General features: G+C 74.8%; 47 protein-coding genes. 30 read left to right on the forward strand and 17 right to left on the reverse strand.

Annotation, left to right across the window (positions count from 1 at the left end):
* Positions 1 to 84 precede the first annotated feature (84 nt).
* Positions 85 to 1305: an ABC transporter substrate-binding protein gene (locus ACI79F_RS21220; RefSeq protein ID WP_456547405.1), complete on the reverse strand. Its 1221-nt coding sequence runs from the start codon at positions 1303 to 1305 to the stop codon at positions 85 to 87.
* 412 nt (positions 1306 to 1717) lie between these two features.
* On the opposite strand from ACI79F_RS21220, the gene ACI79F_RS21225 reads away from it, so the two are divergent.
* From ACI79F_RS21225 to ACI79F_RS21245, 5 genes are all read left to right on the forward strand, one after another.
* Positions 1718 to 3754, forward strand: coding sequence for an ABC transporter permease (locus ACI79F_RS21225; protein ID WP_456547406.1), 2037 nt, complete (start codon positions 1718 to 1720; stop codon positions 3752 to 3754).
* On the forward strand, positions 3751 to 4620 hold the full coding sequence (locus tag ACI79F_RS21230; protein ID WP_456547407.1) for an ABC transporter ATP-binding protein: 870 nt from the start codon (positions 3751 to 3753) through the stop codon (positions 4618 to 4620). Before ACI79F_RS21225 ends, ACI79F_RS21230 begins: the two co-directional genes overlap by 4 nt.
* A complete protein-coding gene (locus ACI79F_RS21235; RefSeq protein ID WP_456547408.1) occupies positions 4617 to 5345 on the forward strand; it encodes an ABC transporter ATP-binding protein in 729 nt (242 codons plus the stop codon). The genes ACI79F_RS21230 and ACI79F_RS21235 overlap by 4 nt, the downstream gene beginning before the upstream one ends.
* Before the next feature lie 163 nt (positions 5346 to 5508).
* Complete coding sequence (folE, locus tag ACI79F_RS21240) at positions 5509 to 6114, forward strand: GTP cyclohydrolase I FolE (protein ID WP_456547409.1); 606 nt, start codon at positions 5509 to 5511, stop codon at positions 6112 to 6114.
* Complete coding sequence (locus ACI79F_RS21245) at positions 6111 to 6632, forward strand: pyridoxamine 5'-phosphate oxidase family protein (protein WP_456547410.1); 522 nt, start codon at positions 6111 to 6113, stop codon at positions 6630 to 6632. The genes folE and ACI79F_RS21245 overlap by 4 nt, the downstream gene beginning before the upstream one ends.
* On the opposite strand, the gene ACI79F_RS21250 is transcribed toward ACI79F_RS21245, so the two are convergent.
* Together ACI79F_RS21250 and ACI79F_RS21255 are read right to left on the reverse strand one after the other, a co-directional pair.
* Complete coding sequence (locus tag ACI79F_RS21250) at positions 6629 to 7342, reverse strand: VWA domain-containing protein (protein WP_456547411.1); 714 nt, start codon at positions 7340 to 7342, stop codon at positions 6629 to 6631. The genes ACI79F_RS21245 and ACI79F_RS21250 overlap by 4 nt on opposite strands.
* Positions 7343 to 7627: 285 nt before the next feature.
* A complete protein-coding gene (locus ACI79F_RS21255) occupies positions 7628 to 8659 on the reverse strand; it encodes an AAA family ATPase (protein WP_456547412.1) in 1032 nt (343 codons plus the stop codon).
* 131 nt (positions 8660 to 8790) lie between these two features.
* Here ACI79F_RS21255 and ACI79F_RS21260 point away from each other — a divergent pair, with 131 nt between their 5' ends.
* On the forward strand, positions 8791 to 10074 hold the full coding sequence (locus ACI79F_RS21260) for an MFS transporter (protein WP_456547413.1): 1284 nt from the start codon (positions 8791 to 8793) through the stop codon (positions 10072 to 10074).
* Here the strand turns inward: ACI79F_RS21260 and ACI79F_RS21265 are convergent.
* From ACI79F_RS21265 to ACI79F_RS21280, 4 genes are all read right to left on the reverse strand, one after another.
* Complete coding sequence (locus ACI79F_RS21265) at positions 10071 to 10454, reverse strand: ester cyclase (RefSeq protein ID WP_456547414.1); 384 nt, start codon at positions 10452 to 10454, stop codon at positions 10071 to 10073. The two genes, ACI79F_RS21260 and ACI79F_RS21265, sit on opposite strands and share 4 nt — an antisense overlap.
* Positions 10455 to 10552: 98 nt before the next feature.
* Complete coding sequence (locus ACI79F_RS21270; protein ID WP_456547415.1) at positions 10553 to 11488, reverse strand: VOC family protein; 936 nt, start codon at positions 11486 to 11488, stop codon at positions 10553 to 10555.
* Between the two features lie 74 nt (positions 11489 to 11562).
* Positions 11563 to 11910: a hypothetical protein gene (locus tag ACI79F_RS21275; RefSeq protein ID WP_456547416.1), complete on the reverse strand. Its 348-nt coding sequence runs from the start codon at positions 11908 to 11910 to the stop codon at positions 11563 to 11565.
* A gap of 46 nt (positions 11911 to 11956) precedes the next feature.
* Entirely contained in the window at positions 11957 to 12811 is an 855-nt protein-coding gene (locus tag ACI79F_RS21280; protein ID WP_456547417.1) for a 3-hydroxyacyl-CoA dehydrogenase family protein, read from the reverse strand.
* Positions 12812 to 13213: 402 nt separating this feature from the next.
* On the opposite strand from ACI79F_RS21280, the gene ACI79F_RS21285 reads away from it, so the two are divergent.
* Together ACI79F_RS21285 and ACI79F_RS21290 are read left to right on the forward strand one after the other, a co-directional pair.
* Positions 13214 to 14254: a LacI family DNA-binding transcriptional regulator gene (locus tag ACI79F_RS21285; protein WP_456547418.1), complete on the forward strand. Its 1041-nt coding sequence runs from the start codon at positions 13214 to 13216 to the stop codon at positions 14252 to 14254.
* A 187-nt stretch (positions 14255 to 14441) separates the two neighbouring features.
* Complete coding sequence (locus ACI79F_RS21290; protein WP_456547419.1) at positions 14442 to 15347, forward strand: hypothetical protein; 906 nt, start codon at positions 14442 to 14444, stop codon at positions 15345 to 15347.
* Between the two features lie 16 nt (positions 15348 to 15363).
* Here the strand turns inward: ACI79F_RS21290 and ACI79F_RS21295 are convergent, their stop codons facing one another.
* Positions 15364 to 16161 carry an enoyl-CoA hydratase/isomerase family protein gene (locus ACI79F_RS21295; RefSeq protein WP_456547420.1) on the reverse strand — a complete coding sequence of 266 codons (798 nt, stop codon included), beginning with the start codon at positions 16159 to 16161 and terminating at the stop codon, positions 15364 to 15366.
* Between the two features lie 92 nt (positions 16162 to 16253).
* Positions 16254 to 16649: an ArsR/SmtB family transcription factor gene (locus ACI79F_RS21300; protein WP_456547421.1), complete on the reverse strand. Its 396-nt coding sequence runs from the start codon at positions 16647 to 16649 to the stop codon at positions 16254 to 16256.
* A 677-nt stretch (positions 16650 to 17326) separates the two neighbouring features.
* Here ACI79F_RS21300 and ACI79F_RS21305 point away from each other — a divergent pair.
* From ACI79F_RS21305 to ACI79F_RS21390, 18 genes are all read left to right on the forward strand, one after another.
* The gene (locus ACI79F_RS21305) at positions 17327 to 18457 is read left to right on the forward strand and encodes an acyl-CoA dehydrogenase family protein (protein ID WP_456547422.1); all 1131 of its coding nucleotides are present in this window, start codon (positions 17327 to 17329) and stop codon (positions 18455 to 18457) included.
* Positions 18458 to 18480: 23 nt separating this feature from the next.
* On the forward strand, positions 18481 to 19728 hold the full coding sequence (locus ACI79F_RS21310; protein ID WP_456547423.1) for an acyl-CoA dehydrogenase family protein: 1248 nt from the start codon (positions 18481 to 18483) through the stop codon (positions 19726 to 19728).
* 55 nt (positions 19729 to 19783) lie between these two features.
* Entirely contained in the window at positions 19784 to 21283 is a 1500-nt protein-coding gene (locus ACI79F_RS21315; RefSeq protein WP_456547424.1) for a class I adenylate-forming enzyme family protein, read from the forward strand.
* 336 nt (positions 21284 to 21619) lie between these two features.
* Positions 21620 to 22846: a CaiB/BaiF CoA transferase family protein gene (locus ACI79F_RS21320; protein WP_456578941.1), complete on the forward strand. Its 1227-nt coding sequence runs from the start codon at positions 21620 to 21622 to the stop codon at positions 22844 to 22846.
* On the forward strand, positions 22843 to 23706 hold the full coding sequence (locus tag ACI79F_RS21325) for an NAD(P)-dependent oxidoreductase (RefSeq protein WP_456547426.1): 864 nt from the start codon (positions 22843 to 22845) through the stop codon (positions 23704 to 23706). Before ACI79F_RS21320 ends, ACI79F_RS21325 begins: the two co-directional genes overlap by 4 nt.
* Before the next feature lie 78 nt (positions 23707 to 23784).
* Complete coding sequence (locus ACI79F_RS21330) at positions 23785 to 24912, forward strand: amidohydrolase family protein (RefSeq protein WP_456547427.1); 1128 nt, start codon at positions 23785 to 23787, stop codon at positions 24910 to 24912.
* A gap of 32 nt (positions 24913 to 24944) precedes the next feature.
* Positions 24945 to 25787: an NAD(P)-dependent oxidoreductase gene (locus ACI79F_RS21335; protein ID WP_456547428.1), complete on the forward strand. Its 843-nt coding sequence runs from the start codon at positions 24945 to 24947 to the stop codon at positions 25785 to 25787.
* 61 nt (positions 25788 to 25848) lie between these two features.
* Positions 25849 to 27312, forward strand: a complete 1464-nt coding sequence (locus tag ACI79F_RS21340; protein ID WP_456547429.1) for an aldehyde dehydrogenase family protein — start codon at positions 25849 to 25851, stop codon at positions 27310 to 27312.
* Between the two features lie 33 nt (positions 27313 to 27345).
* Positions 27346 to 28206: a mycofactocin-coupled SDR family oxidoreductase gene (locus ACI79F_RS21345; protein WP_456547430.1), complete on the forward strand. Its 861-nt coding sequence runs from the start codon at positions 27346 to 27348 to the stop codon at positions 28204 to 28206.
* A 34-nt stretch (positions 28207 to 28240) separates the two neighbouring features.
* Positions 28241 to 28435 (forward strand): ferredoxin, encoded by a 195-nt coding sequence (locus ACI79F_RS21350; RefSeq protein WP_456547431.1) that lies wholly within the window; start codon positions 28241 to 28243, stop codon positions 28433 to 28435.
* Between the two features lie 25 nt (positions 28436 to 28460).
* Complete coding sequence (locus tag ACI79F_RS21355) at positions 28461 to 29849, forward strand: cytochrome P450 (protein ID WP_456547432.1); 1389 nt, start codon at positions 28461 to 28463, stop codon at positions 29847 to 29849.
* 219 nt (positions 29850 to 30068) lie between these two features.
* Positions 30069 to 30398, forward strand: a complete 330-nt coding sequence (gene fdxA / locus ACI79F_RS21360; protein ID WP_456547433.1) for a ferredoxin — start codon at positions 30069 to 30071, stop codon at positions 30396 to 30398.
* A 108-nt stretch (positions 30399 to 30506) separates the two neighbouring features.
* Positions 30507 to 32162, forward strand: coding sequence for a thiolase C-terminal domain-containing protein (locus ACI79F_RS21365; protein WP_456547434.1), 1656 nt, complete (start codon positions 30507 to 30509; stop codon positions 32160 to 32162).
* Positions 32163 to 32302: 140 nt separating this feature from the next.
* Entirely contained in the window at positions 32303 to 33754 is a 1452-nt protein-coding gene (locus ACI79F_RS21370) for an NAD-dependent succinate-semialdehyde dehydrogenase (protein ID WP_456547435.1), read from the forward strand.
* A gap of 126 nt (positions 33755 to 33880) precedes the next feature.
* Complete coding sequence (locus ACI79F_RS21375; protein WP_456547436.1) at positions 33881 to 34189, forward strand: hypothetical protein; 309 nt, start codon at positions 33881 to 33883, stop codon at positions 34187 to 34189.
* Between the two features lie 261 nt (positions 34190 to 34450).
* Entirely contained in the window at positions 34451 to 34978 is a 528-nt protein-coding gene (locus ACI79F_RS21380) for a DoxX family protein (protein WP_456547631.1), read from the forward strand.
* Positions 34979 to 35003: 25 nt separating this feature from the next.
* Positions 35004 to 36209: an NAD(P)/FAD-dependent oxidoreductase gene (locus ACI79F_RS21385; RefSeq protein WP_456547630.1), complete on the forward strand. Its 1206-nt coding sequence runs from the start codon at positions 35004 to 35006 to the stop codon at positions 36207 to 36209.
* 46 nt (positions 36210 to 36255) lie between these two features.
* Positions 36256 to 37068, forward strand: coding sequence for a mycofactocin-coupled SDR family oxidoreductase (locus ACI79F_RS21390; RefSeq protein ID WP_456547629.1), 813 nt, complete (start codon positions 36256 to 36258; stop codon positions 37066 to 37068).
* A gap of 60 nt (positions 37069 to 37128) precedes the next feature.
* Here ACI79F_RS21390 and ACI79F_RS21395 read toward each other — a convergent pair whose 3' ends face one another.
* From ACI79F_RS21395 to ACI79F_RS21410, 4 genes are all read right to left on the reverse strand, one after another.
* Complete coding sequence (locus tag ACI79F_RS21395; protein ID WP_456547628.1) at positions 37129 to 37572, reverse strand: MaoC/PaaZ C-terminal domain-containing protein; 444 nt, start codon at positions 37570 to 37572, stop codon at positions 37129 to 37131.
* 16 nt (positions 37573 to 37588) lie between these two features.
* Positions 37589 to 38116, reverse strand: a complete 528-nt coding sequence (locus ACI79F_RS21400) for an FAS1-like dehydratase domain-containing protein (protein WP_456547627.1) — start codon at positions 38114 to 38116, stop codon at positions 37589 to 37591.
* 82 nt (positions 38117 to 38198) lie between these two features.
* Complete coding sequence (locus ACI79F_RS21405; protein ID WP_456547626.1) at positions 38199 to 39605, reverse strand: amidohydrolase family protein; 1407 nt, start codon at positions 39603 to 39605, stop codon at positions 38199 to 38201.
* Positions 39602 to 40831, reverse strand: coding sequence for a CoA transferase (locus tag ACI79F_RS21410; protein ID WP_456547625.1), 1230 nt, complete (start codon positions 40829 to 40831; stop codon positions 39602 to 39604). Before ACI79F_RS21410 ends, ACI79F_RS21405 begins: the two co-directional genes overlap by 4 nt.
* Before the next feature lie 188 nt (positions 40832 to 41019).
* Here ACI79F_RS21410 and mftD point away from each other — a divergent pair, with 188 nt between their 5' ends.
* Positions 41020 to 42288 (forward strand): pre-mycofactocin synthase MftD, encoded by a 1269-nt coding sequence (mftD, locus tag ACI79F_RS21415; protein WP_456547624.1) that lies wholly within the window; start codon positions 41020 to 41022, stop codon positions 42286 to 42288.
* A gap of 57 nt (positions 42289 to 42345) precedes the next feature.
* Here the strand turns inward: mftD and ACI79F_RS21420 are convergent, their stop codons facing one another.
* On the reverse strand, positions 42346 to 43482 hold the full coding sequence (locus tag ACI79F_RS21420) for an enoyl-CoA hydratase-related protein (RefSeq protein WP_456547623.1): 1137 nt from the start codon (positions 43480 to 43482) through the stop codon (positions 42346 to 42348).
* 179 nt (positions 43483 to 43661) lie between these two features.
* Here ACI79F_RS21420 and ACI79F_RS21425 point away from each other — a divergent pair, with 179 nt between their 5' ends.
* A complete protein-coding gene (locus ACI79F_RS21425) occupies positions 43662 to 44834 on the forward strand; it encodes a thiolase family protein (protein WP_456547622.1) in 1173 nt (390 codons plus the stop codon).
* 78 nt (positions 44835 to 44912) lie between these two features.
* On the opposite strand, the gene ACI79F_RS21430 is transcribed toward ACI79F_RS21425, so the two are convergent.
* Both ACI79F_RS21430 and ACI79F_RS21435 read right to left on the reverse strand, forming a co-directional pair.
* Positions 44913 to 45737: an acyl-CoA thioesterase gene (locus ACI79F_RS21430; protein WP_456547621.1), complete on the reverse strand. Its 825-nt coding sequence runs from the start codon at positions 45735 to 45737 to the stop codon at positions 44913 to 44915.
* 72 nt (positions 45738 to 45809) lie between these two features.
* Positions 45810 to 46553, reverse strand: a complete 744-nt coding sequence (locus ACI79F_RS21435) for a TetR/AcrR family transcriptional regulator (RefSeq protein ID WP_456547620.1) — start codon at positions 46551 to 46553, stop codon at positions 45810 to 45812.
* Positions 46554 to 46777: 224 nt separating this feature from the next.
* Here ACI79F_RS21435 and ACI79F_RS21440 point away from each other — a divergent pair, with 224 nt between their 5' ends.
* Complete coding sequence (locus tag ACI79F_RS21440) at positions 46778 to 47953, forward strand: helix-turn-helix domain-containing protein (RefSeq protein ID WP_456547619.1); 1176 nt, start codon at positions 46778 to 46780, stop codon at positions 47951 to 47953.
* 13 nt (positions 47954 to 47966) lie between these two features.
* Here ACI79F_RS21440 and ACI79F_RS21445 read toward each other — a convergent pair whose 3' ends face one another.
* Positions 47967 to 48977: a DUF2889 domain-containing protein gene (locus tag ACI79F_RS21445; RefSeq protein WP_456547618.1), complete on the reverse strand. Its 1011-nt coding sequence runs from the start codon at positions 48975 to 48977 to the stop codon at positions 47967 to 47969.
* 82 nt (positions 48978 to 49059) lie between these two features.
* Here ACI79F_RS21445 and ACI79F_RS21450 point away from each other — a divergent pair, with 82 nt between their 5' ends.
* Positions 49060 to 50205 carry a thiolase family protein gene (locus tag ACI79F_RS21450; protein ID WP_456547617.1) on the forward strand — a complete coding sequence of 382 codons (1146 nt, stop codon included), beginning with the start codon at positions 49060 to 49062 and terminating at the stop codon, positions 50203 to 50205.
* The last annotated feature ends 94 nt before the right edge of the window (positions 50206 to 50299 follow it).

The raw sequence follows: 50299 nt of genomic DNA on the forward strand, positions 1-50299 counted from the left end.
GGCGGGCAGGGGCGGGGGGGGCGGCGGGGGTGGGGGGGGGGGGGGGCGCCGCCGGGGCCCCCCCCCCCCCGCCGGGGTCGGGGATCAGTCGACGATGCCGCCGCAGACCGCCTCGCCGTCGTTCAGCGGCACGAAGCCGTCGCCCTCCAGCGTGACGAAGAACTGGCACTGCTCGTCGTACTCGATCGTCGACTGCGGCACCGGCTGGGGGTACAGGCCGCCGGCGTCCCAGTCGTCGGTCTGCTGCAGGGTGGAGATCAGGTCCGACTGGCCGGCGTCGCAGCCGGCCTTCTCGAGGCCGTGGAGCAGCAGGTCGGCGCCGAACCAGCCCTGGCTCTCGTAGAAGCCGGGGATGCCGGACTCGTTGCCGGCCGCCTGGAGCGCGGCCTGCAGCTGCTGGGTCGCCTCGCTGCCCGTCTCCACCGGGGTGAACTGGTTGGAGAAGATGACGCCCTGGCCGGCCTGGACGGCGGGCTCGGACTGCAGCAGGTCGGCGCCGTAGCCGGTCGGGGAGATGAACGTCCCGTCCCAGCCGGCCTGCTTGAGGCCGCCGACCAGGGCCAGCGAGGTGTCGAAGTTGATCGTCGTGTAGACGGCGTCGGCGCCGGACTCGAGGATGCCCAGGACCAGCGGGCCGACGTCGGTGCTGCCGAACTGGACGCTGTTGTTGATGTAGCCGCGCTCCAGCCCGGCCGCGTCGATCGACGCCATGCCCGACTCGAGACCGGCCTGCGAGCTCGGGCTCACGTAGCCGATGCCGGCCACCGTGGTCGCGCCCTGGTCCTTGAGGAACTCACCGGCGGTGCTGTAGGTGACGTCGTAGTTGGGCACGAAGCTCGAGTTGAACAGGTTGTTGTCGGGGGCCGACCACTCCTGGGCGCCGTCCCAGGCCCCACCGATGACCGGCGTGTCACTGGCCTGGGTGGTGAGGAACGGCGAGGCGCCGTAGAAGAACGCGCTCACGTTGATGAGGGCGTAGACGCCGTCCTGCTGGACCAGCTTCTGCGCGCCGGCGAGCGCGCCCTGGGCCGAGGAGGTGTCGTCGGCCTCGACGATGGTGAAGTCCAGGTCGGCGGCGCAGCCCTCGCCGGCCTCCTCGTAGGCGGCGAAGCGGGCCTCGGCCCCGCGGATGGAGCCCTGGGCGGCCGCCGCGCCCGGGCCGCTCAGCGCGGTGAGGATGCCGACGTCGATGGTGCCGCCACCGCCGCCGCCCCCACCGCCGGCGCTGCCGCCCGACTCCTCGTCGTCGCTGCCGCACGCCGACAGCACCAGCGCGGCCGCACAGACCACACCCATCGCTGCCATGCCTCTTCTGCGCATACCCCAGTGCCTCCGTCGATACGAGAGTTGTCGAACGATCGCAGGATCGCCCCCGGCACCTTGCACCACGCTGTGGTGGGTGTCACCGCCGGGAGGGGGTCCCAAGCGGCAGTTCGTGCCAGATCGTTATCGCGTCGTGATCTGACCGGCTCGCGGTCCCCGACCGTGCCGCCCCGGTCCGGGAGACCCCCGCCGGAGGTGGATCCCCGCCCCGACCAGCGCTGCAGCCGGGACGCACCGGCAACGGGAAGTCTCGGATTGTGACCCAGGGCACCCGACACGCGTAGAGGTGTTGACGTGTCTCGAAGTGTCGACCACGCTCCTCGGCATCCTGTGTGATGTCGGCGGGGCGCAGGTCGTGCCGGCACACCGTTGCTCCCGGTTCTATGGAGTCGATGTGCTCTCGTACGTCCTCGCCGGCTTGGGCCTCGGGTCCATCTACGCGATAGCGGCCGGCTCCCTGGTCATCACCTACGTCGCCTCCGGCATCTTCAACCTCGCGTTCGCGGCGATGGCGTACTCGGTCGCGCGCTTCTACTACTTCCTCCACGTGGAGGAGGACTGGGCGATCGTCCCGGCGGCGGCGGTGTCGCTGTTCGTCTTCGCCCCGGCGCTCGGGATGTTCCTGTACGCGGTGCTCTTCCGGCACCTGCGGCTGCGCTCGACGCTGATCAAGCTGATGGCCACGGTCGGCCTCTCGGTGGCGCTCCCGCCGCTGATCCAGCTGTGGCTCGAGCAGCCCACGGACCCGACCGCGCCGGGCCTGGCCCCGCGGCCGCTGGCCACCTACGACGTCTTCGGGTCGACGATCAACGCCGACCAGCTGACCACCTACATCGGCCTCGTCGTCGTCCTCGTCATCGGCGTGGGCCTGCTGCGGTTCACCAACGTCGGGCTCAAGGTCCGGGCGCTGGTCGACTCCGAGGCGCTGACCAGCCTGAGCGGCACCAGCCCCGGCAAGGTCTCCCTCGGCGTCTGGGCTGCGAGCGCCATGCTCGCCGGACTCGCCGGCATCCTCATCGCGCCGACCGCGGGCCTCAGCGTCGCCTCGATGACCTTCCTCATGTCCGCGGCCTTCGCCGCCGTCATCGCCGCCAAGCTGCGCAGCCTGCCGCTGGCGGTGATCGTCGCGCTGATCATGGGCGTGGCCACCAACGTGGTGCAGAAGTACATCGACCCCTCGAGCGACTTCGGCGCCGCGGTGGTGCCCAGCATCCCGTTCATCTTCATGCTGGTCTTCCTGCTCTTCTACGCACTGCGCGGCCAGGCCGGGGACATGGTCGCCGGCGGCGCGCTCGACCGGGCGATCGCCACCCAGGGCGGCGACCCCATGGTCATCAACGCGGTGAGCGGCGGGTCGAACCGGCGGATCCTCAACCCGGGCGTCCTCGCCGGGGTGATCTTCATCGGGATCGCCGCGATCCTGCCCGGCTACCTCGACCGGTTCTGGTCCGGGCTGCTCGCCACCGGCATCGCGATCGCCATCGCCCTGCTGTCCTACACGCTGGTCACCGGCGAGGGCGGCATGGTGTGGCTGAGCCAGATCACCTTCGCCGGCGGCGGCGCGGTCCTCGCGGCCGAGCTCGTCCGCAACTGGGACTGGAACCCGCTGGTCGCCGTCCTCGTCGGCGCGGCGTTCATCGTCCCGGTCGGCGTCATCCTGGGCCTGCTGACCATCCGGCTGGGCAACCTGTACGTCGCCCTGGTGACGCTGACCTTCGGGTCGCTGATCCAGACGCTCGTGTTCGGCCGCGACCCCTTCTACAACTTCGGGTCCGGCCAGCCGATGCCGCGTCCGGAGTTCGCCCAGACCAACGACGACTTCACCTACCTGGTGCTGGCCGTCTTCGTCGTCCTGGCGATCCTCATCGTCAACGTGCGGCGGTCGACCGCCGGCCTGGCGATGAGCGCGGTCCGGTTCAGCGAGACCGGCTCGAAGACCCTGGGCATCAGCGTCGTGCAGACCAAGGTGCTCATCTCGGGCCTGGCGACCTACGCCGCCGCGGTCGGCGGTGGGTTCATCGCCATGGCCAACGGCTCCACGCTGCCGGACTCGTTCAACCCCACCGGCGGCCTGGTCTGGCTCGCCGTCCTGGTGACGATGGGCGCCCGGTCCAACATCGCGGCCCTGATCGCCGGCGTCAGCTTCGTGATCATGCCGCAGGTCTTCCAGATCTACGTCTCCACGGACCTGGGCGACATCCCGGTCATCCTGTTCGGCCTCGGTGCCCTCGGCCTGGCGCTGCACCCGGAGGGCGTGGTCGCGCAGACCGGGAACAACATCATGAAGCTGTTCGGCCGGCGCAGGCCGGACACGGCCACGTCCATCCCGCCGGGCACACCCGGCGCGTCCGGGCCGGAGTCGGCCGACGACCTGGTCACCTCCGCCCCGCGCGGTGAGGCCGCCCCCATCACCGCTGGAGGACAGGCATGAGCACCGCACTGCACGCGCCGGAGACGGTGTCGCCCGACACCGCACCGCCCCGGCTGGAGGCCCGCGGTGTGACCGTCCGCTTCGGCGGTCTGGTGGCGAACAAGGACGTCGACCTGGCGGTCGGCAGCCAGCAGATCGTCGGGCTGGTCGGCCCGAACGGCGCCGGCAAGAGCACCCTGTTCGCGGTGCTGTCCGGGCTGCTGCGCCCGACTGCCGGCCGGGTCTTCATGGACGGCGAGGACGTCACCGGCACCTCGCCGCAGAAGCGCGCGGCCCGCGGGCTGTCCCGCACCTTCCAGCACCCGGAGCTGTTCTCCTCGCTGACGGTCCGCGAGCACCTCGTGCTGGCCTACCGGATGAAGAACGCCAAGAGCCGGATCTGGACCGATCTCGTCAACTTCGGCGGCTTCTTCAACGCGCCCAAGGCCGAGGAGGCCCGGGTCGACGAGCTCGTCGAGTCCCTGCAGCTGGGCGGGATCCAGCACCTGCCGGCGGCGGGTCTCCCGCTGGGGTCGGCGCGGCTGCTGGAGATCGCCCGGGCGCTGGCCCGGGAGCCGCGGGTGCTGCTGCTCGACGAGCCCTCGTCGGGGCTGGACGTGCGGGAGACCGAGGAGGTGGCCGAGGTGCTCAAGTCGGTCGTCCGCGACCACGGGGTCTCGCTGCTGATGGTCGAGCACGACGTGGAGCTGGTGCTGGGCATGTCCGACGCCGTCCACGTGTTGGACTTCGGCGTCAAGATCGCCGGCGGCACGCCGGCGGAGGTCCGCCGGGACCCGGCGGTGCGCGCCGCGTACCTGGGCGAGGAGATCGAGAAGCCCGCCGTGCAGCGGGCCGAGGCCGAGATCGAGCAGGGGGAGCTGGCGTGACCACGAGCGAGTCGAACCCGCTGCTGCGGGTCGAGCACCTGTCCGTCCGCTACGGCGCGGCGCAGTCGCTGTTCGACGTCTCCATCGAGATCCCCGCGAACGGCTCGCTGGCCGTGCTGGGATCCAACGGGGCGGGGAAGAGCACGCTGGCCCGGGCCGTGTCGGGGCTGGTGCCGCCCAGCGGCGGCAGGATGTGGTTCGACGGCAAGGACATCACCAAGTGGTCGCCCACGAAGATCCGGCGGGCCGGGCTCATCCACATGCCCGAGGGTCGTGGCGTGTTCCCCGGCCTCACCGTCCTGGAGAACCTGCGGATGGCGCTGAACACCCAGCGCACCGGCAAGGACGAGTGCATGGACCACGCCTTCGAGCTGTTCCCGGTGCTCGGCCAGCGGCGCAAGCAGCTGGCGGGCACGCTGTCCGGCGGTGAGCAGCAGATGCTGTCGCTGGCCCGCGCGCTGATGGTGATGCCCAAGCTCGTGATCGCCGACGAGATGTCGCTGGGCCTGGCGCCCAAGCTCGTCGACCTGGTGTTCGAGAGCCTGGACAAGATGCGCCAGGCCGGCGTGGCCGTGCTGATGATCGAGCAGTTCGCCAGCCGGGCGCTCGACTTCGCCGACCAGGCGATCATCCTCCAGCGCGGCGCCGTGACGTGGTCCGGCCGCGCCGACGAGGCCGGGGAGGAGCTGCTGCACGCCTACCTGGGCGGGGCCACCGCGGCCTGATCCGCAGCGCACGACGACGGCCCGCCGGGGGACTCCCGGCGGGCCGTCGTCGTTCCCGCCCGGGGGGCGGCCCGGGCGACCCGTCCCCGCCCTCTGGTAGGCCTTACCGGACACCACGCCGGAGGAGGACCCGACCGGCGCCGCCACCTGCGAGGAGGGGCACGTGACCTCGACCGAGACGCCCGGCACCGGGCGGACGCCCCCGTTCGACGCCGCCCGCGCCGAGGCGGCCGTGCGGGAGCTGCTGCTCGCGGTGGGGGAGGACCCGGACCGGCCGGGCCTGCGCGACACCCCCGGCCGCGTCGCCCGCGCGTACGCCGAGACGTTCGGCGGCCTCGGCCAGGACCCGGCCGAGGTCCTGGCGACCACCTTCGCCGAGGACCACGACGAGCTCGTGCTGGTCAAGGACATCCCGATGTACTCGACCTGCGAGCACCACCTGGTCCCCTTCCACGGCGTGGCGCACATCGCGTACATCCCCTCCGAGGACGGCCGGGTCACCGGCCTGTCCAAGCTCGCCCGGCTGGTCGACGTGTACGCCCGCCGGCCCCAGGTGCAGGAGCGGATGACCCGGCAGATCGCCGACGCCCTGCACGACGTGCTCAAGCCGCGGGGCGCCCTGGTGGTCATCCAGGCCGAGCACCTGTGCATGGGCATGCGCGGCATCCGCAAGCCGGGGGCGGTGACGACGACGTCCGCGGTGCGCGGCAGCTTCCGGGACAGCGCCGCCACCCGCGCCGAGGCCATGTCCCTGGTGCTGGGCCGGTGACCGCCGCCCGGCCGCCCGCGAGCGGCCAGCGCCGCGGGCGGGCGATCGCGATGACCGCCGACGAGGTGGCCGCCTTCCTGGCCGGCGAGCGCACCTGCCGGGTGGCGACCGTCGGCGCCGACGGCCGGCCGCACGTCGCCCCACTGTGGTTCGTCTGGGACGGCGCCGCCCTCTGGCTGAACTCGATCGTGCGCAGCCAGCGCTGGACCGACCTGGCCCGCGACCCGCGGGTGGCCGTCGTCGTCGACGCCGGCGAGGAGTTCTCCGAACTGCGGGGCGTGGAGATCACCGGCCGCGCCGAGGCGGTCGGCGGCGTCCCGCGCGGTGACGAGGAGCAGCCCGAGCTCCCCCCGGTGGAGCGGGAGTTCGCGCGCAAGTACACCGGCAGCGACACGTTCGCGCCGGACGGGCGGCACGCCTGGCTGCGGATCACCCCGGAGAAGCTGGTCAGCTGGGACCACCGCAAGATCGTGGGGCTGCCGCCCCGCGGCTCCGGCGCCGCCCCCGGCGCGCGCTAGGGCGCGAAGACCGACGTCAGCGCGCCCGCCACCTCGCGGTGCCCGGCGACCAGCCGGCAGCGGCCCCGGCCGGCGCGGGCGAGGTCCCGGCCGAGCTCGACGTCGTCCTCGCCGGTCGTGTCGAGCAGGACGTCCAGCCGCGGCAGGCGGGCGGCCACCAGCCGCGGGTCGGGCCCGGCGTTGTGCACGCAGTCCGACAGCAGCAGCACCCGGCCGTCGCGCGGGGGCACCCCGGCGAGCTGGGCCGCCGCCGTCTGCAGCGCGAAGGACACGTTGGTCAGCCCCTGCGCCGGCATCCGGACCAGCAGGTCGAGCACCGCGGCGGGGTCGGCCGGCTCGCCCATCCGCACCAGCACGGCCGCGTCGGACCAGAACGCGACCACCGACAAGCGGTCGCGGGCCAGCTCGCCCGCCAGCGCGCCGACGGTCGCCGCGGCGGTCCGGATCCGCTCCCCGCGCATCGAGCCGGAGACGTCCACCACGAGGACGACGGCCCGCCGCCGCCGCACGCGCTCGCGCACGATGACGTCGTCGTCGTCCGGCAGGGGCTTGCCGACCAGGGCGTCCATCGTCCGCTCGAGGTCGAGCTCGTCGGAGCCGCCGCTCCACGGGAGGCTGGTCAGCTCGCCGACGCCGCGGCGGGGGCGGCGCTCGCGCGGCGGCCGCGCCACCGCGAGGCGCCGGGCGATCTCCCGCGCCCGCTGCCGCACCCGGGCTTCGCCGGCGTCGACGGCGGCCAGGTCGGCCAGCGCGATGACGGTGCCCTCCTCCTCGGTGGCGCCGCGCGCCGTCCCGCCCGGGGGAGCGGACCCCGGGCGCAGCCGCCGCCGGTCACCGCCGGTGAGCGTCAGCCCGCCGCCGCCGGGGCTCGGCGTGAACAGCGACGGCTCCTCCGTCAGCTGCTTGGGCCGCCGCTTGAGCGGCCGGGTGCCGCGTGGGCCCTCCCGCCGGCTCCCGCTGCGCCGCTCGATCGGGGAGTCGGCGGCGATCGTCCTTCAACCAGGGTCGGCCACCGACGGCTGCAGCAGGAAGTGGTCCTCCCAGATCTCCCGCAGCACGGACTCCGGCGTGGACTCCAGCGCCTCGTCCAGGAAGATCCGCCCGGACAGCGCCAGCAGCAGCGCGTCGAGGACGACGGCGGTGTACTCCTCGGGCAGGCCGCGCGGCGGCGCCACGGAGGGCTCGTCGGGCAGCGGCACCGCCCGCATGGTGGCCAGCTGCGCGGCGACGAGCGCGAGGTCGATCGCGCCGCGCACGCTGCTGCCCTGCCGGACGTCGTCGCGCTCGCGGGTGGCGCGGGTCAGGGCCACCGCGTCGGCGATCAGCCGGGGCGACTCGACGCCGGTCCGCCGCCCCACGATGCCGCGCTCGGCCTCGGCGTCCTGGTAGTCGACGGCCAGCCGGCACAGCCGGTCGTACACCGAGGTCGACAGGCGGGTCGTGCCGATGTTGTCGTAGGGGTTCATCGAGGCCACGACGCGGAACGAGGGCAGCGCCTCCACCGTGCCGACCCGCGGGACGGCGATCCGCCGCTCGGCCATCGCGGTCAGCAGCGTGTTGAGCGTGTCCTCCGGCGCGCGGTTGAACTCCTCGACGTAGAGGAAGCCGCCGGCCTGCATGGCCTCCACCAGCGGACCGGGGACGAAGTTGTCCGCGGTGTAGTCCTCGCGCAGCACCCGGGCGGGGCTGTGGTGCCCCACCAGCCGGGTCGGGGTGAGGTCGGCGTTGCCCTCGACGAAGAGCAGCGGGATGCCCCACTCGGTGGTGATCGAGCGCAGCAGGGTGGACTTCGACGTGCCGGGCGGGCCCTCGAGGAGCACGTCGCGGCCCGCCGACACGGCGGCGAGCAACAGATCGACCTCGCGGTCGCGGCCGACGAGGTGCCGGGCCACCCGCCGGCGGATCTCCCGCACCGTGCCGCCGTCGGCCGCGCCCACGCGGGACCCGGTGATCGCGGTGTCCGGGCCGGGCAGGTCGGCCAGGTCGGGGTCCAGCCCGTCGTCGGGTCGCTCGGCGGCTGTTCCCACGGGTCCTCCTCGCTCCGGCGCGCCCGGAGCCCGGCCGCCGTCCTTCGACCATGTTATGACTGCTGTATCGAGCGTCTGCGGCGGAGGTGGCCGTCGCGGGCCGGCCGTCGACCACCGGCCTGCGAGGGACCATGACCGGCGAGACCAGCAGGGCGGGGGTCGCCGCGGAGGCGCCCCCGGAGCCGCTGCGGCCCGCGGCGCTGCTGGGGATCCGTCCCTTCGCGGTCCTCTACCTCAACGCCACCGTCGTCTTCCTCGGCGTGATGGCCCAGACGATCGCCCGCGGCTGGCTGGCGTTCGAGCTCACCGGCTCCAACGCCGCGCTCGGCGGCGTCCTGCTGGCCTTCGGCGTGGCGATGCTGGTGGCCACCCCGTGGGGCGGCGTCGCGGCCGACCGGCTGCCCAAGCGGCTGGTGCTGCAGGTCTCCACCGCGATGCTCGCCGCCTCGAGCGCCTGGATCGGGCTGGCGGTGGCCTTCGACGTCATCGCCTACTGGATGCTGCTGGTCTCCTCGATGATCCAGGCCGCCGCGTTCGCGCTGTTCGGTCCCGCGCGGATGGCCTACCTCGCCGAGGTGCTGCCGGGCGGCTCGCTGTCCACGGCCGTGTCGATGCTGCTGGTCAACGCGGAGGTGAGCCGGGTCGTCGGCCCGGCGGTGGCCGGGGTGCTGGTCGGCTCGGTGAGCTTCGGCATCGAGGCGGTGTTCCTGGCCAGCGCCGGGCTGGCGGCGGTGGGGCTGGTGCTCACCGCCGGGATGCCCCGGGCGTCGGCCGACCGGGAGGTGCCGGTGCTCTCGCCGCTGGCCGAGCTGGCCGACGGCGTCCGGTACGTGGCCGGCCGGCCGGAGCTGAGCGCGCTGCTGTGGTGCGGCTTCGGCGTGACGATGGCGGGGCTGCCGTACCTGGCCTTCCTGCCGACCGTCGCCAGCGACCTGTTCGGCTTCGGATCCGCCGGCTACGGCATCCTCTCCGCCACCTCCGCGGTGGGAGCGGTCCTGACCGGTCTGCTGCTCGGCCGGCGGTCCCACCGGCGGTCGCAGACGCGGGCGTTCCTGCTGGCCGGGATCGTCTTCGGCGCGGGGGTCGGGGCGCTGGCCCTCGCGCCGACGTTCTGGGTGGCCGTCGTCGTCCTGTTCGTCATCGGCGCGGGCAACCTGGCCTTCCAGACGGCGAACCAGTCGCTGCTGCTGGGCCTGTCCGACATGGCCTACCACGGCCGCATCCAGAGCCTGGCGATGCTCAGCTTCGGCGCCTTCGGCATCGCGGCGCTGCCCCTGGGGGCGCTGGCCGACGCGGTGGGGCTGCGCTGGGTGCTGGGCGCGATGGGGCTGCTGACGCTCGCCGTGATGGCGGTGTTCGCGGTGGTCTCGCGCGGCCGGCTGGCGCGCGCGGACCAGCTCCGCGACCTCGGCTAGCGGGGCGGCTGGCGCCAGTCCACGCCGGGCAGCGTCGCCGTCCAGGACTCGACGATCCGCCCGCCCTCGAGGCGGTGGACGGTCAGCCAGGTCAGGACCGACATCTCGCCGGTGTCCAGGTTGACGCCCCGGGTGGTGGCGCGGGTCCACACCCGGTCACCGGCGGCGGCCTGGTCGTCGATGGTGGTCGTGGCGTCGTGCAGCAGCCGCCAGGCGCCGGCGATCTCGCGCTTGAACTCCTGCCGGCTGACCGCCCGGGTGCCGCCGGCCGAGTGCCGGACGTAGGGCTCGCCGACGATCTCGTCGACGATGCCGAGGTCCCGCCGGTGCCACAGCCCGTCCCAGTAGCGGGCGACGACGTCCCGCGGATCCGACTCCACGGCGAGCATGCTAGGTGCGGCGGTCGCCGCCCCCACCTGCGACGAGGGCCCGCCGGCCGCGCGTCGCGGTCGGCGGGCCCTCGGTGGGGTGCTCCTGGTCAGCCGGCGAACGGGTCGCCGTGGATCTCCTCGGTGCTCAGGAAGATCGGCGCGTTGAAGGAGTCCTCGGGGTCGGTCATCAGCAGGGTCTCGCGCACCCGGGTCGAGCGCACGCCCTGCTTGGTCAGCCACGCCTCCGCCGAGTCCAGGTCGGTGACCTTGAACCGGAGGCTGTAGATCATGTTGCCCCACTGCGCCACGTGCCGGCCGAGGTCGGAGTCGGGGCTGTGCGGCTGCGCGATCTGCAGCAGGCAGTCGCCGAGCTGCATGGTGACGTAGGAGGCCTGCAGGTCCGGGTCCTCGCCGCGCTCGATCGGGATCGCCTGGAACTCGTCGACGTAGGTCTCGACCGCCTTGTCCAGGTCCTTCACGCCCAGCGTCACGAACGTGAAGCGCTCGATGGTGAGCGGGTGGGTGAGCCACGTCCGCTGCAGCGACGACCAGGTCTCGAGGTCGCGCGGGTCGTTCGGCATGTCGTGCTCGCACAGCTCGACCATCAGGCCGAACGTGTCGCGCGGGCTCGGGTAGCAGTAGCCGAGGTCCGGCGTCGCCTTCTCGACCTTGCCGCCGCCGGGGCGGCCGATGTAGATGCCCTTGGCGACCAGGCGGTCCACCAGCCCTGCCAGGTCGTCGACCTTGTAGCCCACCGAGTGCAGGTGGGTGCCGAACTTGTCGTAGAACTTGCCGACCGGCAGCGACGTGTCGACCGGCATCGCCGGGGCCATGGTCTCGATGCACAGGTCGGAGACCATCAGCAGGGTGGCGTAGCGGTCCTCGACCGGGAGGTAGTTCGGCTCGTCGACGCCCATGTAGACGAAGCCGCCGAAGACCCGCTCGTAGAACTCGCGCAGCTTCTGCGCGTCGTCGGCCATGTGGACGACGTGCACCATCTGGCCGAGGCCGTGGTCGCCCGTGACCTGCACCTGCTTCTTCACCGGACGTTCTCCCTCTCTGTGGGCGGCTGGGTGGTCATCGCCGCGACGGGGCGGCGGCGGATCGGCTCGGGAGCTCAGGCGCCGAGGTCGCCGGTGGCGCCGGTGGCGACGAACCACTGCACGTCCGGCGGGTTGCCGGTCATGTCGATGGTGTCGGTCATCCGGAGCCGGCCGGAGGCGCCGGCCTCGCCGAGCTGGGTCGCCGCCTTCGCCACGTCGGCGTCCCCGAGCTCGTAGACCGCGACGTACCGGGGGCCGCCCCCGGCGCCGGTCAGGTCGACCTGCCTGTACCGGTGCACCGCCGTGATCGACGGGATCGCGGCGCGGACGTCGGGGACGTGCACCTCCTCGTACCACTTCTCGTACTCGGCGTCCTTGCCGGGCACGGCGCTGCTGTAGGCGATGAACAGTCCCTCGGCCACGCTCGTCTCCTCGCTGCTGGGTCTCGTCGGTCGCAGGTGGTGCCGGTCAGTCGTCGTAGCGGTAGAAGCCCCGGCCGGTCTTGCGGCCGAGCCAGCCCAGGCGCACGTACTGCTTGAGCAGCGTCGGGGGCTGGTAGCGCGGGTCCTTGTACTCCTCGTACATGGACGCGGCCATGTCGTGCACGATGTCCAGCCCGATGAGGTCGCTGGTGCGGAACGGCCCCATCTTGTGGTTGAAGCCGAGCTGGACGACCGCGTCGATGGAGTCCATCGGGGCCACGCCCCGCTCGAAGGCCCGGATGGCGTCGAGCAGGTAGGGGACGATCAGCAGGTTGCCGACGAAGCCGGGGACGTCGTTGACGACGACGGGGTTCTTGCCCCACCCGGACACCAGGGCGACCACCGCGTCGATCGGGCCCTGCTCGGTGATCGGGGTCCGGATGACCTCGACCAGCCGCATGGCCGGCACCGGGTTGAAGAAGTGCAGGCCGATCACCTGCTCCGGGCGCTTGGTGCCCGAGGCGAGCACGACCAGGGGGATGGTCGAGGTGTTGGACGCGATCAGGGTGTCGGGGCCGACCAGCTCGTCGATCCGCCCGAGCAGGTCCAGCTTGAGCGCGACGTCCTCGAACACCGCCTCCACGACCAGGTCGGCCTCGGCGATCTCGGCGAGGTCGGTGGTGAGCCGGTACAGCCCACGGGCCCGCTCGGCCTGCTCCTCGGTGATCTTGCCACGGTCCAGGGTCGCCTGCAGGCCGGCGCGGATGCGCTCGTCGGCCCGGGCCAGCCCCTCCTCCTGCGGCTCGATCCCGACGACCTCGAAGCCGTTCTGGGCGGCGAGCTGGATGATCCCCCCGCCCATGGTCCCGCAGCCGACGACGGCGATCTTCTCGATGGGCATGGGGCGGTGGTCTCCTCGGCTGCGCGGGAGGGCCCGGGTCGCGGGCCGCGGGGCTGGTGGGGAGCGGCGGTCTCAGGTGGCGGCGGGCTCAGGTGGCGTCGGCCGGCGGGCCGGGGCGGGCCGGCTCGCGGGACGGCGGGTGCCGGGGACCGCCCGCGGCCGCGCCGTGGGTGGGGCCGGTACCGCGCGGACGCCTGCTCCCGGCACGGGCCACCTCGCTGTCCCTCGGGCACGGGCCTGCTCCGGAGGCGCGCGCTGCTCCGAAGGTAGACGAGTGGTGAATGGTCGTAAATACTTCGAATCGACGACGTGGGTCACACTGCGTCGCGACGCGGCCGGCCCGTCCGGTGCCGGCCGCCGCCGGGTCGCGCGCCGCGCGGCCCCCGTCTGCCGGGAGTGGTCGTGGGCGTCGAGTCGGAGGGCGTGGCGGTGCTGCCGCCGGAGCCGCGGCGCCCCGGCGCGACCAGCGTGGACGTCGCCCGGCTGGCCGGGGTCTCCCGGTCGACCGTCAGCCACATCCTCAACGGGCAGGTCGCCCGCTTCTCCGAGGAGACCGTGACGCGGGTCCGCGACGCGGCGGAGGCGCTCGGGTACGTCCCGTCGGCGGCCGGCCGGTCGCTGGTCCTGGGGCGCAGCGACCTCGTCGTCCTCGTCGTCCCGCACACCACGCTGACCAACGTCCAGGACATCATCGAGGCGATCGCCGCCGACCTCGACGACTTCGGCTGCAGCACGGTCGTGCACTTCGACCGGGGCGGCGGCGCGGTCGCGGAGCTGGCCCGCCTCCAGCACGTCGTCGAGACGCTCCGCCCGGCCGGCCTGGTCGACCTGGGCAGCCTGACGGCGGAGGGGCACGCCGCGCTGGCGCGCCAGGGGTGCCGGGTGCTCTCCGGGCGGCCCGAGAACGCCGGCGGGGTGGACGACGGCAACATGGCGATCGCCCGGGCGCAGGCCGAGCACCTCATCGAGCGGGGCTACACCGCGCTGGCCTACGCCTTCCTCGTCGACCACCGCGACGACCCGTTCGGCCGCCTGCGGTGCTCCGTCCTCGCCGACGTCTGCGCCGAGGCCGGGCTGGCCCCGCCGACCACCATCTCCGTGCCGCTGCAGTCCGCCGGGGCGCAGACCGCGGTGTGCGAGCTGCTGCGGACCCGGGGGCGGCCGGTCGGCGTCGCCTGCTCCAACGACGAGGTGGCCCTCGCGGTGTCGTTCGCCGCGGTGGCGCTGCGGGCCGCCGTGCCGGGGGACGTCGGCGTGGTGGGCGTGGGCGGGGGCAGCGTGGGGCAGCTCGTGCAGCCGCGGTTGAGCACCGTCGGGTTCGACGTCCGCACCACCGTCAGCGCGATCCGCCAGGCCATCGCGCACGCGTTCGGCCGGGGCAAGGCGCCGACCTCGAGCATGCCGCCGGGCACCTTCTCGATCATCCAGGGCGAGACGACCTGAGGCTCCGCGCGCGGCCTGCCAGGCCGTTCGCGGTACCCCTACCGAGCCCCATCCGGTATCAGTGGCAGAAAGTGCCACCGGAGCGTTGACACGTGTCACCGACCTCCGTACGGTCATCGCGGCCGGGTGATCCGGCCCACATCCCCGGGGCTCCCGGAGGTGTGCGTGCTGGCGAGGAGGCTGGCCGATGGCGGGTGCTGAGGACTACGACGTGGTGGTCGTCGGATTCGGCGTGGCGGGTGCCGCCGCGGCCCTGGAGGCCGCCCGATCCGGGGCCCGCGTCCTCGTGCTGGACCGCCGCGGCGTCGTCGTCCGGCCGTCCGCGCTGACCGCGGGTCCGCGCCGCGCCCGCGCCCGAGCCGGCGCCCCCGTCCGGGTCCGCCGCCGGTTCCGGTCCCGCCCGCGCACCGCCGTCCCGCCGCTGTCCACCCTGCGCGCCGAGGCGCTCGCGGCCGGGGTGGAGGTCCGCCGCCAGGCGGCGGTGCACGAGCTGCTCGTCGAGGGCGGGCGCGTCAGCGGCGTCGGCTTCGCGGCGATGGACCCGCTCACCCCCTCCGGCGCCCGGTACTGGTGGCTGGACCGGCTGAGCGGGTGGACGCCGCGGCTGTCCGGCGGCCTCACCCGCACCCTGCGGCGCGCGGCCGAGGCGCTGTGGCACGACGCGTCGGAGGTCGGCACCGTGTCGGCGTCGTCGGTCGTGCTGGGCACCGACCGGGCGCACTGGGACTTCGTCGGGCCCGCCGTCTGGGCGACCGCCGAGGCCCGCAGGGCGGCGCCACGCCGGCGCCGGCTCGCCCTGGTCGCGGACGAGGCACCGGTCCCGACCCCCGAGCTCGAGGTGCGCGCCTGGTGCGCCCGCGAGGCCGGGGCGTGCGCCGACGCGCTCGCCGAGCTGCGCGTGGACCGGGCGACCGGTCAGATGAGCGCCGGGGACGGCGCGGTGCCGGGCCTGTACGCGGCGGTGCCCGATCAGCAGGCCCTGGGCGACGCCGCCGCCGACGACACCGGCGTCCTGGTCGCGGCCGGCCGCCGGGCCGGGCGGGCGGCCGCGGTCGTGCGCCCGCGGCGCGGGCACCTGCGCTCGGTCGGCTGACCGCCTCCCGATGGGTTCAGCGACCGAGGAAGCGCGGCGCCCGGTTCTGCCGGAACGCCGCGATGCCCTCGTGCAGGTCCTCCGTGGTCATGGTGACCGGCTGCGCCATCGCCTCCCACTGCAGGGAGGCCTCCAGCCCGGCGGCCGACTGCTCGAGCCCGGTCTTGGTCAGCCGCGCGGCGATCGGGGCCGCCTCGGCGAGCCGGCCGGCGACGGCGAGCGTGTGCGCGAGGACGTCGTCGGCGACCTCGGTGACCAGCCCCCACTCGAGGGCCTCCGCGGCCGGGACCTCGCGGCCGGTGAACAGCATCTCGCGGGCCCGGGAGACCCCGATGGCCTCGGGCAGCAGCCAGGTGGCGCCCATGCCGCCGTGCGTGCCGCGGAAGATGAACGGCGTGCTGAACCGGGCGCCGGTCGCGGAGAAGCGGAGGTCGCAGGCCAAGGCCAGGCAGACGCCGGCGCCCACGGTGGCCCCGTTGACGGCGGCCAGCACCGGGAACGGCAGCTGCCGGGGGCGCAGCCAGCTGCGGTAGAACGGCAGCATCCGGTCGCGCAGCCGGTCGATCGTGATGTCCTCCTCGGACCCCTGGTCCAGCCAGGAGAGGTCCGCGCCGGAGCAGAAGGAGCTGCCCGCGCCGGTGACGACGACGACGCGGGTGCCGCGGTCGGCGGCGACCTCGTCGAGGGCGCGGTCCCAGGCCACCGTCATCTCGGCGGTCATGGCGTTGCGCACGCCGGGGCGGTTGAGCGTCAGCAGGCGCACGCCCGTCGCCGGTTCGCTCACCAGCACTGCGTCGCCGGAGTCGGCCGCCATCCGTCGTTCCCCTTCCTCAGCCGGAGCGGGGGAACCCTACGTCAGCCGGTGTGCCGGCTCCCCCGGGCGGCCACCCGTCCGGGGGAGGCGGACTACCAGGTCAGCAGCGCCGCGGAGCGGGGGGTGTCGTCGCCGACCGCGGCCTTGAGCGCCGGGCGCTCGGACCGAGGGGAGGCGGTCTCCTCGCCGGTGCTGCTCACCAGGCGCGGGCTGGGGGCGAGCGTCCACATCTCGTCCATCAGCGCGCGGAGGACCTCGCGCCGCAGCGAGTAGAAGTAGTTGCGACCCCGCTTGCGCACCTCGATCAGACCCGCCTGGGTGAGGATCTTGGTGTGGTAGGAGATGGTCGGCTTGGAGACGGGCAGCGTGTCCTCGAGGACGCTGCAGGCCAGTTCCTCCTGCTGCGCCATCTGCTGCACGATGTTCCACCGGATGGGGTCTCCGAGTGCCTTGAAGACCTCCGTCGCGGCGACGGGCTCACGGGTCATGACGGCGTCCCCTCCGGATTCCGTTCACGTTCAAGCGTTAGACGAACGTCAATCTAACCGTTCCGGGCCCCTCGTGCCCACCTGCGTGCGCGGTGAACCGTCCCACATCTCGCGATCGCCCCGACGGGTGAGGTGTAGCAGGTCCCGCCCCGCCTCGCCGGCCGCGACGTCGGCGCAGGTCGGGCGCCGGACGGCGCGGCCCGGGCCCGGATGGGCGAACCGTGGACGGGCGGGGCCGACCCCCCTGCCGGGCGTCGACGGCGCCGCGCGGTCGGAGGGTGCGGTCCCGACCCGTCGACGGGGCCTCTCCGGCCGGCCGGGGGACCGGTCCGCCGGGGGGCCGGGCGCGGCTCCGCGACGCGGGACCCGGGCCACGGTCCGGGGCGGCGTCCGCGGCGCGGTCTCCCGCCACCCGGGGACCTCCCCCCGTCGGGACCTCCCCCCGTCGCCGGCCGCACCGGGCTCGTGGCCGGGCCGCCCGGGGGCTCGGACGGGCAGCGGGAGCAGCCAAGTTCGATGGATTGACAAGTCTCAGGAACCCGTGGTGTGCTCGCCGGGTCCGCGCCCGGGCGCGCGGCACGGTGCCCCCGCGCCCGTCGCCGCACCGGCCGGCCGGCCCCCCGCGGAAGCGGTTGCGCCCACAAGCCCCACGACGACGTGGAACACGAGGAGACGCGGTGGAGCTCGAGCTCACAGCCGACCAGAAGCTCTTCCAGACCTCGGCCAGGTCGCTGCTCGAGAAGGACCACTCCCTGGACCGGCTGCGCCGGCTGGAGGTCGGCGAGCCGGCCTGGGACCGCGACTCCTGGCAGCGCGGCACGGAGCTGGGCTGGGCGGCGACGATCGTCCCGGAGGAGCTCGGCGGCGGCAGCGTGTCCGGCGAGGGCGTCCGGGACCTGGTGCTGCTGGCCGAGGAGCTGGGCAGCGTGGTCGCGCCCGGCCCGTTCCTCCCGGTGAACGTCGTGCTCGCCGGCCTGGTCGCCGCGCACGGCGCCGGCCCCGACCACGGCGGGACGATCGAGGCCCTGGTGTCCGGCGAGCAGGTCGCGTCGTGGGCGGTCTACGAGCCCGGCGGCCAGTGGGCGCCCGAGTCCGCCCGCGTCGCGGCGACGCCCACGGGCGAGGGCTGGCGCCTCGACGGGACCAAGGACCGGGTCGAGGGGGGCCGGGAGGCCGACCTGCTGCTGGTCACCGCGACCACGCCCGAGGGCCTGGCCCAGTTCCTGGTGCCCACCTCGGCCGAGGGCGTGACCGTGTCGCCGCAGTGGGCGCTGGACCTCTCCCGCCCGCTGGCCGAGGTCCGGCTCGACGGCGTCGTGGTCGGCGCGGACGCCGTGGTCGGCACGCCGGCGACCACCGCCGAGGTGCTCGAGCGCCAGCTGCAGATCGCCCTGCTCATCCAGTGCGCCGAGCTGTGCGGCGGGCTGGACCGGATGTTCGCCGTGACGATGCAGTGGGGCTTCGACCGCTACTCCTTCGGCCGCCCGCTGGCCTCCTACCAGACGCTCAAGCACCGCTACGCCGACATGCGCACGTGGCTGGAGGCCTGCCACGCCACCACCCAGGCCGCGGCGGAGGCGGTGCAGGCGGGGTCGCCGCAGTCGGCGGAGCTGGTGAGCGTCGCCAAGTCCTTCGTCGCCGAGCGGGCCCAGTGGATCCTGCAGGACTGCGTGCAGCTGCACGGCGGGCTGGGCGTCACCTGGGAGCACGACCTGCACCTGTACCTGCGCCGCGCGACCTCGGACCGGGCCCTCTACGGCACCCCCGAGGACCACCGCCGCCGGCTCGCCGACCTCTCCTCCCTCTGACCGCGCGCGAAGGGCTGACCCCGATGACGACCGCCGAGACGGAGAGCGTGGAGTCCTTCCGCGCCCGTGCCCGCGCCTGGCTCGCCGACAGCATGCCGCGGCTGGACCCCGACGCGCCCCTGCCGGCCCTGGGCGACGACGACGAGGAGTGGCTGCGCGCCCGGGAGCTGCAGAAGATGCTCTACGTCGGCGGGTTCGCCGGGATCTGCTTCCCGCGGGAGTACGGCGGCCTGGGCCTGAGCCCGGCCCACCAGAGGGCCTTCACCGAGGAGACCGCCGGCTACGAGATGCCGGTGCAGCTGAACATCCCGACGTTCAGCATCGTCTGCGCCACGCTGCTGGACATGGGCACCGAGGAGCAGAAGACCGAGCGGATCAGCGCGGCCATCCGCGGCGACGAGGTCTTCTGCCAGTTCCTCTCCGAGCCCAGCGGCGGGTCCGACCTCGCGGGCCTGCTCACCCGGGGGGAGCTGGACGGGGACACCTGGATCCTCAACGGCCAGAAGACCTGGAGCACCTCGGCGTACGCGGCCGACTGGGGCCTGGGCCTGGCGCGCACCAACTGGGACGTGCCCAAGCACCGCGGGCTGACCATGTTCCTCATCCCGACCAAGGCGCCGGGCCTGCAGATGAACCGGGTCAAGATGGTCAACGGCTCCCGGGAGTTCTGCGAGGAGTTCCTCACCGACGTCGCGCTGCCGGCGGCCAACGTCGTCGGCGAGGTCAACAACGGCTGGGCCGTCGCCTCCCGCCAGCTGTTCCACGAGCGCAACGCGGTCGGCGGCGGGTCGCCCTATGTCAGCGGCCTGGCCGGCCGGCCGCGGGCGCTCGGCGGGCAGTCGCCCTTCACAGTCGCCCGGGCGACCGGCCGGACGGCGGAACCCGGGGTGCGGGAGAAGGTCGGCGAGTGGCTGGCCAACGAGACGGTGCAGAACCAGATGGTGGGCCGGGTCAGCCGCGCCATCGGCACGGGCGCCCTGCCGGCCCCCGGGGCCGCGCTGCTGCGCCTGTTCCACGCCGAGACCTCCCAGCGCTCCACGGACCTGGCGATGGAGATCGCCGGCGCGCAGATCGCCGCGGGCGTCGGCACCGAGGAGGGCGTCACCGGGCGGGTGGGCGTCGCCTACCTCAGCCGGCAGGGGGCGAGCCTCGGCGGCGGCAGCACCGAGATGGGCCGCAACCAGGTGAGCGAGCGGCTGCTCGGCATGCCCCGCGAGTACGCCGCCGACCGCGACGTCCCGTTCAACCAGGTCAAGCGCGGGCGGTCGTGAGCCGTCCCGCGCCCCGGCCCACCCCGCACACCACGACCAGCACCCGGAGTCCCCGATGAACCTCGCGATGATCCTCGACATGGTCGCCGACGGCATGCCCGACCGTGTGCTGATCGGCAACCGGGAGGACGGCCTGACCGGGACGACGCTGCGCACCAAGGCCGCCGCGGGCGCGGCGCACGTGGCCTCCCTCGGCGCCGACCGGCTGGTCTACCTCGGCCCGAACGGCGCCGGCTTCCCGGTCGCGCTGTTCGCCGCCACCCTCGCGGGGGTGCCGTTCCTGCCGCTGAACTACCGGCTCGGCGAGGAGCAGCTCACCGAGATCATGGGCCGGCAGGAGAACCCGCTCGTCGTGACCGACACCCCCGAGCGGGTGCCGGGCGCGCGGACGATCGGCATCGAGGAGTTCGCCGCGCTGCCGGCCGTCGACGCCACCCCGCTGCAGGCCTACGAGATCGACTCCGAGTCCGTCGCCGTCCTGCTGATGACCAGCGGCACCACCGCGGCCCCCAAGAGCGCGGTGCTGCGGCACAGCAACCTGACCGCCTACCTGTTCGGCTCGGTGGAGTTCGCCTCGGTCGACGAGACCGACGCGACGCTGGTCAGCGTGCCGCCGTACCACATCGCCGCGGTCGCGAACTGCCTGTCGAACCTCTACGCCGGCCGGCGGGTGGTCTACCTCGACGTGTTCACCCCGCGCGACTGGCTCGACGTCGTCGAGCAGCAGGGCATCACCCACGCCATGGTCGTGCCCACCATGCTGGCCCGGATCGTGGCCGAGCTGGAGAGCCGCGGCGAGCAGGGGCCGAAGTCGCTGCGGTCGGTCTCCTACGGCGGGGCCAAGATCGCCGCCGAGGTCATCGAGAAGGCGCTCGGGCTGTTCCCCGAGACCGGCTTCGTCAACGCCTACGGGCTGACCGAGACCGCGTCCTCGATCGCCGTCCTCGGTCCCGACGACCACCGCGAGGCCGTCGCGTCCGACGACCCCGCCGTCCGCGCCCGGCTGGGCTCGGTGGGCCGGGCGCTGCCGTCGGTGGAGATCGAGGTCCACGACGACGAGGGCACCGTGTGCGCGCCCGGCGTGGTCGGCGACATCGTCGTCCGCGGGCCGCAGGTGGCGGGGGAGTACCTCGAGCAGGGCAGCAAGGTCCGGTCCGACGGCTGGTTCCCCACCCGCGACCGCGGCTACGTCGACGACGGCGGCTTCATCTTCGTCCGCGGCCGCTCCGACGACACGATCATCCGCGGCGGGGAGAACGTCGCCCCGGCCGAGATCGAGGACGTGCTGGGCCGGCACCCCGCCGTCCTGGAGGCCATCGTCGCCGGGGTCCCGGACGTCGAGTGGGGCCAGGTCATCGGCGCCTTCGTGCTGCTGCGCCCCGGGGCGGAGGCGACCGAGGACGAGCTGCGCTCGTGGGTACGCGAGCGGCTGCGCGGCTCCAAGACCCCGGACCGGGTGGTGTTCGTCGACGAGTTCCCCACCACGCCCACCGGCAAGGTGGTCCGCCGCGAGCTCGTGGCCCTCGTGACCGAGGCCAGCGCCCAGCCCGCCTGAGCGACCCCGACCCCGCGGCCGGCCCGCCCGGTGCCACCCCGGTGGCCCCGGCGGACCGGCCGCTGCGGTGCGTGGGCCGGTCGCGTCCGCGCAGGTCAGCCGCGTGCCCGGCGGCCGGTCACCGGTCGCGGGCGCGGTGTGAGCCACGACGCATCAGGGCCTTGAGTTCGACACTTCGATGGATATACTCCCTTTCGACTCAGGCGTGAGGGAGGTCTCCATGACCTGCTCGTCCGTCCGCGGGCCCGACGGGCCCGCCCGGGCGCCCGGATCGCCTGACCACCCGGCGGGATCCTGCCGGATGGGTCCCCTGTCGAGAAGCTGAGGTTGCATCGCGTGTTGAGACCCATGGAAGGCGTGCGCGTCCTCGAGGTCGCCCAGTTCACCTTCGTGCCCTCCGCCGGCGCCGTGCTGGCGGACTGGGGCGCCGACGTCATCAAGATCGAGCACGCGGAGAAGGGCGACGCCCAGCGCGGCCTGGTCAAGGCGCTCGGGCACGACGTGACGGGCAAGAACAGCTTCGCCCCGATCATGGACGGCCCCAACCGCGGCAAGCGCAGCCTCGGCCTGTCCCTGGAGAAGCCCGAGGCCCGCGAGGTCCTCGAGCAGCTGATCAGGAGCAGCGACGTCTTCCTGACCAACTTCCTGCCCGAGGCGCGGCGGAAGCTGCGGATCGACGTGGACGACGTCCGCGCGATCAACCCGGACATCGTCTTCGCGGTGGGCTCGGCCTTCGGCTACGCCGGCCCGGAGGCGGAGAGCGGCGGCTACGACGGCACCGCGTTCTGGTGCCGCGCCGGCGGCGCCGACACCGCCACCCCGCTCAACTACGACGGGCTGATCCAGCAGCCCGGTGGCGCCTACGGCGACAACATCGGCGGCATGACGATCGCCGGCGGCATCTCGGCGGCGCTGTTCCACCGCGAGCGCACCGGCGAGACCTCGACCGTCGACATCTCGCTGCTGGGCGTGGGCGCGTGGGCCGGCCAGATGAACATCGGCCTGGCGCTCATGGCCGGCGCTCCGCTGCCCAAGTTCGACCCCAAGGCGGGCAACATCTCCAACCCGCTCACCGGGACCTACGAGACCAAGGACGGCCGCTACTTCTCCCTGGTCATGCTGCAGCCGGGCCGGTACTGGCCGGACTTCGTGGCCAAGGTCGGTCACCCGGAGCTCGCCACCGACGAGCGCTTCGACTCGGCCGAGAAGCTCATGCAGAACTCCAAGGTCGCGGCCGAGATCGTCGCCGAGATCATCAGGTCGAAGACGAAGGACGAGTGGCTGCCCGCCTTCCAGCAGTTGGAGGGGCAGTGGGCGGTCGTCCAGAACACCTACGAGGTCGGCAACGACCCGCAGCTGCTGGCGACCGGCAACATCGCCGACGTCGTCGACGCCGAGGGCAACAAGCGCAAGCTCATCACCAACCCGGTGCACTTCAACCGGCAGGCGCCGACGTTGACCCGCGGCCCGCTGTTCGCCGAGCACACCGACGAGATCCTCGCCGAGCTCGGGCTGTCGGACGAGCAGGCCATCCAGCTCAAGATCGCGGGCGCGGTCACGTGACGGAGGCGACCGAGGCCCCGGCTGCGGCCCCGCCGACGACCGAGCGGGTCGGCTTCATCGGCCTGGGCAGCCAGGGCGGGCCGATGGCCCGGCGGATCGTCGAGGACGGCGTCGCCACCGTCCTGTGGGCCCGCCGCCAGGAGACCCTCGACGCCTACGCCGACACCGCCGCCGAGTACGCCTCGTCGCCGGCGGACCTGGCGTCGCGGGTCGACATCGCCTGCGTCTGCGTGCTGGACGACGAGGGCGTGGACGAGGTCGTCTCCGGGCCCGAGGGCCTGCTCTCGACGATGGCGCCGGGCGGGGTGGTCGTCGTCCACAGCACCGTGCACCCGGAGACCGTCCAGCGGGTCGCCGAGCAGGCCGCGGCCAAGGGGATCGCCGTCCTCGACGCGCCGGTCAGCGGCGGCGGCCCCGGCGCCGAGGCGCGCCGTCTGCTGGTCATGGTCGGCGGCGACGCCGAGACGCTCGAACGGGTGCGGCCGGTCTTCGCGACCTACGCGAGCCCGATCGTCCACCTCGGGCCGGTGGGTGCCGGTCAGCGGGCGAAGCTGATCAACAACCTGATGCTGACCGCCAACCTGGGGGTCCTGGAGAGCGCGTACGCGCTGGCCCGGTCGCTGCGGGTGGACCCCGAGCAGCTCAGCACCGTGCTCAGCCACGGCAGCGGGAACAGCTTCGCGGTCAACGTCCTGCGCGGCCCGGACTTCGTCCTCGGCCCGATGGGGGCGATGGCCGGCCCGCTGCTGCAGAAGGACGCCCGGCTCGTCATCGACCTGGCCCAGGCGGAGGGTGCCGAGCCCGGCACCGTCCTCGTGGCCGCGGACGCCGCCCTGGCCTCCATGGGCTGCCCCCGGTGACCTGCGCTCGCGCACTGGGGACACCGTCCGGGTCCGCCCGGCCGGCGTCCCCGTCCCGCCGGACCGCGGAGGACTGACATGCTCCCCGACGACGTGAGGGTCGTCTCCGTCGACGACCACGTCGTCGAGCACCCGCGGGTGTGGCTGGACCGGCTGCCGCTGCGCTACCGCGAGGCCGCGCCGCAGGTCGAGCGGGACGCCGGCGGCCGGGACACCTGGCTGTTCGAGGGCGAGCCGGTGTCGGACCTCAGCCTGAGCGTGGCGGCGGGCAAGGACCCGCACGACATCGGCATGGACCCGGTCGGCTACGGCGAGATGCGGCCGGGCTGCCACGACGTCGCCGAGCGGATCCGGGACATGGACGCCGACGGGGTGTGGGCGCAGATGTGCTTCCCGACCTTCGCCGGCGCCGCGGGCAGCCGGTTCTCCGGGGCACGCGACCCGGAGCTGGCGATCGCGTGCGTGCGGGCCTACAACGACTTCGTCCTCGACGAGTGGTGCGACTACGCGCCCGACCGGCAGATCCCGCTGGTCGTGGTGCCGTTCTGGGACGTCCCGGCCGCGGTGGCCGAGGTGGAGCGGACCGCCGCCCTCGGGGCCCGGTCGGTCAGCCTGCCCGAGGCGCCGCACCGGCTGGGGCTGCCGTCCTACCACTCCGACCACTGGGACCGGCTGCTGCGCGCCTGCGAGGAGACCGGCCTGCCGGTCTCGATGAACCTGGGCAGCTGCGGCGCCCCGCAGGGGGTGGCCCGCGACGCCGACGCCTTCGTCAGCATCGCCCTGTTCGGGGTCAGCTCGGTCATGGCCTGCGTCGAGCTGCTGATGTCCCCGGTCTTCCACCGGTTTCCCGGCTTGCGGGTGGTGCTGTCGGAGGCCGGGATCGGCTGGATCCCCTACGTCCTCGAGCGCACCGACTACTCGTGGGAGCGGCACCGGTTCTGGTGCGACGTCGACGCCGAGCGCCGGCCGTCGGAGCTGTTCCGGGACCACCTCTACGGCTGCTTCACCTCCGACCGGGCCGGCATCGAGCAGCGGTACGCGATCGGCGTCGAGCAGATCCTCTTCGCCAGCGACTACCCGCACGCGGACTCCACCTGGCCGCACACCCGCAAGGTGCTCGGCGAGCAGCTGGTCGACGTCCCCGACGACGAGGCGCGGCTGATCGCCGAGGGCAACGCCCGCCGCCTCCTGCGCTTCCCCGCATGACCACCCCGAGCACCGACCCCGAGGAGCGACGCGTGACGCTGGGATTCATCGGCGCCGGCCGCATCGGCCGGCCCATGATCGGGCGGCTCGTCGGCGCCGGTCACGACGTGCGCGTGCTGGACCGCTCCGAGGCCGCGCGGGAGGCGGTCGCCGCCCTGGGCGCGACCCCGGTGGACGACGTCGCCGCGGTCGCCCGCGGCGCCCAGGCCGTCCTGCTGTGCCCCTACAGCGACACGCAGGTCCGCGAGATCGCCCTCGACGGCGACCTGCTCGACCACATGGAGCCCGGGACCGTCCTGGTCGTCCACACCACCGGCAGCCCGCTGACCGCCACGGCCGTCGCCGAGCGCGCCCGGGCCCGGGACGTCGAGGTCGTGGACGCGCCGATCAGCGGCGGGCCGCACGACATCGCGGCCGGCGCCGTCACGCTCTACACCGGCGCGACGGAGGCCGGGCTCGAGCGTGCCCGCCCGGTGCTGTCGGCCTACGGCGACCCGATCGTGCACCTGGGCCCTCCCGGCGCCGGTCAGCAGGTGAAGCTGCTCAACAACGCCGTCTTCGCCGCCAACATCGGCATCGTCGCCGAGGCGGTCCGCCTCGCCGGCGAGCTGGGCCTGGACGAGGGCGCCGTGCTGCGCGGCATCACCAACGGCAGCGGCAACAGCAGGGCCCTCGGCGGCGCCGCGCACGCCGGCTCCGTCGCCACCTTCGGCCAGGCGGTCGGCGAGTTCGTCGGCAAGGACGTCGCCGTCGTCAAGCAGGTGGCAGCCCAGCTCGGCGTCGACCTCGGGGTGATGGAGGGGCCGCACCGGGTGCTGGCCGACCTCCTGCTGCCCGAGCACCGCGCGCTGCTGCTCGCCGAGGCGAGCGCCTGACCCGTCCGCCCCACCCGTCGCGGCACCGCCGCCGCGACGCCTCATCGAGGAGGAGACCGACATGCCCTACGCCGTGGACCGCATGCTCATCGACGGCGAGCTCGTGCCCGCCGGCACGGGCCGCACCTTCGACAACGTCAACCCGGCGACCGAGGAGGTCATCGGCGCCGTCCCCGACGCCGACGCCACCGATGTCGAGCGCGCCATCGGCGCCGCCCGCCGGGCGTTCGACACCACCGACTGGTCGACGAACGTCGAGCTGCGCCGCCGCTGCCTGACCCAGCTGCGCGACGCCCTGCGCGCCGAGGTCGAGACGCTGCGGGGGCAGGTCATCGCCGAGACCGGCTCCCCGGTGATGCTGACCGCCGGCATCCAGCTCGAGGCGCCGATCGGGTTCTTCGACCACTACATCGACATGCTCGAGACCTACGAGTTCGAGCGGCCCGTCCCGACCAAGGAGCTCATGGGCTCCCGGGTCGACCGGGTGATCCGGCGCGAGGCCGCCGGCGTGGTCGCGGCCATCACGCCGTGGAACTACCCCTTCTACCTCAACGTCTGCAAGATCGCGGGCGCGCTGGCCGCCGGCTGCACCGTGGTGCTCAAGCCGGCGCCGGACACCCCGTGGAGCGCGCTGGCGATCGGCGCGATCGCCGCCGAGCACACCGACATCCCCGCCGGCGTCCTCAACGTGGTCACCACCAGCGACAACTCGGTCGCCGAGATCCTGGCCACCCACCCGGACGTCGACCAGGTGACGCTCACCGGCTCGACCGCGACCGGCCGCAAGGTCATGGCCGCCGCCGCGGGCACGATCAAGCGGGTCACCCTGGAGCTCGGCGGCAAGTCCGCCGCGATCCTGCTCGAGGACGCCGACTTCCAGGCGATCATCCCGACGATGGCCGGCGGCGTCTGCGCCCACGCCGGCCAGGGCTGCGCGCAGCTCACCCGCCTGCTGGTCCCGCGCTCGCGGTACGAGGAGGCGATCGCCATCGCCGCCGCGGTGATGCCGCACGTGCCGTGGGGCGACCCGACCGACCCCGGCACCGTCATGGGCCCGGTGGTCAACGCCCGCCAGCGGGACAGCATCCTCCGCTACATCCAGTCGGCCCGGGACGAGGGCGGCCGCATCGCCTACGGCGGCGAGCCGCTGGACCGCGACAAGGGCTACTACGTCCCGCCGACCCTGATCGCCGACGTCGACCCCAAGTCGACGGTGGCGCAGGAGGAGATCTTCGGCCCGGTCCTCGTCGTGCTGCCCTACGACGACGAGGAGGACGCGATCCGGATCGCCGACAGCACGATCTTCGGGCTCTCCGGCGCGGTCTACAGCGCCGACCCCGCCCGCGCGCTGGCGGTGGCCCGCCGGCTGCGCACCGGGACCGTGGGCGTCAACGGCGCCCAGTGGTTCGACGTCCAGTCCCCCTTCGGCGGCTACAAGCAGAGCGGCCTCGGCCGCGAGTGGGGGAACGAGGGCCTCGAGGACTTCCTCGAGGTCAAGACCATCGCCTTCCCCGCGGCCGACTGACCGCGGGCTCGAGAAGAACAGGAGAGACACCCAGTGGGACGAGTTGAGGGCAAGGTCGCCTTCGTCACCGGTGCCGCCCGCGGCCAGGGCCGCAGCCACGCGCTGCGCCTGGCGGAGGAGGGCGCGGACATCATCGCGATCGACATCTGCAAGGACATCGCGACCAACGAGTACGCGCTCTCCTCGCCGGACGACCTCAAGGAGACCGTCCGGCTGGTCGAGGCCCAGGACCGGCGGATCGTCGCGATCGAGGCCGACGTGCGCGACCGCGCGCAGGTGACCGCCGCGATGGAGCAGGGCATCGCCGAGCTGGGCAAGCTCGACGTCGTCGTCGCCAACGCCGGCATCATGCCGCTGGGCGGCCAGCCGAAGCTGCAGGCCTGGACCGACGTCGTCGACACCAACTTCCTCGGGGTCGTCAACGCCGTCCACGCCGCGTTGCCGCTGCTGCCCGACGGCGCCTCGATCATCGCCACCGGCTCGGCCGCGGCCTTCATGACCGGCCAGGGCATCGCCCAGCCCGGCGTCGACCCGGGCGGCTCCGGCTACAGCTACGCCAAGCGGATGGTCGCCGAGTTCATCCACGAGATCGCCCGCCAGGTCGCTCCCCGGATGATCCGCGCCAACGCGGTCCACCCGACCAACTGCAACACGAACATGCTCAACAGCGACCCGATGTACCGCGCCTTCCGCCCGGACCTGGAGAAGCCGACCCGCGAGGACGCGGTCATCGCCTTCCCGGCCCAGAACGCGCTGCCCATCCCGTACGTCGAGCCGGTCGACATCAGCAACGCCGTGGTCTACCTGGCCTCGGAGGAGTCCCGGTACGTCACCGGCCTCCAGCTGAAGGTCGACGCCGGCTCGTACCTGAAGTTCCACGACTGGCACGCCTGAGCCCGCCGTGTCCGAGACGTTGAGGAGCACTCGAATGAAGGTCCGTGTCGACGGCGAGATCTGCCAGGGCCACACCCTGTGCGCGATGACCGCCCCCAACCTCTTCGCGCTGAGCGAGGAGGACGGCCACGCCTGGGCGATCGACGAGGACGTCCCCGCCGGCCAGGAGGAGCTCGCCCGCGAGGCGGCCCGCTCCTGCCCCGAGCAGGCCATCGTCATCACCGAGTGACGGCGGCAGCACGAGAGGGACGCAAATGAGCATCGACGAGACGACCGCCCCGCGGGTGGACGACGAGTCGCGCAAGGAGGGTCGGCGCATCCAGCTCGACCGGCACGGCCCGGGCTACCGGACCGAGTTCGTCGACTGGGCCAACCGGCTGCACGCCGGTCCGCGTATCGCGTGGAACGACACCCACGGCGGCTACTGGTTCGTCAACGGCAACCAGGAGCTGTTCGACGTGGCGCGCCGGTCGGACGTGCTGTCCAACGACCACGACATCCACAACCGGCGGCGGGGGTACCAGGGCATCAACGTGCCGCCCCCGCCGCGGGGCACCAGCGTCACCATCGGCGGGTTCCTCGAGATGGACCCGCCGCGGCAGCGGTACTACCGCAACGCGCTGAACCCCTACCTCTCGCCGGCGGCCGTGGCGCGGTGGCAGCCGGTGCTCGACGAGATCACCCGGGCCGCGATCGACGAGAAGATCGAGAGCGGCTCCATCGACTTCGTCGAGGACCTCGCCAACATCGTCCCGGCGGTGCTCACCATGGCCCTGCTGGGGCTGCCGCTGGCGGACTGGGTCGTCTACAACGAGCCGGCCCACGCCAGCGTCTACACGCCGCAGCACTCCCCGGACTACCCGCGGGTGCAGAAGCTGTCGCAGGAGATGGGCATGTCCCTCTTCGGCCGGCTGCAGGAGCTCAAGGCCGACCCCCGGCCCGGCCTGATCGACGCGATCATCAACGCCGACCTCGGTGGCGAGGGCCCCGAGGACGACATGGAGATCGTCGGCGTCGTCATGCTCCTGGTGGGCGGCGGGTTCGACACCACCACGGCGCTCACGGCGCACGCGCTGGAGTGGCTGGGGGAGCACCCCGACCAGCGCGAGCGGCTGCACCGGGAGTGGGAGACCCTCCGCGACAGCGCGACCGAGGAGTTCCTGCGCTTCTACACCCCGGCGCAGGGCGACGGCCGCACGGTCTCCGACGACGTGGAGATCGACGGCGTGCAGTTCCGCGAGGGCGACCGGCTGTGGCTGTCGTGGGCCATGGCCAACCGGGACGAGAAGGTGTTCCCGGACCCGCACGAGATCAAGCTGGACCGCACGGGCAACCGGCACGCCAGCTTCGGGCTCGGGGTCCACCGGTGCATCGGCTCGAACGTCGCCCGCGCGGGCTTCAAGACGATGACCAAGGCGGTCCTGGACCGGATGCCGGACTACGTGTGCGACCCCGCGGGGACCGTGCACTACGAGACCACCCAGGTCATCAACGGCATGCGGCACCTGCCCGCCACCTTCACCCCGGGCAGGCGCCTCGGTGCCGGGCTGGAGGAGACGATCGCGAAGCTGCAGAGGGTGGTCGACGAGCAGCGGCTCGCCGAGCCGATCACCGTCCGCAAGGAGCGCGCGCAGCTGAGCTGAGCGCGTCCCGGCGGCGGACCGGGTCCGGGGCGTCCCCCGGACCCGGCCGCCGCGCGTCGACGAGCAGCGGCTCGCCGAGCCGATCACGGTCCGCCGCGACCGGGCCCGGCTCACCACCTGACCGACCTCTCCGGTGCCGGGTCCGCGGGCGGCGCAGCCCGCGCACCCGGCACCGGCACGAGCACCCCTCCCGCACCCGACCAGCCGTTGGAGCACTCCATGACCTACGTGATCGCCGAGCCCTGCGTCGACGTCCTCGACCGTTCCTGCGTGGACGCCTGCCCGGTCGACTGCATCTACGAGGGAGGCCGGATGGCCTTCATCCAGCCCGAGGAGTGCGTGGACTGCGGCGCCTGCGTGCAGGTGTGCCCGGTCGAGGCCATCTACTACGAGGACGACCTGCCGGAGGAGTGGGCCGGCTACACGGCCGTCAACGCCTCGTTCTTCGCCGGCGTGGGCTCGCCGGGCGGGACGCCGAACCTGCCCAAGGGCACCATCCCCGACCCGCCCGAGGTCACCGCCCTGCCGCCGCGGCCGGCCGAGGACTGAGCTCTCCGCGGTGGGCGGCGGCCCACCGCACCCCGGGGCGCCGCTGCCGCGGCGTCCGACGAGAAGACGTGGACCCGACGTCGCGGACGCGAGGAAGAGAGGTTCCCCATGGCCCTGCTGCCGCTGGTGCTGCCCTGGAACGAGTTCTACTGGAAGTCGGGGGCCGACGGCCGGCTGCGGATCCAGGAGTGCTCCTCCTGCTCCGGGCTGATCCACCCGCCGAAGCCGGTCTGCCCCTCCTGCCGCAGCAGCGAGCCGGCCGTGCGCGAGGTGTCCGGCCGCGGCACCCTCTTCGGGTTCACCGTCAACCACCACTATCCCTACCCGGGCCTCACCGACCCCTACGTCGTCGCGCAGGTGGCGCTCGAGGAGGACCCGCGGGTCAAGCTGACCACGCGGGTCGTCGAGGCCGAGCCCGACTCCCTGCGGCTGGGCATGGCGATGGAGGTCGTGTTCGAGCAGGCCGAGGACGTCTGGCTGCCGCTGTTCCGCCCCGCCGCCGAGCAGCCGGCGCAGCCCGCGCCGCTGCCGGAGGACGAGTTCACCCCCGAGCGGGTCCGCTCGCTGGTGCGCCCGCGGCTGGGCACGCGCAAGTTCGAGGACGACGCCGTCATCTCCGGCATCGGCGCGTCGAGGATCGCCCGCCGGCAGATGGTCGACCCGCTGGCGCTGACCATCGAGGCGGCCCGGCAGGCCGTCGCGGACGCCGGCCTGACGATGGACGACATCGACGGGCTGTCCACCTACCCCGGCGGCGGCGTGGAGAGCGGCTTCAGCGAGGGCGGCGTGACCGCCCTCGAGGCGGCGCTGCGCCTCCGGCCGACCTGGTACAACGGCGGCGGCGAGACCTTCGGCCCCGGCGGCTCGGTCATCGCCGCGATCCAGGCGGTCTCCTCCGGGCTGGTCCGGCACGTGCTGTGCTTCCGGACCCTGTGGCAGTCCAGCCAGGAGACGCTGGTCCGCCAGGGCTACCTGCGTCCCGGCGGCGGCCGGTTCGGCGGCGACATGGGCTGGGGCATGCCGTTCGGCGCGACGTCCGCCGCCCACCAGCTCGCCCAGACCGCCCAGCGCTACATGCACAGGTACGGCGCCACCCGGGAGACGCTCGGCTGGATCGCGCTCAACCAGCGCGCGAACGCCGCGCTCAACCCGGCCGCCGTCTACCGCGACCCGCTGACCATGGACGACTACCTGGGTGCGCGGCTGACCACCACGCCGTTCGGCCTCTACGACAACGACGTGCCGATCGACGGCTCGATCGCCGTCGTCGTGTCGGCGGTCGACGCGGTCGGCGACCTGGCCAAGCCGCCGGTGCGGGTCGAGGCCGTCGGCACGCAGATCATCGAGCGGCTGGAGTGGGACCAGAGCACGTCCACCCACGAGCCGCAGACCTTCGGCCCCGCCGCGCACATGTGGAGCCGGACCGACCTGCGCCCCGACGACGTCGACGTCGCGATGCTCTACGACGGGTTCACCATCAACTGCCTGTCGTGGCTGGAGGCCCTCGGCTTCTGCGGGATCGGCGAGGGCAAGGACTTCCTCGACGGCGGCAAGAACATCGCCCGGGACGGGATCCTCCCGGTGAACACCCACGGCGGCCAGCTCTCGCACGGCCGCACCCACGGCATGGGCCTGGTGCACGAGGCGATCGTGCAGCTGCGCGGGGAGGGCGGCGAGCGCCAGGTGGACGGCGCCCGCGTCGCCGTCGTCACCAGCGGCGGGCTCACCCCGAGCGGCGTGCTGCTCCTGCGCAGCGACTCCTGACGCGGCCCCGGCCGCCGGCCTGCTCCCCGCGGACCGGCGGCCGGAGGGCCCGGCCGGTGCCTGGCAGCCTCTCGACCCGGACCGGGACCGCACGTATGCTCAGCGATGTTGTGATGCCTTTGAAAACATGGATGGGTGGCATGACGAACGACGGGGACACGCTCTTCATCGACGGCAAGTGGCTCCCGGCGGACGACGGCCGCACCTTCGACGTCACCGACCCGAGCGACGGCCGGGTCATCGGCCGCGCCGCCGACGCCGGCGCCGCGGAGACCGACCGCGCCGTCGCGGCCGCCGAGGCCGCCTTCGCCTCCTGGAGCCGGACCACCGCCTACCAGCGCGCCGAGGTCCTCTGGACCGCGCATCGGCTGATGACCGAGCGTGCCGAGGAGCTCGCCCGGCTCATGACCGCCGAGCAGGGCAAGCCGCTCAAGGCCGCGCGCAACGAGGTGCGCTACGCCGCGGACTTCCTCAGCTGGTTCGCCGAGGAGGCCAAGCGGGCCTACGGCAGCACCATCCCCTCGTCCCGGCCGGAGCAGCGGCTGACGGTGCTGCGCCAGCCCGTGGGCGTGGTCGCGGCCATCACGCCGTGGAACTACCCGATCTCGATGATCACCCGCAAGGTCGCCCCGGCCATCGCCGCCGGCTGCACCACGGTGCTCAAGCCCGCGGAGCAGACGCCGCTGTGCGCCGTCGCCGTCTTCGAGCTCCTGGCCGAGGCCGGGGTGCCCGCCGGCGTGGTGAACCTGGTGACCACCAGCCGGCCCGCGGCGGTGGGGGACCGGCTGCTGGACTCCCCGGTGGTGCGCAAGCTGACCTTCACCGGCTCCACCGAGGTCGGCAAGGCGCTCGCCGCCCGCGCCGCGGCCACGATGAAGCGCGTCTCCATGGAGCTCGGCGGGCACGCCCCGATGATCGTGTTCGACGACGCCGACCCGGTGCACGCCGCGAAGGGCGCCGCGCTGGTCAAGTTCCTCAACACCGGCCAGGCCTGCATCAGCCCCAACCGGATCTACGTGCAGCGCGGCATCTTCGACACGTTCGCGCAGGCGCTGGTCGACCGGGTGGCCAAGCTCAAGGTCGGCGCCGGCACGGTCGAGGGCGTCGGCATCGGCCCGCTGGTCGACGAGGCGGCGGTGGACAAGGTCGAGCGGCAGGTCGACGACGCGGTCGCCAAGGGCGCCCGCCTGCTCTCCGGGGGCGGCCGGCTCGCCGAGGGCGACCTCGCCGGCGGCCGGTTCTTCGCCCCCACCGTGGTCGCCGACGTCGACGAGTCGATGGTGATCTACCGCGAGGAGACCTTCGGGCCGGTCGCGGCGCTGATCCCGTTCGACGACGAGGACGAGGCCGTGCAGCGGGCCAACGACACCGAGTACGGGCTGGCCTCGTACGTCTACACGAACGACCTGGGCCGCGCGACGCGGGTGTCGGAGGCGCTGCGGTTCGGCATCGTCGGCGTCAACGACATCAACCCGACGGCCGCCGCCGCCCCCTTCGGCGGGGTCGGGTCCAGCGGCCTGGGCCGGGAGGGCGGGGCCCAGGGCATCGACGAGTACCTCGACGTGAAGCTCGTGGGGCTCGTCGTCCCCTGACGGGCACCCCGGCCACCGGGTCGTGGTGGCGGGGGACACACTGACCGACGTCGCGGACGTCGCCCGGCGGCGCCGACCCGCGTCCGCCGCCGGGGTTGTCGTACACACCGAACGAGGAGTGGGTGGATGAAGCTGAAGGTCGGACAGACGCTGACCAGTGCGGTCGACTCGACGTCGCTGGTCGTCGTCCGGGCGCCCGAGGACGACGTGACGATCACCTGCGGCGGCGTGCCGCTGACCGCGCCGGGCGAGACCCCCGCGGCCGGCGCCACCGCCGAGGGGGAGACCGGCAACGGCGTGCTCATGGGGAAGCGCTACGCGGACGAGGGCCTGGGCCTGGAGCTGCTCTGCGTGAAGCCCGGTGACTACGCCGTCGCCGTGAACGGGACCCCGCTGGCGCAGAAGAGCGCCCAGCCGCTGCCCGCCTCGGACTGACCCCGGTGGGCCGGTCCCGGCGACGGGGCCGGTCCCGCCGGGACCGTGGGGGGGGGGGGGCCCCCCCCCCCCCCCCCCCCCCCCCCCCCCCCCCCCCCCGCCCCCCCCCCCCCCCCCCCCCCCCCCCCCCCCCCCCCCCCCCCCCCCCCCCCCCCCCCCCCCCCCCCCCCCGACGGCGCGCCCGCACGCCGGCCGCGCACGCTCCGACCACACGGTCGCGCCGCCCCCGGGCGGCAGCGGCCCCTCTGAAGGGAGAGTCCGGTGGCCCGTACGGCACGGACAGAGACCCCGGGCACGGGAGTGGCCCGGTTCCTGCTGCGCACCGCGATCGGCGGCACGATGATCGCCCACGGTGTGAAGCACGGCCGCACGCTCAAGGGCACCGCGGGCTGGTTCGGCTCCATCGGCTTCAAGCAGCCGATGCTCCAGGCGCGCACGAGCGCGGTCGTGGAGGTCGGCTCCGGCGCGGCGCTGATCGCCGGGGCGGCGACCCCGCTGGCGGCCTCCGCCGTCGTCGGCACGCTCGCCGTCGCCGCGCGCTCGGTGCACATCCCCAACGGCTTCTTCATCAACGCCGAGGGCTGGGAGTACGTCGCCAACCTCTCGGTCGCCTCCGTCGCGCTGGCCGCACTCGGCCCCGGCGGCTGGAGCGTCGACCGCGCGCTGGGCACCGACCGGTTCTCCGGCCCGCGCGCCGCCCTGTTCGTCGCCGGCCTGGGCCTCGGCGGCGCCGCCGCCCAGCTGGCCACCTTCTGGCGCAAGCCGGCCCCCGCGCCGGTCGCGGCCTGACCCCCGGAGGGACACCGTGTCGCAGATGCCCGAGCACGTGGTCGTCGTCGGTGCGGGCCTGGGCGGTCTGCGCACCGTCGAGCAGCTGCGCTCCCGGGGCTTCGCCGGGCGCGTCACGCTGATCGGCGCGGAGGTGCACCCGCCCTACGACCGGCCGCCGCTGTCCAAGCAGATCCTCAACGGCACGTGGGAGCCGGCCAAGGCCACGTTCCGGGACGTCGACGCCCTCGCCGAGCTCGACGCCACCACCGTGTTCGGCACGCGCGCCGTCGGCCTGAGCGGCACGACCGTCGAGCTCGCGGACGGCACCTCGGTCACCGGTGACGTCGTCGTCCTGGCGACCGGGGTGACCGCGCGGACCCTGCCCGGCCAGCCGGCCGGCGTGGCCACGCTGCGCACCCTGGACGACGCCCTGGCCCTGCGGACGGCGTTCGACTCGCTGTCCTCGCTGCTGGTCGTCGGCGCGGGCTTCATCGGGGCCGAGGTCGCGTGCGCCGCGCACGCCAAGGGCGTGCAGGTCACGGTGCTGGAGGCGCTGCCCGTGCCGGTCGAGCGGGCGCTCGGCCGGCAGGTGGGCGCGCTCGCGGCGCGGCTGTTCACCGAGGCGGGCATCGACCTGCGCTGCGACACCCGGATCACCCGGTTCGTCGACGAGCACACCGTCGAGCTGTCCGACGGCTCGACCGTGACCGCCGATCTCGTCCTCGTCGGCATCGGCTCGCTGCCCGACGTGGCCTGGCTCGACGCCGCCGGGCTCGACACCAGCGACGGCCTGGCCTGCGACGCCCGCGGCCGGGTGCTCGGCACCAGTGGCGTCTGGGCGCTGGGTGACCTGGCTGCCTGGTGGGACGAGTCGCGCGGGCGCTTCCACCGCAACGAGCACTGGACCACCACGGTCGACCAGTCCTCGGTCGTGGCCTGCGACATCCTCGGCGCCGACGCGCCCGCGGCCACCGTGCCCTACGTCTGGTCCGACCAGTTCGGCATGAAGATCCAGACCTTCGGCCGCACCGACCTCGCCGACGAGGTCGCCCAGTTGCACGGCACCGGCATGGACGGCGGCCCGGTGAAGGGCACCGTCGTCGGCTACTTCGCCGGCGGCGTGCTCGTCGGCGTCGTCGGCTTCGGGGCGCCGGCCAAGCTGGTCCGCTACCGGGGCATGATCGCCGAGGGGGCGGCCCGCGACGCGGTGCTCGCCCAGTCCGACGCGGCGGCCGCGGTCGGCGGCTGACGCCGGACCCGCCGTCCCCTCCGACCCCCCACGACAGGAGAACTGCATGACCACGAACAGGCTGGCCGGCAAGGTCGCCCTCATCACCGGTGCCGCCCGCGGCCAGGGCCGCGCCGAGGCGGTGCGGCTGGCGTCCGAGGGCGCCGACATCATCGCCCTGGACAACTGCGTCACCGCCGAGTCGACCGACTACGCCGGGCCGACCGAGGAGGACCTGGCCGAGACCGTCCGGCTGGTCGAGGCCCAGGACCGGCGGATCCTCGCCCGCAAGGTCGACATCCGCGACTTCGAGGGCCTGCAGGCGATCGTCAAGGACGGCGTGGCCGAGTTCGGCCACCTCGACGTCGTCGTCGCCAACGCCGGCATCTGCTCGGGCAACTGGTCGTGGGAGATCCCGCTCGAGCAGTGGCAGGAGACGATCGACGTCAACCTGACCGGCACCTTCTACACGCTGAAGGCCACCGTCCCCACGCTCATCGAGCAGGGCACCGGCGGGTCGATCATCATCACCAGCTCGGTGGCCGGCCTGCGCGGGCACCCGTTCCTGGCCCACTACGCGGCCAGCAAGCACGGCGTCGTCGGCCTGGCCAAGTCGGCGGCCGTCGAGCTGGGGCAGTACGACATCCGGGTCAACACGATCCACCCGCACGGCGTGGCGACCGGCATGCAGCCGGCCCGGATGGGCGAGCTGATCATGGAGAACGCCGCGACCCTGGGGCCGATCTTCATGCAGACGCTGCCGGACCCGATCTCGCAGCCGGAGGACATCGCGGCCGTCGTCGCGTTCCTGGCGTCCGACGACGCGCACCACGTCACCGGCGTCCAGCTGCCGGTGGACCTGGGCACGCTGCTGCGGTAGCCGCGGCGCACGGAACGGCCCCGGCGCACGGTGTGTGCCGGGGCCGTTCCGTGCGCGGGGTCAGACCCCCGGGGCCAGCCGCACCCGGGCGGTGCCCGGCGCGGTCCGCGTGCCGGTCTGGTTCTCGCTCCACAGGTCCAGCTCGAGCACGGTGCCGCCGTCCTCGGCGGGGCTGCGGCCGGTGATCGTGCCGGTGATGGTGATCGTGTCGCCCTTGAGCGCGGGGGACTTGAACCGGCACTCCAGGTGCTCGAGCCGGCCGCGGTCGCCGAGCCACTGCTCGATGGCGCAGTGCATCCACGCCCAGATCAGGTTGCCCATGCCGAAGGCGCCGGGCATGCCGGCCGCGCGGCCGGCCTCGTCGTCCATGTGGATGTCGACGAACTCGTCGTTCACCGCGGCGTAGCGGTTCCACGCGTGCAGCCCGGCGGGCCGGACGAACGGCGGGACGGTCGCGCCCACCTCGAACTCCCCGGCGGGGGCCTGGGTGCTGACGTCGGTCATCGGATCTCCCCGGGGCTCAGTAGCGGATGAGCGACATGGTCGCGGTCTTGACCTTCTCGCCGGCCTGGTTGGTCCAGGTGGTGGCCGAGTCGGTGACCAGCATCGGCCCGAGCCGGCTCTCCTTCTCCTGGTACCGCGCGATCACCGTCTCGGAGCGGATGACGTCGCCGGGCCGGATCCGGACCCCGGTGTAGTCGACGAACAGGCCGCCGTTCAGCGCCCGGAACAGGTCCGGCGGCTGCACGCCGAGGTGGTGCTCCATGGCGCCCACGGCCGTGTACCTGCGGTCGACCTCGATCTCCCGGCCGGTCGGCTCGCGGCGTGCGACGGCCCAGGCGAAGACGCTGATGTCCAGCGGCGCGACCAGCCGGCCCTGCGCCTCGGCGTCCGGGTCCAGGTAGTGCGCGGGCGCGGGCTCGGGGTGGTGGACGGCGATCGCCCAGCGCCGGATGTCCGACGCGGTCACCGGATAGGACTCCATCACGCCGAACGGCTGCCCGACGAGCGCCGCCATGTCCGGCCGGACCAGTCCCAGTTCGCTCACGCGCCACTCCTCCCGCTCGACCCCGGTCCGGGACGACCGGACGCAGCGGAACATACATGTACAAGTCTCGATCGATCGAGCCTCAGGCGTCCGGGGCGACGCGGGTCAGCCGGCCGCCGACCGCCACGGCCCGGACCCGGTCGGCCGACGGGGCGGCGGCCACGTCGGCCGGGCCGCCGTCGAGCAGGACGAGGTCGGCCGCGGCGCCGGCGACGACCCGCCGCGGCGCGCCGCCGGGGTCGGTGGCGGGGCCGAGGTAGGCGGCGAGGGCCGCGGCGGGGGCGAGCCGCTCCGCCGGGCCGACGACGGCGCCCGAGCGGGTGCGCCGGGCGATGGCCGCCGCCATGACCCGCCACGGGTCCAGCGGACCGTGCGGGGCGTCGCTGGACAGCGCGACCGGCACCCCGGCCGCGACCAGGCCGGCGGCGCGGTAGAGGTCGTCGTGCTCGGCGGCCGGCACGTCGCGCAGGTAGTCGTCCCCGCGGTCGGCGAGGAAGCCGGGCTGGGTGACCACCCGCAGCCCCCGGCGGGCGAGGTCGCCGAGCACGCCGGGCGGTACCAGGGCGGCGTGCTCGACCCGGTCGCCGGGCACCGAGCCGGCGACGTCGAGTGCGGCCAGCAGCAGGGCGAGCGCCTCCCGGGTCACGACGTGCACCGCGACGGGGCGGCCGGCCGCGTGCGCGCCGCGGATCCGGTCGGTCAGCGCGTCGAGGTCGGGCAGCCCGGAGTCGGCGAGCACCAGCTTGAGCGGGCCGGCCGTCAGCCCCGCCGGCAGGTCCCCGCCCAGCGGCGCGCCGAGCAGGTGCACGGCCTGGAGGAGCGCCCCGTCCCGCCGGGCGGCGGCGAGTGCACCGACGGCGGCCGCGTCGAGGTCGGGCGTCGCGTCGGTGACGGCGGCGACGCCCAGCCGGGTCAGCCGGCGCCCCACGTCGGTGAGGTCGGGCGGGGCCTCGGCGCCGAGGCGGGCGCGCAGCCAGTCGTCGGCCCGCCACAGCCGCCCGGTCGGCCGGCCGGCGTCGTCCCGCTCCACGCCGGGGTGGTCCGCGCCGGCCAGGCCCAGCGCCGCGGCGCCGGCGGAGTTCACCACCCACAGCGCGCCGCTGCGGTGCTGCAGGCGGACGGGCCGGGCCGCGTGCAGCAGGTCCAGCGCGGCGGCGTCGAGGTCGCCGGCGACGGTCTCGGCGTAGCCCGTGCCGCGGACCCAGCCGTCGGCGCCGGGGCGGGCCGCCGCCAGGGCCGCGGCCAGGCCGCCGGCCGCGGTGACCGCCGGCGGCCCGCAGGGCACCGACCGCGCGGCCGCGGCGAGGGCGTGCAGGTGCAGGTGGTGGTCGGTGAGACCGGGCAGCAGCGTGCCGCCGGCGCAGTCGACGACCTCCTCGGCGTCCCGGCGCAGGCCGGCGCCCACCTCGACGACCCGGTCGCCGCGCACCCGGACGTCGGCCGGCCGCCCGTCCAGCAGCGTGGCGTCGCGGAAGAGCAGGCCGCTCACGGCGCCCCGAACCCGAGCCCGGCGAGGACGGCGTCCGTGTCGGCCCCCGCCCCGGGCGCCGTGCCCGGCACCGTCCGCGGCCGGGGCTCGGCGACCGGCACGGCGCCGTCGGGGGTGTCGACCACCCAGCGACCGCCGTCGCGGCGGGCGGCGGGGGAGGGGACCGGCGGCGCCCCGTCGAGGGTGGCGGCGACGACCGCGGTCATGCTGACGTCCCACAGCACCCCCGACCCGTCCGCGGGCGCGGTCGTGGCCAGCGCGGCCGCGGTGAGGCCGGTCAGCGGGTCGGCGATCGCGTCCCCGGCGAACAGCGGGTGCCCGTCGGCGTCCCACGCCACCAGGCCGGCGGCGGCCGCGACGTCGTCGCCGAAGCCGATCCGGCCGGAGGCGCGCCCGGCGGCGGTCAGCGACAGCCACGTGGTGCCGGCCGCGACGGCGGCCTCGGCGTCGAGGCCGAAGCCGGCCAGCGCCCGCGGCCGCGATGCCTCGATCACGATGTCGGCGGCGTCGACCAGCGCCGCCATCGCCGCGCGCCCGCGCGCCGTGGCCGGGTCCAGCAGCACCGAGCGGTGCCCGGCGTGCAGCAGCCGGTAGAACCGCGGGTCGCCGCGGCGGGCGCCGTCCAGCCGGCCGGGCACCTCCACCTTGACCACCCGGGCGCCGGCCAGGCCGAGCACGGACGCCGCCAGCGGGCCGGCCCACAGCGCGCTGAAGTCGACGACCAGCAGGCCCTCGACGGACCGCGGCGGGTGCTCGGGGAACGGCGGGGACGGGGGACCCGGCGTGCGGACGGGGCCGGCGGCGACGCCGAGCAGCTCGGCGCGGGCGGCCAGCTCCTCGCCGGGGTGGGCGCGCAGCCACGCCGTGACCGCCGGCCAGGGGTCGTCCGGGAGCTCCCGCCCGACCAGCGCCCCGAGCAGCAGCGGGTCGTCGGGGCGGGCGCAGGAGACGGCGGCCCAGCCGTCGAGCGTCGGCAGCAGGCGGCAGCTGCCGCCCGCCGACACCGGCCCCCGGCGCCGGTGCCCGGTGAGCGCCGCCCGCTCGGCCAACAGGGCGGCGCCGTCCAGCCGGACGGGGTGCGCGGTGCCGGCGGTCGCCGCCGCGATCCGGTCGGTGAGCTCGCGGGCCACCGTGGCCGCCCGCCCCGGCGGCACGAGCGGGGGGCCGTCGGGCCGGCCGGTCAGGGCGACCACCCCGCCGGCCGCCCAGTCGCTCGACGCGGGCAACGGCATCCTCGGTGGTGGGGGACGGGGGCGGGCGCGACGCTAGTGGACCGGGGGCGCGGCGACGAGGGCGCCTCCACCGGGGGTCGCGGAGCCCGCTCGCTCTGGACGCGCCGAGCGGGCGTCTCTACCGTGACACTCAGTGCCACCCGGCCGGCGGTGGTCGGGACCGGATCGACGAGGGGTGTGCTGTGGGCAAGTGGTTCGAGACCGTGGCGGAGGCACAGCGGCGGGCCAAGCGCCGCCTGCCCAAGGGTGTCTACGGCGCCCTGGTGGCGGGGTCGGAGAAGGGCCTCACCGCCGCGGACAACCTGGCGGCGTTCGACGAGATCGGCTTCGCGCCGCACACCGCCGGGCTGGCCAACGCCAAGCAGATGGCCACCACGGTCATGGGGCAGGAGATCTCGCTGCCGGTGATGATCAGCCCGACCGGGGTGCAGGCGGTGAACCCCGACGGCGAGGTCGCCGTCGCCCGCGCGGCCGCCGCCCGCGGCACGGCCATGGGCCTGTCCTCGATGGCCAGCAAGCCGATGGAGGAGGTCATCGCGGCGAACCCGAAGACCTTCTTCCAGCTCTACTGGGTCGGCGACCGCGACACGATGGCCGCCAAGGTGGAGCGCGCCAAGCGGGCCGGAGCCGCGGGTCTGATCGCCACCCTCGACTGGTCGTTCTCCTACGGCCGCGACTGGGGCAGCCCCTTCATCCCCGAGAAGATCAACTTCGAGGCGATGCGCCGGTACGCCCCGCAGGTGGCGCTCAAGCCCTCCTGGCTGTGGGACTTCGCCAAGACCGGGCGCATCCCGGACCTCACCGTGCCGAACATGGTGGCCAACCCCGGCGACCCGGCGCCGACGTTCTTCGGCGCGTACGGCCAGTGGATGCAGTCGCCCATGCCGACCTGGGAGGACGTCGCCTGGCTGCGCGGGCTCTGGCCGGAGGCGCCCTTCATGCTCAAGGGCGTCATGCGGGTCGACGACGCCAAGCGGGCCATCGACGCCGGCGCGACCGCGATCTCGGTCTCCAACCACGGCGGCAACAACCTCGACGGGACGCCGGCGTCCATCCGCGCGCTGCCGGCGATCGCCGAGGCGGTCGGCGACCAGGTCGAGGTGCTGCTGGACGGCGGCATCCGGCGCGGCTCCGACGTCGCCAAGGCCCTCGCCCTCGGCGCCCGCGCCGTCATGATCGGCCGCGCCTACCTGTGGGGCCTGGCCGCCAACGGGCAGGCCGGCGTCGAGAACGTGCTCGACCTGCTGCGCGACGGGCTGGGCTCGGCGCTGATCGGCCTCGGCCACCCGTCGATCGCCGAGCTCTCCCGCGACGACCTGGTCGTCCCGGCCGGGTTCGAGCGGCACCTGGGCGGGGAGAGCGCGCTGGCGTCGGTGTCGGAGGCCGCCCCCGGCCGGTCGCCGCGCGCCTCCCGCCGCCCCGCCCAGAAGGAGCAGTCGGCCCCGCGCTGAGCGAGGACCCCGTCGCGGCGGCGGGTCCCCGGGTGTCCCGGGGGCCCGCCGTCGTCGTCAGCGGACCGGCGTGCCCGAGTGCTCCGCCCCGCCGGCGGCCACCGGTGCCGGGTCGAGCACCTCGTCGACCAGCCCCCACGCCAGCGCCGTCGCCGCGTCGACGCGCGTGCCGGTCAGCCCGAGCCACGCCGCCCGCCAGCGGCCGGCCCGGCGCACGATGCTCACGGTGCCGCCGGCGCCGGGGATGAGCCCCATGGCCAGCTCGGGCAGGCCCAGTCGGGTGTCGGGCGCGGCCAGCACGCGACCGGCGAAGCAGGGCAGCTCGAAGCCCGCGCCCAGGCAGGTCCCGTGCACCCGGACCGTCACCCGGTCCCGGATCCGGTGGATCGCCTCGGCCACGCTCGCGCCCAGCCGCACGACGTGCGCGCGGGCGGGGTCCGGGGCCGAGCCGAACTCGTCGAGGTCCCCGCCGGCGGAGAACGACGGCCCGGCGCCGCTGATCTCCACCACCAGGTCGGGGTCCCACTCGGCCGGCGCCAGCGCCGCCACCAGCGCGTCGCGCATCGCGGCGTCCACCGCGTTGCGGCGGGCGGGCCGGTCCAGCCGCAGGTGCAGGACGTCGCCCGCGCGCGTGGCGACCACGCGGGAGCTGCGGTCGTCCGGCTCCCGGGCCGGGCCGCGGCCGGCCAGCCAGCGGGCGAACTCCGGGCCGGCGAGCAGGGTGGAGTAGGCGGCCGACTCCGCGGTGAGGGCGGCCGGCACCGGTAGCCCGGCGCTCTGCCGGAGCAGCCAGACGTAGGTCAGGGCCGCCAGCGGGGTGGCCGCGAACCGCTCGGTGAGGGCCTGCAGCGCCGCGCCGAGGTCCGGGACGGCGACGGTGCGCGCGTCGCCGGATGCCGGGGCCGCGGTGAGCCCGAGGTCGACGGCCGCGGCCAGCTCACCCGGCAGCCGCTCGCCGCCGCCGGTCACCGCGACGGTGCAGCGCCGGCTGCCGCGCAGGGCCGTGGCCGCCCGGCGGCGCAGCGGCGGGGGCAGCTTGGCGAACTCCTGCGCGTCGACGACCAGCAGCGGCTCGAGCGGCCGGCCGGCGCCGTCCAGGGCCAGGGGAGGGGGCGGCACCACGGCGAGGTCGGCAGCCCGCACCGTGGGCAGTCCGGGGGGCAGCCCGGCGGCGCCGGGGTCGCTGACCTGCATCTGGGGCTCCCGTCGGATCGCGCGGCGGTCCCCGGCGGCACCGCGCGCCGACAGGAGCGCGGGCCGTCGGGGGTTGCCTCCTTGTTGCCTACCGTAAGGCGTTCTACATTGCGAGAGGGGCGCCGCCTGACGCGCGCCCGTGCTCTGCATCCTGTCTCTCTGCACCGATCGAGGTCCCCATGCCCGAGGCCGTCATCGTCAGCGCCGCCCGAACCGCGATCGGCACCGCCCGCAAGGGCACGCTCGCCGACACCACCGCCGAGGAGATGACCCAGACGGTCCTCACGGCGAACATCGAGCGCGCCGGGATCGACCCGCAGCTGGTCGACGACGTCGTCTGGGCCGAGTCCCTCTACGGCGGTGCCGCGGTCGGCCGGTGGGCCGCCGTCAACGCGGGGCTGGACCACGTGCCCGGCGTGGCGGTGAACCGGCACTGCGCCGGCAGCCTGACCGCGGTCGGAATCGCGGCCGCGCAGATCCGCTCCGGCATGGACCGCGCCGTCGTCGCCGGCGGCGTCCAGTCCTCCTCGCTGTCGCCGATGTTCTCCCGCCGGGTGCCCGGCACGGCCGACCGGGTCGAGTCGTGGTTCCCGCCGATCCACCCCGACGCCCCCGACGCCCCGAGCCGGGACATGTCGATCACCGTCGGCTGGAACACCGCGCAGGAGGCCGGGCTCAGCCGCCAGGACATGGACGCCTGGGCGCTGCGCTCCCACCAGCGCGCCGTCGAGGCCATCGACGCCGGGCTGCTCGCCGACGAGATCGTCTCCATCAAGGCCCTGCAGAAGGACGGCAGCTACGTCGACTTCGCCGTCGACGAGCACCCGCGCCGCGACACCACCGCCGAGAAGCTGGCCTCGCTGAAGGTCATCCACCCGGAGATCGAGGGCTTCTCGATCACCGCGGGCAACGCCAGCGGGGTCAACGACGCCGCCGCGGCCCTGACGCTGGCCAGCGACGAGCTGGTCGCCGCCGAGGGCCTCACCGCGCTCGGCACCGTCGTGGCCTGGACGCAGACCGCCACCAACCCCAAGCGCACCGGCATGGCGCCGCTGGACGGCATCCCCAAGGTCCTGCAGAAGGCCGGCCTGTCCGTCGGCGACATCGCGCTGTGGGAGATCAACGAGGCCTTCGCCTCCGTCCCGGTCGCGGCGTGCAAGCTGCTCGGCATCGACGAGGAGAAGGTCAACATCCACGGCAGCGGGTGCAGCCTCGGCCACCCGATCTCCGCCTCGGGCGCGCGCATGCTGACCACGCTGGTCAACGACCTGCGCCGGGTGGGCGGCGGCTACGGCATCGCCACCATGTGCGCCGGCGGCGGCATGTCCGGCGCGGTGCTGATCGAGGTCTGAGGGAAGGACCCCCTCGTCCCGGCGCTCGCGAGCGCGCGCCGGGCCCCTGCGAGGGGGCCGTTCCAGCCCCCGCCGGTCTCAGGCCGGCGGGGGCTGCGACGTGCGGGGCCGGCGCATGAGGCCCTCCTGGACGACGGTGGCGACGAGCCGGCCGGCGGCGTCGGTGATCTGCCCGCGGTTGTAGCTGCGCCCGTGCGCCGCCGACGGCGAGATCTGGTCGTAGAGCAGCCACTCGTCGGCGCGGAACGGCCGGTGGAACCACAGCGCGTGGTCCAGCGAGGCGAACTGCAGCGTCGTCTCCCGGCCGTGCAGCCGCATCGACGTCCCCAGCAGGTGCATGTCGCTGAGGTAGGTCAGCGCCCCCACGTGGATCGCCGGGTCGTCGGGCAGCCGGTGCCGGTACCGCACCCACAGCAGCTGCCGGGGGCGGCCCTCGACCGCCTGCCCCGGCGGCTCGGGCACCCAGACGGCGTCCCAGTTCGGCCACTCCGCGGCGAACGAGCCGTCCAGCGGGTCGGTCGCGGGGAGCTCGCCCGGTCCGGGCACGGTCGGCGCGGCCTCCTGGTGCTCCGGTCCGGCGTCGCCGGTGTGGAACGACGCCGACATGGTGAAGATCGTCTCGCCGTCCTGGACGGCGTTGACCTGCCGGGTGCTGAAGCCCCGGCCGGTGCGCAGCCGGTCGACCAGCAGCAGGATCGGCTGCTGCGGCCGCCCCGGCCGCATGAAGTAGCCGTGCAGGGAGTGCACCGGCTGGGCGGGGTCGACGGTGGAGACGGCGGCCATCATCGCCTGCCCGGCCACCTGGCCGCCGAACGTCCGGGCCAGCCGCGTGGGCACCGGGTGCCCCCGGAACACGTCGGCGTCGAGCCGCTCCACGCTGAGCACGTCCAGGATGTCGGTCACCCGGAACACCTACCAGGCGGCGCGGGCCGGGCCGCCCGCGGGGGACGCCGGCGGGGGACGCCGGCGGGCCGGTCAGCGCCCGGCGGCGGCCGCGGCGTCCCGCGCCGGGGCGGCGGCGCCCGCGCGCAGCTCCGCCAGGTGCGCCCGCAGGCCGCGCAGGGTGTTCTCGAGCCCGAACTCGAACGCCTGGTCCCCGGTCATGACCAGCGGCTGCGGCCGGTCCAGCTGGGGGAGCACCCGCAGCCGGGGCGCCTCCTCGAACGGCCCGGCCGTCAGGTCGGCCAGCGCCGCGGCGTCGTCGCCGATGCGGGCGAGCGCGGCCGAGCCGCGGGTGAACACCGACAGCGCGCTGTAGGCGTCCATCGCGGCGTCCGGCGGGAAGCCCGCGCGGACCAGCAGCTGGAGCACCCGGTCGATCCGCTCGGCCGACATGCGCCCGGCCTCGGGCGTGCCCGGGCTGCGCAGCACGATCAGGTCGCAGAGCAGCTCGTGCTCGCGGAACATCCGCCGCTGCGCGCCGAAGTACCGCCGCAGGTACTCGTCCCACGGCAGGTCGTCGGGGATGTCGATGCGCCGGTCGAACTCCGCCATGGCGCGCTCGGCGAGGGCGTCGAGCAGCTCGTCCTTGCTGCGGAAGTACCAGTAGATGCTGGTCACGCCCACGTCGAGGCGCTGGGCCAGGCGCGGCATGCTCAGCGCCTCCAGCGACTCCTCGGAGGCGAGGTCGTAGGCCCCCTGCAGGATCTCCGCAGCGCTGATCGAGCCCCGGGCCCGGCGTTTGCGGGGCGGGGGCTGCGGGGCGGGGGTGGACGACACGCCGGCCCTCCTTCCGAGGATCGCTTCCCAGACTAGTCCGGCACGGATCTCGCCCGGCCCGGCCGCCCGCGCCCGTGACCTGCACCCGCGCGTCGATGCGGCATCCGTCCTTCCCTAACGCACCCGCGATGTGATAGTTGTCGAAACATCTACGGTATGCATCAACGGATGGGTGCCGCCGTTCCGCCCGGGACGCCGTCCCCTCCTCGAGAGCGAGGTCTGCCGTGACCGCCTCCCCCTGGCTGCCACCCGCCGCCGCCGTGCCGGTGCAGGACGCGCCGAGCCTGGCCGCCCACGTCCGCGACTGGCGGGCCGCCCACGGGCTGACGCACGGCGACCTCGCCCGCCGGCTCGGCGTCGCGCGCACGACCGTCCGCAACTGGGAGCTCGGTCGCCGGCCGCAACCGCTGCAGCTGGCCGCCCTGGCGCGGCTGTTCGGCTGGGACGACCTGACCGCCCGCGCCGTCGCCGGCGAGGACCGGGTGCGGACCGAGCGCACCTCCGGCGGCCGGCACGCCTCCCCGCTGTGCCGGGCCCGCCTCGCGGCCGGGCTGACCATGACCCAGGTGGCCAACCGGGTCGGGGTGACGCCCGCCAGCGTCTCCCGATGGGAGAACGGCTGCCGCCGCCCGAGCCCGGGTCACCGCCCGGCGCTGGCCAAGGTGCTGCGCGTCGGCCCCGAGCACCTGGACCGGCTGCTCGAGGACACCCCGGCCGGCCGCTGGGACGGCGCCGCCCTGCCGGGTCTGGGCGCCCTGCGCCGCGCCGCCGGGTGGACGCAGCGGGAGTTCGCCGTCGCCGTGGGCATCGGCTCCACGACCGCCCACCGGTGGGAGAACGGCCGCACCCGCGTGCCCGAGGAGCGGGTGGAGCGGGTCGCCGAGGTGCTCGGCCTGACGACGGCGGAGCTGCTGGAGCGGGGCGCGACGCCGGTCGCCCGCGCCGACGCCATCCCGGCGCTGGCCCGGCTGCGGACCGCGGCCGGGATGAGCCAGCAGGAGGCGGCGCACCACGTCGGCATCAGCGTCCGCACCCTCCGCCGCTACGAGCACGGCCGCCGCCGGCCCGGGCTCGCCGCGGCCCGCGCGCTGGCCCGCTGCTACCGCCGTCCCCTGGCCGAGGTGCTGCGGGCCGGCTCGGTGCCGGTGCCGCCCATCCTGGTCCGGCGGGCCTGGGTACCCGGGGACCTGCCCGCCGTGCTGGAGGCGCTGCGCGCGACGGCCGGCCTGTCGGCCGCGGAGCTCGGCCGCCGCCTCGGCACGACCGGGCGCCGCGTGCGCTCCTGGGAGCGCGGCATCGCCCTGCCCGGGCGGGCGGCCTGCCAGCGGCTGGAGCTGCTGCACCAGCTGCCGCCGGACCGGCTGGCGCGGCTGGCCCGGGCCGCCGTCCCCGCCGGCTGACGGCCGCGCCCGCTCACCCGGGGAGGTCCCCGGCGAGCGCGGCGACGTCCTCGAGGCCGCGCAGCGCGTCGGTGAGGTGGGTGCACGTGCTGGTGCCGCCGAACTCGGCCCGCACCCGCGCCCGCAGGTCGGCGACGGGCGTGCCGGCCAGCCGGCCGGCGCTGGCCGCGGCCGCCGGGCACTCCTGCCAGGGCAGCACCCGGGGCGTCGCCTCGGCGGCGAGCACCGTGCCGCTGGTGCGGTGCACCCGGGCGGTGAGGTCGTACTCGTGCAGCACCGTCTCGGTGCCCGACAGCAGCGTGTAGGAGTCGCGGAACATCGCCCCGACCCGCAGGACGGCCGGGTCGGCGGGGTCCGCGGCGACGTCCAGCCGCCGGTGCCGGCGCATGTGCCCGGGGGCCAGCGGGGCGAGGTCGTGCCAGGCGAGCGGGTCGTCGGTCCGCAGGTCCGGCGCCTGCGGCCCGTGCAGCGCCGGGATCGCCCCCTCGGTGCGGATGTGCACCATCATCGTGCCGTCCTCGCGCCAGCCCGAGCAGATGCCCGCCGAGGAGCCGAGGGCGCTCGCCGCGCGCCGTCCCGCCGGCCCGGCGGGGGAGGTGCCCTCCATCATCAGCGCGTAACCGGAGATCAGCGAGGTCACCGGCACGTCGTCGAGCAGCAGGAACAGCGGGGAGCGGGCGGCGCGCTCGCCGGGCAGGGCGGCGTCCAGCGCGGTGCGGTACCCGGACCCGGCGCGCAGGCCGACCAAGCCGGCGGTGCCCGCGGCCGCCGGGGTGGCGTGCACCTCGGCGACCCGGCCGCCGACCACGACCGTCGTCGCCGTCGCCCCGCGCAGCACCCGCGCCGTCCCGTCCGAACCGGTGGCGAGGTCGCGGGCGGCCCCGCGCAGGTGCAGCGGGCCGGCCGGGCCCTCGGGGCGGACGATCTCGGTCGTCGCCGTCCGCCGCACCGACCCCGGCGCCCGCGGCGGCGTGCCGCGCGCCGGATCGGAGACGCCGTGGCGCGGGTCGAGGGCCGTGCTCATCGGCCACCTCCGCGGCCCGCCGGGCAGGGTCGGCGCCGACCGTACAGTGAGCCGCACGACATCTCGAAGAGGAGAGAACAGCATGCGTGACGCGGTGATCGTCGAGGCCGTCCGGACCCCGGTCGGCAGGCGCAAGGGTGGGCTGTCGGGCGTGCACCCGGCCGATCTGTCGGCGCACGTGCTGCGGTCGCTGGTCGAGCGCGCCGGCGTCGACCCGGCCGAGGTCGAGGACGTCATCTGGGGCTGCGTGGGCCAGGTCGGCGAGCAGACCTTCGACATCGGCCGGACCGCGGCGCTGGCCGCCGGCTGGCCGGAGACGGTCACCGGCGTGACCGTCGACCGCCAGTGCGGCTCCTCGCAGCAGTCGATCCACTTCGCCGCCGCCGGCCTGGTCGCCGGCCAGTACGACGTGGTCGTCGCCGGCGGCGTGGAGTCGATGAGCCGGGTGCCCATGGGCGCCTCGCTGATCGACCAGGACCCGTTCGGCGAGGCGTTCATGGCCCGCTACGGCACCTTCCCCAACCAGGGCGTGGGTGCCGAGATGATCGCGGAGAAGTGGGGCTTCACCCGCGAGCAGTGCGACGAGTTCTCCGTCGGCTCGCACGAGAAGGCCGCCGCCGCCCGCGCCGACGGCCGGTTCGCCGGCCAGATCGCGCCGGTGACCCTGCCCGACGGCACGGTGGTCAGCGAGGACGAGGGTATCCGCCCGGGGACGACGACCGAGGTGCTCGCCGGCCTGAAGACGGTGTTCAAGCCCGAGGGCGGCGTGATCACCGCCGGCAACTCCTCGCAGATCTCCGACGGGTCCGCGGCGCTGCTGATGACCACGTCGGACAAGGCGCGCGAGCTCGGGCTGACCCCGATCGCCCGGGTGCACACCGCGGTGCTGGCCGGTGCCGACCCGGTGATCATGCTGACCGCGCCGATCCCGGCGACGGAGAAGGCGCTGCAGAGGTCCGGCCTGTCGCTGGACGAGATCGGCGCGTTCGAGGTCAACGAGGCCTTCGCGCCGGTGCCGCTGGCCTGGCTGGCCGACATCGGCGCCGACGCCAAGGCGCTCAACCCCAACGGCGGCGCGATCGCGCTCGGTCACCCGCTCGGCGGCTCCGGTGCCCGGATCGCCACCACCCTGCTGCACCACATGCGGGACAACGGCATCCGCTACGGCCTGCAGACGATGTGCGAGGGCGGCGGCCAGGCCAACGCCACCGTCTTCGAGCTGCTGTAGCCGCGCCCTCCCTCACCGCCGCGGGGGGGGGGGGGGGGGGGGGGGGGGGGGGGGGGGGGGGGGGGGGGGGGGGGGGGGGGGGGGGGGGGGGGGG

This window comes from Blastococcus sp. SYSU D00868 (assembly GCF_054050575.1).

Bases quoted from the DNA above. Each gene is read 5' to 3' on its own strand.
- ACI79F_RS21220 (WP_456547405.1), bottom strand. From the start codon at position 1,305: ATGGCAGCGATGGGTGTGGTCTGTGCGGCCGCGCTGGTGCTGTCGGCG.
- ACI79F_RS21230 (WP_456547407.1), top strand. From the start codon at position 3,751: ATGAGCACCGCACTGCACGCGCCGGAGACGGTGTCGCCCGACACCGCA.
- ACI79F_RS21260 (WP_456547413.1), top strand. From the start codon at position 8,791: ATGACCGGCGAGACCAGCAGGGCGGGGGTCGCCGCGGAGGCGCCCCCG.
- ACI79F_RS21280 (WP_456547417.1), bottom strand. From the start codon at position 12,811: ATGCCCATCGAGAAGATCGCCGTCGTCGGCTGCGGGACCATGGGCGGG.
- ACI79F_RS21290 (WP_456547419.1), top strand. From the start codon at position 14,442: ATGGCGGGTGCTGAGGACTACGACGTGGTGGTCGTCGGATTCGGCGTG.
- ACI79F_RS21295 (WP_456547420.1), bottom strand. From the start codon at position 16,161: ATGGCGGCCGACTCCGGCGACGCAGTGCTGGTGAGCGAACCGGCGACG.
- ACI79F_RS21300 (WP_456547421.1), bottom strand. From the start codon at position 16,649: ATGACCCGTGAGCCCGTCGCCGCGACGGAGGTCTTCAAGGCACTCGGA.
- ACI79F_RS21310 (WP_456547423.1), top strand. From the start codon at position 18,481: ATGACGACCGCCGAGACGGAGAGCGTGGAGTCCTTCCGCGCCCGTGCC.
- ACI79F_RS21315 (WP_456547424.1), top strand. From the start codon at position 19,784: ATGAACCTCGCGATGATCCTCGACATGGTCGCCGACGGCATGCCCGAC.
- ACI79F_RS21330 (WP_456547427.1), top strand. From the start codon at position 23,785: ATGCTCCCCGACGACGTGAGGGTCGTCTCCGTCGACGACCACGTCGTC.
- ACI79F_RS21340 (WP_456547429.1), top strand. From the start codon at position 25,849: ATGCCCTACGCCGTGGACCGCATGCTCATCGACGGCGAGCTCGTGCCC.
- ACI79F_RS21350 (WP_456547431.1), top strand. From the start codon at position 28,241: ATGAAGGTCCGTGTCGACGGCGAGATCTGCCAGGGCCACACCCTGTGC.
- ACI79F_RS21355 (WP_456547432.1), top strand. From the start codon at position 28,461: ATGAGCATCGACGAGACGACCGCCCCGCGGGTGGACGACGAGTCGCGC.
- fdxA (WP_456547433.1), top strand. From the start codon at position 30,069: ATGACCTACGTGATCGCCGAGCCCTGCGTCGACGTCCTCGACCGTTCC.
- ACI79F_RS21365 (WP_456547434.1), top strand. From the start codon at position 30,507: ATGGCCCTGCTGCCGCTGGTGCTGCCCTGGAACGAGTTCTACTGGAAG.
- ACI79F_RS21370 (WP_456547435.1), top strand. From the start codon at position 32,303: ATGACGAACGACGGGGACACGCTCTTCATCGACGGCAAGTGGCTCCCG.
- ACI79F_RS21375 (WP_456547436.1), top strand. From the start codon at position 33,881: ATGAAGCTGAAGGTCGGACAGACGCTGACCAGTGCGGTCGACTCGACG.
- ACI79F_RS21385 (WP_456547630.1), top strand. From the start codon at position 35,004: ATGCCCGAGCACGTGGTCGTCGTCGGTGCGGGCCTGGGCGGTCTGCGC.
- ACI79F_RS21390 (WP_456547629.1), top strand. From the start codon at position 36,256: ATGACCACGAACAGGCTGGCCGGCAAGGTCGCCCTCATCACCGGTGCC.
- ACI79F_RS21395 (WP_456547628.1), bottom strand. From the start codon at position 37,572: ATGACCGACGTCAGCACCCAGGCCCCCGCCGGGGAGTTCGAGGTGGGC.
- ACI79F_RS21420 (WP_456547623.1), bottom strand. From the start codon at position 43,482: ATGCAGGTCAGCGACCCCGGCGCCGCCGGGCTGCCCCCCGGACTGCCC.
- ACI79F_RS21425 (WP_456547622.1), top strand. From the start codon at position 43,662: ATGCCCGAGGCCGTCATCGTCAGCGCCGCCCGAACCGCGATCGGCACC.
- ACI79F_RS21445 (WP_456547618.1), bottom strand. From the start codon at position 48,977: ATGAGCACGGCCCTCGACCCGCGCCACGGCGTCTCCGATCCGGCGCGC.
- ACI79F_RS21450 (WP_456547617.1), top strand. From the start codon at position 49,060: ATGCGTGACGCGGTGATCGTCGAGGCCGTCCGGACCCCGGTCGGCAGG.